General features: G+C 65.1%; 54 protein-coding genes, 1 pseudogene and 1 riboswitch (1 of these 56 cut by a window edge). Of the genes and pseudogenes, 36 read left to right on the top strand and 19 right to left on the bottom strand.

The window, feature by feature from the left end; all coding sequences use genetic code 11:
• The first annotated feature begins 650 nt into the window (after window positions 1-650).
• Complete coding sequence (locus VIL88_RS16545) at window positions 651-845, top strand: hypothetical protein (RefSeq protein WP_331990693.1); 195 nt, start codon at window positions 651-653, stop codon at window positions 843-845.
• Between the two features lie 24 nt (window positions 846-869).
• Window positions 870-1,835, top strand: a complete 966-nt coding sequence (locus VIL88_RS16540; RefSeq protein WP_331990692.1) for a DMT family transporter — start codon at window positions 870-872, stop codon at window positions 1,833-1,835.
• Window positions 1,836-1,957: 122 nt separating this feature from the next.
• Here the strand turns inward: VIL88_RS16540 and VIL88_RS16535 are convergent, their stop codons facing one another.
• Window positions 1,958-3,382 (bottom strand): sigma-54 dependent transcriptional regulator, encoded by a 1,425-nt coding sequence (locus VIL88_RS16535; protein ID WP_331990691.1) that lies wholly within the window; start codon window positions 3,380-3,382, stop codon window positions 1,958-1,960.
• A gap of 231 nt (window positions 3,383-3,613) precedes the next feature.
• Between VIL88_RS16535 and VIL88_RS16530 the strand changes: the two genes are divergently transcribed.
• The 8 genes from VIL88_RS16530 to rsmD all read left to right on the top strand — a co-directional run bounded on the left by VIL88_RS16530 (window position 3,614) and on the right by rsmD (window position 14,323).
• Window positions 3,614-4,840, top strand: a complete 1,227-nt coding sequence (locus VIL88_RS16530) for an EAL domain-containing protein (protein ID WP_331990690.1) — start codon at window positions 3,614-3,616, stop codon at window positions 4,838-4,840.
• 82 nt (window positions 4,841-4,922) lie between these two features.
• Complete coding sequence (locus VIL88_RS16525) at window positions 4,923-5,789, top strand: TIGR01459 family HAD-type hydrolase (protein ID WP_331990689.1); 867 nt, start codon at window positions 4,923-4,925, stop codon at window positions 5,787-5,789.
• 4 nt (window positions 5,790-5,793) lie between these two features.
• The gene (locus VIL88_RS16520) at window positions 5,794-6,789 is read left to right on the top strand and encodes a bifunctional riboflavin kinase/FAD synthetase (RefSeq protein ID WP_331990688.1); all 996 of its coding nucleotides are present in this window, start codon (window positions 5,794-5,796) and stop codon (window positions 6,787-6,789) included.
• A gap of 498 nt (window positions 6,790-7,287) precedes the next feature.
• Window positions 7,288-10,296, top strand: coding sequence for an isoleucine--tRNA ligase (gene ileS / locus VIL88_RS16515; RefSeq protein ID WP_331990687.1), 3,009 nt, complete (start codon window positions 7,288-7,290; stop codon window positions 10,294-10,296).
• Between the two features lie 124 nt (window positions 10,297-10,420).
• Window positions 10,421-10,981, top strand: coding sequence for a signal peptidase II (lspA, locus tag VIL88_RS16510; protein WP_331990686.1), 561 nt, complete (start codon window positions 10,421-10,423; stop codon window positions 10,979-10,981).
• Window positions 10,982-11,062: 81 nt separating this feature from the next.
• Window positions 11,063-11,776 (top strand): hypothetical protein, encoded by a 714-nt coding sequence (locus VIL88_RS16505; RefSeq protein WP_331990685.1) that lies wholly within the window; start codon window positions 11,063-11,065, stop codon window positions 11,774-11,776.
• A 102-nt stretch (window positions 11,777-11,878) separates the two neighbouring features.
• Entirely contained in the window at window positions 11,879-13,645 is a 1,767-nt protein-coding gene (locus tag VIL88_RS16500; RefSeq protein ID WP_331990684.1) for a pseudouridine synthase, read from the top strand.
• A 108-nt stretch (window positions 13,646-13,753) separates the two neighbouring features.
• Window positions 13,754-14,323: a 16S rRNA (guanine(966)-N(2))-methyltransferase RsmD gene (gene rsmD, locus VIL88_RS16495; protein ID WP_331990683.1), complete on the top strand. Its 570-nt coding sequence runs from the start codon at window positions 13,754-13,756 to the stop codon at window positions 14,321-14,323.
• Window positions 14,324-14,429: 106 nt separating this feature from the next.
• Here the strand turns inward: rsmD and VIL88_RS16490 are convergent, their stop codons facing one another.
• The 3 genes and pseudogenes from VIL88_RS16490 to VIL88_RS16480 form a co-directional block, all read right to left on the bottom strand.
• On the bottom strand, window positions 14,430-14,843 hold the full coding sequence (locus VIL88_RS16490; protein ID WP_331990682.1) for a Fur family transcriptional regulator: 414 nt from the start codon (window positions 14,841-14,843) through the stop codon (window positions 14,430-14,432).
• The gene (locus tag VIL88_RS16485) at window positions 14,833-15,651 is read right to left on the bottom strand and encodes a metal ABC transporter permease (RefSeq protein WP_331990681.1); all 819 of its coding nucleotides are present in this window, start codon (window positions 15,649-15,651) and stop codon (window positions 14,833-14,835) included. The genes VIL88_RS16490 and VIL88_RS16485 overlap by 11 nt, the downstream gene beginning before the upstream one ends.
• 179 nt (window positions 15,652-15,830) lie before the next feature.
• A pseudogene (locus tag VIL88_RS16480) lies at window positions 15,831-16,610 on the bottom strand (ATP-binding cassette domain-containing protein); the annotation flags it as partial.
• Between the two features lie 176 nt (window positions 16,611-16,786).
• On the opposite strand from VIL88_RS16480, the gene znuA reads away from it, so the two are divergent.
• Both znuA and aztD read left to right on the top strand, forming a co-directional pair.
• The gene (gene znuA, locus VIL88_RS16475; RefSeq protein ID WP_331990680.1) at window positions 16,787-17,782 is read left to right on the top strand and encodes a zinc ABC transporter substrate-binding protein ZnuA; all 996 of its coding nucleotides are present in this window, start codon (window positions 16,787-16,789) and stop codon (window positions 17,780-17,782) included.
• A 103-nt stretch (window positions 17,783-17,885) separates the two neighbouring features.
• Window positions 17,886-19,070, top strand: a complete 1,185-nt coding sequence (gene aztD, locus VIL88_RS16470; protein WP_331990679.1) for a zinc metallochaperone AztD — start codon at window positions 17,886-17,888, stop codon at window positions 19,068-19,070.
• A gap of 31 nt (window positions 19,071-19,101) precedes the next feature.
• Here aztD and VIL88_RS16465 read toward each other — a convergent pair whose 3' ends face one another.
• Together VIL88_RS16465 and VIL88_RS16460 are read right to left on the bottom strand one after the other, a co-directional pair.
• A complete protein-coding gene (locus tag VIL88_RS16465) occupies window positions 19,102-19,458 on the bottom strand; it encodes a DMT family protein (protein WP_331990678.1) in 357 nt (118 codons plus the stop codon).
• 23 nt (window positions 19,459-19,481) lie between these two features.
• Window positions 19,482-19,736: a DUF2164 domain-containing protein gene (locus tag VIL88_RS16460; protein WP_331990677.1), complete on the bottom strand. Its 255-nt coding sequence runs from the start codon at window positions 19,734-19,736 to the stop codon at window positions 19,482-19,484.
• 91 nt (window positions 19,737-19,827) lie between these two features.
• Between VIL88_RS16460 and VIL88_RS16455 the strand changes: the two genes are divergently transcribed.
• The 7 genes from VIL88_RS16455 to cobO all read left to right on the top strand — a co-directional run bounded on the left by VIL88_RS16455 (window position 19,828) and on the right by cobO (window position 28,534).
• The gene (locus tag VIL88_RS16455; protein WP_331990676.1) at window positions 19,828-20,463 is read left to right on the top strand and encodes a hypothetical protein; all 636 of its coding nucleotides are present in this window, start codon (window positions 19,828-19,830) and stop codon (window positions 20,461-20,463) included.
• 29 nt (window positions 20,464-20,492) lie between these two features.
• Window positions 20,493-20,705, top strand: a riboswitch (cobalamin riboswitch).
• 139 nt (window positions 20,706-20,844) lie between these two features.
• Window positions 20,845-21,516: an energy-coupling factor ABC transporter permease gene (locus VIL88_RS16450; protein ID WP_331990675.1), complete on the top strand. Its 672-nt coding sequence runs from the start codon at window positions 20,845-20,847 to the stop codon at window positions 21,514-21,516.
• A gap of 52 nt (window positions 21,517-21,568) precedes the next feature.
• Window positions 21,569-22,618, top strand: a complete 1,050-nt coding sequence (cobW, locus tag VIL88_RS16445) for a cobalamin biosynthesis protein CobW (RefSeq protein ID WP_331990674.1) — start codon at window positions 21,569-21,571, stop codon at window positions 22,616-22,618.
• Window positions 22,619-23,071 (top strand): hypothetical protein, encoded by a 453-nt coding sequence (locus tag VIL88_RS16440; RefSeq protein WP_331990673.1) that lies wholly within the window; start codon window positions 22,619-22,621, stop codon window positions 23,069-23,071.
• On the top strand, window positions 23,071-27,333 hold the full coding sequence (gene cobN / locus VIL88_RS16435) for a cobaltochelatase subunit CobN (RefSeq protein ID WP_331990672.1): 4,263 nt from the start codon (window positions 23,071-23,073) through the stop codon (window positions 27,331-27,333). The genes VIL88_RS16440 and cobN overlap by 1 nt, the downstream gene beginning before the upstream one ends.
• Window positions 27,330-27,896 carry a hypothetical protein gene (locus tag VIL88_RS16430; RefSeq protein WP_331990671.1) on the top strand — a complete coding sequence of 189 codons (567 nt, stop codon included), beginning with the start codon at window positions 27,330-27,332 and terminating at the stop codon, window positions 27,894-27,896. Before cobN ends, VIL88_RS16430 begins: the two co-directional genes overlap by 4 nt.
• Window positions 27,897-27,925: 29 nt before the next feature.
• Complete coding sequence (cobO, locus tag VIL88_RS16425; protein ID WP_414650154.1) at window positions 27,926-28,534, top strand: cob(I)yrinic acid a,c-diamide adenosyltransferase; 609 nt, start codon at window positions 27,926-27,928, stop codon at window positions 28,532-28,534.
• On the opposite strand, the gene VIL88_RS16420 is transcribed toward cobO, so the two are convergent.
• Both VIL88_RS16420 and VIL88_RS16415 read right to left on the bottom strand, forming a co-directional pair.
• On the bottom strand, window positions 28,531-29,004 hold the full coding sequence (locus tag VIL88_RS16420; RefSeq protein ID WP_331990669.1) for a hypothetical protein: 474 nt from the start codon (window positions 29,002-29,004) through the stop codon (window positions 28,531-28,533). The two genes, cobO and VIL88_RS16420, sit on opposite strands and share 4 nt — an antisense overlap.
• Before the next feature lie 37 nt (window positions 29,005-29,041).
• Window positions 29,042-29,974: a cation diffusion facilitator family transporter gene (locus VIL88_RS16415; RefSeq protein WP_331990668.1), complete on the bottom strand. Its 933-nt coding sequence runs from the start codon at window positions 29,972-29,974 to the stop codon at window positions 29,042-29,044.
• Between the two features lie 318 nt (window positions 29,975-30,292).
• Between VIL88_RS16415 and VIL88_RS16410 the strand changes: the two genes are divergently transcribed.
• The gene (locus VIL88_RS16410) at window positions 30,293-30,721 is read left to right on the top strand and encodes a cobalamin biosynthesis protein (RefSeq protein ID WP_331990667.1); all 429 of its coding nucleotides are present in this window, start codon (window positions 30,293-30,295) and stop codon (window positions 30,719-30,721) included.
• Here VIL88_RS16410 and VIL88_RS16405 read toward each other — a convergent pair.
• Window positions 30,655-31,383 (bottom strand): cobalt-precorrin-6A reductase, encoded by a 729-nt coding sequence (locus VIL88_RS16405; RefSeq protein WP_331990666.1) that lies wholly within the window; start codon window positions 31,381-31,383, stop codon window positions 30,655-30,657. The two genes, VIL88_RS16410 and VIL88_RS16405, sit on opposite strands and share 67 nt — an antisense overlap.
• Before the next feature lie 241 nt (window positions 31,384-31,624).
• Between VIL88_RS16405 and cobA the strand changes: the two genes are divergently transcribed.
• From cobA to cbiB, 4 genes are read left to right on the top strand one after another with little or no spacing between them, the layout of a single operon-like run.
• Complete coding sequence (gene cobA / locus VIL88_RS16400) at window positions 31,625-32,413, top strand: uroporphyrinogen-III C-methyltransferase (protein WP_331990719.1); 789 nt, start codon at window positions 31,625-31,627, stop codon at window positions 32,411-32,413.
• Window positions 32,400-33,701: a cobyrinate a,c-diamide synthase gene (locus tag VIL88_RS16395; RefSeq protein WP_331990665.1), complete on the top strand. Its 1,302-nt coding sequence runs from the start codon at window positions 32,400-32,402 to the stop codon at window positions 33,699-33,701. Before cobA ends, VIL88_RS16395 begins: the two co-directional genes overlap by 14 nt.
• Window positions 33,694-35,157 carry a cobyric acid synthase gene (locus VIL88_RS16390; protein ID WP_331990664.1) on the top strand — a complete coding sequence of 488 codons (1,464 nt, stop codon included), beginning with the start codon at window positions 33,694-33,696 and terminating at the stop codon, window positions 35,155-35,157. The genes VIL88_RS16395 and VIL88_RS16390 overlap by 8 nt, the downstream gene beginning before the upstream one ends.
• Entirely contained in the window at window positions 35,157-36,119 is a 963-nt protein-coding gene (gene cbiB, locus VIL88_RS16385; RefSeq protein ID WP_331990663.1) for an adenosylcobinamide-phosphate synthase CbiB, read from the top strand. The genes VIL88_RS16390 and cbiB overlap by 1 nt, the downstream gene beginning before the upstream one ends.
• 167 nt (window positions 36,120-36,286) lie before the next feature.
• On the opposite strand, the gene cobU is transcribed toward cbiB, so the two are convergent.
• A complete protein-coding gene (gene cobU / locus VIL88_RS16380) occupies window positions 36,287-36,841 on the bottom strand; it encodes a bifunctional adenosylcobinamide kinase/adenosylcobinamide-phosphate guanylyltransferase (RefSeq protein ID WP_331990662.1) in 555 nt (184 codons plus the stop codon).
• A 214-nt stretch (window positions 36,842-37,055) separates the two neighbouring features.
• Between cobU and VIL88_RS16375 the strand changes: the two genes are divergently transcribed.
• The 4 genes from VIL88_RS16375 to edd all read left to right on the top strand — a co-directional run bounded on the left by VIL88_RS16375 (window position 37,056) and on the right by edd (window position 42,268).
• Window positions 37,056-37,997, top strand: a complete 942-nt coding sequence (locus tag VIL88_RS16375; protein WP_331990661.1) for a BadF/BadG/BcrA/BcrD ATPase family protein — start codon at window positions 37,056-37,058, stop codon at window positions 37,995-37,997.
• 10 nt (window positions 37,998-38,007) lie between these two features.
• Entirely contained in the window at window positions 38,008-39,489 is a 1,482-nt protein-coding gene (gene zwf / locus VIL88_RS16370) for a glucose-6-phosphate dehydrogenase (protein ID WP_331990660.1), read from the top strand.
• A 203-nt stretch (window positions 39,490-39,692) separates the two neighbouring features.
• Window positions 39,693-40,388 carry a 6-phosphogluconolactonase gene (pgl, locus tag VIL88_RS16365; protein ID WP_331990659.1) on the top strand — a complete coding sequence of 232 codons (696 nt, stop codon included), beginning with the start codon at window positions 39,693-39,695 and terminating at the stop codon, window positions 40,386-40,388.
• Between the two features lie 65 nt (window positions 40,389-40,453).
• Complete coding sequence (gene edd / locus VIL88_RS16360) at window positions 40,454-42,268, top strand: phosphogluconate dehydratase (protein WP_331990658.1); 1,815 nt, start codon at window positions 40,454-40,456, stop codon at window positions 42,266-42,268.
• A 16-nt stretch (window positions 42,269-42,284) separates the two neighbouring features.
• Here the strand turns inward: edd and VIL88_RS16355 are convergent, their stop codons facing one another.
• Both VIL88_RS16355 and mutL read right to left on the bottom strand, forming a co-directional pair.
• Window positions 42,285-42,794: a metallophosphoesterase family protein gene (locus VIL88_RS16355; RefSeq protein WP_331990657.1), complete on the bottom strand. Its 510-nt coding sequence runs from the start codon at window positions 42,792-42,794 to the stop codon at window positions 42,285-42,287.
• 32 nt (window positions 42,795-42,826) lie between these two features.
• Window positions 42,827-44,638: a DNA mismatch repair endonuclease MutL gene (gene mutL / locus VIL88_RS16350; RefSeq protein WP_331990656.1), complete on the bottom strand. Its 1,812-nt coding sequence runs from the start codon at window positions 44,636-44,638 to the stop codon at window positions 42,827-42,829.
• A gap of 85 nt (window positions 44,639-44,723) precedes the next feature.
• Between mutL and VIL88_RS16345 the strand changes: the two genes are divergently transcribed.
• From VIL88_RS16345 to VIL88_RS16330, 4 genes are all read left to right on the top strand, one after another.
• A complete protein-coding gene (locus VIL88_RS16345) occupies window positions 44,724-44,930 on the top strand; it encodes a hypothetical protein (RefSeq protein ID WP_331990655.1) in 207 nt (68 codons plus the stop codon).
• Between the two features lie 49 nt (window positions 44,931-44,979).
• Entirely contained in the window at window positions 44,980-45,429 is a 450-nt protein-coding gene (locus VIL88_RS16340) for a nucleoside deaminase (protein ID WP_331990654.1), read from the top strand.
• 64 nt (window positions 45,430-45,493) lie between these two features.
• Window positions 45,494-45,739 (top strand): type II toxin-antitoxin system prevent-host-death family antitoxin, encoded by a 246-nt coding sequence (locus VIL88_RS16335; protein ID WP_331990653.1) that lies wholly within the window; start codon window positions 45,494-45,496, stop codon window positions 45,737-45,739.
• The gene (locus VIL88_RS16330) at window positions 45,736-46,125 is read left to right on the top strand and encodes a type II toxin-antitoxin system VapC family toxin (RefSeq protein WP_331990652.1); all 390 of its coding nucleotides are present in this window, start codon (window positions 45,736-45,738) and stop codon (window positions 46,123-46,125) included. The genes VIL88_RS16335 and VIL88_RS16330 overlap by 4 nt, the downstream gene beginning before the upstream one ends.
• A 2-nt stretch (window positions 46,126-46,127) precedes the next feature.
• Here the strand turns inward: VIL88_RS16330 and VIL88_RS16325 are convergent, their stop codons facing one another.
• The 3 genes from VIL88_RS16325 to purD form a co-directional block, all read right to left on the bottom strand.
• Complete coding sequence (locus tag VIL88_RS16325; RefSeq protein ID WP_331990651.1) at window positions 46,128-46,793, bottom strand: class I SAM-dependent methyltransferase; 666 nt, start codon at window positions 46,791-46,793, stop codon at window positions 46,128-46,130.
• A 68-nt stretch (window positions 46,794-46,861) separates the two neighbouring features.
• A complete protein-coding gene (locus tag VIL88_RS16320; protein WP_331990650.1) occupies window positions 46,862-47,806 on the bottom strand; it encodes a patatin-like phospholipase family protein in 945 nt (314 codons plus the stop codon).
• 67 nt (window positions 47,807-47,873) lie between these two features.
• Entirely contained in the window at window positions 47,874-49,148 is a 1,275-nt protein-coding gene (gene purD, locus VIL88_RS16315) for a phosphoribosylamine--glycine ligase (protein ID WP_331990649.1), read from the bottom strand.
• A gap of 142 nt (window positions 49,149-49,290) precedes the next feature.
• Between purD and VIL88_RS16310 the strand changes: the two genes are divergently transcribed.
• Window positions 49,291-49,764: a hypothetical protein gene (locus VIL88_RS16310; RefSeq protein WP_331990648.1), complete on the top strand. Its 474-nt coding sequence runs from the start codon at window positions 49,291-49,293 to the stop codon at window positions 49,762-49,764.
• On the opposite strand, the gene VIL88_RS16305 is transcribed toward VIL88_RS16310, so the two are convergent.
• On the bottom strand, window positions 49,765-51,135 hold the full coding sequence (locus VIL88_RS16305) for a glutamate--cysteine ligase (RefSeq protein WP_331990647.1): 1,371 nt from the start codon (window positions 51,133-51,135) through the stop codon (window positions 49,765-49,767).
• Window positions 51,136-51,208: 73 nt separating this feature from the next.
• On the bottom strand, window positions 51,209-51,949 hold the full coding sequence (locus VIL88_RS16300; RefSeq protein ID WP_331990646.1) for a 16S rRNA (uracil(1498)-N(3))-methyltransferase: 741 nt from the start codon (window positions 51,947-51,949) through the stop codon (window positions 51,209-51,211).
• Window positions 51,950-52,137: 188 nt separating this feature from the next.
• Here VIL88_RS16300 and ubiA point away from each other — a divergent pair, with 188 nt between their 5' ends.
• Complete coding sequence (ubiA, locus tag VIL88_RS16295; RefSeq protein ID WP_331990645.1) at window positions 52,138-53,067, top strand: 4-hydroxybenzoate octaprenyltransferase; 930 nt, start codon at window positions 52,138-52,140, stop codon at window positions 53,065-53,067.
• Window positions 53,068-53,273: 206 nt separating this feature from the next.
• Here the strand turns inward: ubiA and VIL88_RS16290 are convergent, their stop codons facing one another.
• Window positions 53,274-53,786: a DUF6101 family protein gene (locus VIL88_RS16290; protein WP_331990644.1), complete on the bottom strand. Its 513-nt coding sequence runs from the start codon at window positions 53,784-53,786 to the stop codon at window positions 53,274-53,276.
• 296 nt (window positions 53,787-54,082) lie between these two features.
• Between VIL88_RS16290 and VIL88_RS16285 the strand changes: the two genes are divergently transcribed.
• Complete coding sequence (locus VIL88_RS16285; protein ID WP_331990643.1) at window positions 54,083-54,940, top strand: 3'(2'),5'-bisphosphate nucleotidase CysQ; 858 nt, start codon at window positions 54,083-54,085, stop codon at window positions 54,938-54,940.
• Window positions 54,933-55,175 (top strand): DUF4170 domain-containing protein, encoded by a 243-nt coding sequence (locus VIL88_RS16280; RefSeq protein ID WP_331990642.1) that lies wholly within the window; start codon window positions 54,933-54,935, stop codon window positions 55,173-55,175. The genes VIL88_RS16285 and VIL88_RS16280 overlap by 8 nt, the downstream gene beginning before the upstream one ends.
• Window positions 55,176-55,198: 23 nt before the next feature.
• On the opposite strand, the gene VIL88_RS16275 is transcribed toward VIL88_RS16280, so the two are convergent.
• Window positions 55,199-55,688 carry the 3' portion of a hypothetical protein gene (locus VIL88_RS16275; protein ID WP_331990641.1) on the bottom strand. Its footprint extends 659 nt past the window's final position, so the window shows 490 of its 1,149 coding nt (coding positions 660-1,149); its start codon lies beyond the right edge, outside the window — the gene reads right to left on this strand; it ends in the stop codon at window positions 55,199-55,201.

Genomic DNA, 55,688 nt, shown 5'->3' with positions numbered 1-55,688 from the left:
ATACCGGCCCATGCCTCGACCCGCCCTGGCTGACGTTGCCATGCGCCCGGCCCACTCCCGCCACTGTCGCCTGCAGGCCGCCTGCGCGGGGTGGATGGGGGGAGGATAGGCCGGGAAGGAGGGGGTGGGGATAAGTTTGTTGGAGGCGGTGGTTCGTTCAACAGCTGAACGTCACCCTCGGGCTTGACCCAAGGGAGCTTTGCTTCAACCCGCACTCCGCAAGTGTAGAGCCCTCGGGTCAAGCCCGAGGGTGACGGCTGGTGGGTGGGCGACGGCTGGGGGATGGAGCCGGCTCATGGTGGCTAAACCACACCCCCTCCCATCCTCCCCCTCGAGGGGGAGGTGCCGCTCAGTGGTTGGGGCGCCGTCTTACCCATCCCCGGTCTCCCCCGCGTGCTGGGCAGATTAGGGGAGGCGATGATTGGGTAGGGGGTACGGCCACCTCCCGAAGCGTCACCCTCAGGCTTCACCCGAGGGGTCTTTACTTCAACCGACGTTCCGCAAGTGTAGAGCCCTCGGGTCAAGCCCGAGGGTGGCGGCTGGTGGGTGGGGGCGTGGGCGGCGGGCGGAGTCTGGGTGCTCGCCTGAACAAAGCAAGTTTTTGCCCGTCGGCTCTTTCCCCTCGCCCGAACCTGCGCCATAAGGCTCCCATGACCGAAAACAACTCTCTTCAGATCAAGCTGCGCCTCAAGGGTGGCAGTGGGCCGAATGCCAACTGGCATTGGGAAATTCATGACGCCAGCGGCAAGGTGGTCAAGACCGGTTCGGCCGTCGGCCCCGAGCACAAGGCCTTTGCCACGGCGCGCATCGCCAAGGAAAAGCTGGAGCAATCCTCCGGCAAGTAGAAGCCGGCGACCCACGAGACTGCCGTGACCACTCCTGCTCCCGCCGCCCAGACGAGCCCCGCACCGTTTCGGGGCGGGCCGCTTTACGGGATCACGCTCAAGGTGGTTTCGGTCGTGTTCTTCGTGATCATGGCCACGCTGCTCAAGGCGACCGAGTCGGTGCCGGCCGGGCAACTGGTCTTCTTCCGCTGCTTCTTCGCCATCCTGCCTGTGGCAGGCTGGTTGCTGTGGCGGCGCCAGCTGCGCCAGGCGCTTCATACCAGGCGACCGATGGGTCACGTGATCCGCGCCATGGTGGGTGCCACCTCGATGGGGTTGGGCTTTTTTGCGCTGACCCGGCTGCCGCTGCCCGAGGCGACGGCCATCGGCTATGCCTCGCCGCTCCTGATCGTGGTGTTCAGCGCCATCCTTCTCAAGGAACGTGTCCACGTGTTCCGCTGGACGGCGGTTGTGGTGGGCCTCATTGGCGTGGTGATCATCCTCTGGCCGCGCCTGACGCTGTTTACCAGCGGGCAGCCGCTGGGGGACCGGGAAGCGATCGGGGCCGTGGCGGCGTTCGGTGGCGCCATCGTCACCGCCTTTGCCCTGATGCAGGTGCGCAACCTGACCCGTACCGAGCGGACCGAAGCCATCGTCATCTACTTCTTCATCATTGCCAGCATCCTGTCGCTCTTCACCATTCCCTTCGGCTGGGTTATGCCGACCCCTGAACAGGCTATGCTGCTGGTAGGTGCGGGCTTTGCGGGCGGGGTAGGGCAGCTGTTGATGACCTCGTCCTACCGCTATGCCGACATGTCGGTCATCGCGCCGTTCGAATATGTGTCGCTGCTGTTGACGCTGGTGCTGGGGTTTGTTGTGTTCGGCGACGTGCCCAGTCTCGCCATGGTCTTTGGCGCGCTGATTATTGTGGGTTCGGGCATCGCCGTGATCCTGCGCGAGCACTATCTGGGGCTCGACCGGCGCAAGGCGCGCGAGGCGAATACGCCGTAGTTTTTCTATACAGGCCGTCACCCTCGGGCTTGACCCGAGGGCGTTGCACTTGCGGAGGGCTGGATAAGTGAAGAGCCCTCGGGTCGAGCCCGAGGGTGACGATCGGTGGGTGAGGCGTGCCTCTAGCTCGCGGCGGCCATTTCGGCCCAGCCCTGGCGTTTGCGGTAGATGGTGGAGGGGCTGATTTCGAGCGCGGCGGCGGCGAGCGACACGTTGCCGCCGAAGCGGGCGATGGCGTCCTCGATGATGCGCTGTTCCTGCTGCCACATGGGCAGGATCGCCTGGCGCCGGTCAGTTTGCGGCGCGGCTTCGGCCTCCAGCAGCGGGCGTGATTCGATGTCGGCGGCGCGCAGCATGTCCATCGAGATGGCGGTGCCGTCAAACATCACGACAAGGCGCCGCACCAGGTTCTGCAGCTGCCGCACGTTGCCCGGCCATTCGGCGGCGGTGAGAAGGGCTGCCACATCGGGCGTGAAATCGCGGAACACCTTGCGCTCCTCGGCGGCGTAGCGGGCGAGGAAATGCCGGGCCAGAGCCATGATGTCGGAGGGGCGCTGGCGCAGCGGCGGCAGGTGGATGGGAAGGACATGCAGCCGGTAGAACAGGTCCTCGCGGAACTTCTTTTCGCCTATGAGCTGCATGGGATTGCGGTTGGTGGCGCAGATCACGCGCACGTCGACCCGGCGGACGGCCGACTCGCCGACGCGGCTCAACGTCCCGGTCTGGAGGAACCGGAGCAGCTTGCTCTGGAGCGACAGGTCCATTTCCCCGATCTCGTCGAGAAACAGCGTGCCGCCATCCGCCAGTTCGGCGGCGCCCTTGCGATCGTCATACGCGCCGGTAAAGGCGCCGCGGGCCACGCCGAACAGCTCGCTCTCCATGAGGTCGCGCGGAATGGCGGCGCAGTTGATGGCGACAAGGCGCTTGCCGGCGCGGGGGCCGGTCGCGTGCAGCGCCTCGGCGCAGACATCCTTGCCGGTGCCGCTTTCGCCGGTGATGAAGACGGGAGCCGAGGAGGCGGCGATGCGCCCGATCTGCTCATAGACGAACTGCATGGCGCTCGAAGCGCCGATGAAGCCGGCAAAATCGGCGGGGCCTTCGCCCCGCGGCTCCAGCGTCAGGGCGCGCGCCTTGCCGTGGCGCTGCGCCAGTTCGCCGATGCGGGCCACCATAGCGGGGCCGTTGACGGGCTTGGTGACATAGTCATGCGCGCCGGCGCGCATGGCGCCCACGGCGGCAGTGACCGAGGCGCCATCCGACAGGGCGACCACCAGGGCGCCGTCGGCCAGCCGCACCAGGCGCGCCACGGCATCGTCGCTGCGCTCGGAAAGGTCGGCAAGGCTCGAAAGGTCGGCCAGGACGATGTCGAATCGCGTGTCGCGCAGCAGTTCGCTGGCGCGCTTGCCGCCCTCGGCGATGGTGATGCGCAGGCTCGTGCCGAGGCTTTCGCCCAGCGAATCGGCCACCAGCGCCGCTTCTGCCCGATCCGAGTCGACCAGCAGAAGCCGGCCATGCGCCGCGCCATCGCCCAGGGTGTGCATCGCCATGCAGGCCAGTCCTCGCGCTTGAAATCGTCCACGCCGGCGGCACGAGTGGCACCTCCGGCATGGGCTCATTACTCCCCAACAGGGTAAATAATCCGTTCCCCCCTTTGCATTTTGCAGCGCGGCAGGCCGCAATTGCCGGGGGAGACAGGCGCCGCCTGCTTTTGCGCGCGGCAGGCTGATGCTATGAGCAAGGGGCCGAATCCCGGCACATGATGGGTCCGAGGTCCAGCCGTGCAGGCACTGGTCTACACGTTCATTGCCCTGAGCGCGCTCGCCGTCGGCGGCATCAGCTATTTCGGCCTGACCTTCACGCCGGCCGAGGCGATCCTGGCCAGCATCGTCTTCGGCTGCGTCTGCGTCGTCTTGCTCGAGCGCAGCCTCCGCCAGCGGGCCGAGCAGCGGCTAGAGCGGGCCATCGAGGACCTGTCGCGGCTGCTGGCCACCGATGCCCAGGCCGGCGCCGTCCTGGGCCAGCGCATCAATGCCATGGCCGACGTCAATGCCGGAACGCGGCTCGAAGTGGTTGAGGCCGATATCTCGGTGCTGGGCACGGTGATCCGCCAGGTGGCGGAAGCCGTGGCCGAGATCGAGGAAAAGACCAAGGCGCCTGCACCGGGCAGCCGGGGCCGCGTGGCGGCGGCACCGCCGCCGGCGCCCTATCGCGAGCCCGAGCCGACCATCGGGCAGGATGTGCTGCGCCGGGCCATCGACGAGAACCGCCTCGTCTACCATATCCAGCCGGTGGTGACGCTGCCGCAGCGCCGGCCGCAGGGCTATGACCTCGTGCCGCGCCTGCGCCTCGAACAGGGGCAGATGGCCGACCGCGACGAGTTCATGCCGCGCCGCGGCGGTGACGATCTCCGGCGCCAGATCGAGGGCATCGGGCTGGTCGAGGCGATCACCATTTCCCGCCGTGCCCGCACCGGCGGCCAGCCGGTGACGCTTTATGTGCCGCTGTCGCGGGCGACGCTCTCCGACCAGGCGGCGGCCGAGCAACTGATCGTATCGCTGGAGGCCAACCGCGCCATCGCCCCCGGCCTGATCTTTGCCATCAGCCACAGCGAGTGGCAGGCGCTGACCACGGGCGAACGGGCGCTGGCCGATTCGATCGCCAAGAAGGGGGCCGGCTTTTCGGTCACCGATGTGCGGTCGCTGCGCATCGACGTGGCGGAACTGGCGGCGCAGGGCGTGCGCTCGCTGCGCATCGACGCGGCCCACTTCATCGACAATCCCGAAGCCTTCACCGATTTCCACGCCTCCGATATCGCCAACTATGTGGCGCGTTTCGAAGTCAAGCTGCTGGCGACCGGCATCACCAGCGAACGGCAGATCGTGGAACTGCTGGAGGACGGGATCGTCTTGGTGCAGGGCCCCCATATCGCCGCGCCCGGGCCGGTGCGGCCGGATCTCGTACTGGAAGCAGGGCGGCAGATCGGGCAGTTGCGGCGGGCCGAATAGCAGGCACATCGCCGTTCCCCCTTGATCCGACCCCTCAAGCTGCCACATAGAACGGGCACCCCTGTTTGCATCGGAAACGACGATGACCAGCCCGCTCCCCGATATTTCCGGCCTTTCCGACCTCGCCGGCCGCTATGACGCGGTCCTGAGCGACGTGTGGGGCGTCGTCCACAACGGCGTCGAGGCCTTTCCGACGGCGGTCGAGGCGCTGACCCGGTATCGCGAGGCGGGCGGCAAGGTGGTGTTCATCACCAATGCGCCGCGCCCGTCCGGACTTATCGTCGAGATGCTCGATCGCCTCGGCGTGCACCGCCAGGCCTATGACGCCATCGTTTCCTCGGGCGACGCCACCCGCTCGATGATCGCCAAATATCGCGGACGCCCGATCCACCATGTCGGGCCCGCCACGGAAGACGACGCGCTGTATGAAGGCCTGGGCGTCGAGCGCACCGATGCCGGTCGTGCGGAGGTCGTGGTGGTGACCGACCTCGATACCGATGACGATACGCCCGAAATGTATCGCGAGCGGGCGCGGCAGTGGCTCAGCCGCAAGCTGCCCATGATCTGCGCCAATCCCGATAGGGTCGTCGAGCATGGCGACAAGCTGATCTATTGCGGCGGCGCCCTGGGCGACCTCTATGCAGCCATGGGCGGCATGGTGCTGATGGCCGGCAAGCCCTACCAGCCCATCTATGAAGAGGCGTTTCGCCTCGCCGAAGCAGCGGCGGGCCGGCCGCTCGACAAAAGCCGGGTGCTGGCGATCGGCGACTCGGTGCGCACCGATGCGACCGGCGCCGCCAAGTTCGGCATCGACCTTCTGTTCGTTACCGGCTCCATCCACGCGGCGGAACTGGACGCCTTCGGCAAGCCCGACCCGCAGGCGATTGCCGACCTTGTTGCCCCCAGCCGTGCGCATATGGCCGGGTTCCTGCCCCGCCTGTCCTGGTGACCTGATGGACTTCATCCGCCTCGCTTCGCTGGATACGGTGCCGCAGGTTCTGCGCGGCGCCTATGTGGCGATCGGAAATTTCGATGGCGTGCATCGCGGGCATCAGACCGTGCTCAGGACGCTGAAGGCACGAGCGGAAGAGGCGGGGGTGCCGGCCATGGTGCTGACCTTCGAGCCGCATCCGCGCGACGTCTTTGCCCCCGCGCCCTTTATGTTCCGCCTGACCGATGGCGACGCCAAGGCGCGGCTGGTGGAGGCATTCGGGCTCGATGCCATCGCCGTGCTCAACTTCGACAGGGAATTCTCGCAGATCGAGGCGGAAGACTTCGTGTCGCGCTTCCTGGTCGACGCCGTGGGCGTGACCGGGGTCATCGTCGGCTCCGACTTCCACTTCGGCCGCCAGCGCCGCGGCACCCCGACCTTTCTCAAGGCGGCGGGCGAGGCACAGGGCTTTGCGGTGGAAACGCTGGACCTGATGGACGAGGGCGACGAGGTCATCTCGTCCTCGCGCATCCGCGCTGCCTTGTCGGAAGGCGCGGTGGCGGCGGCCAACCGGCTCTTGGGCTACCACTGGTTCTTCGAGGGCTGCGTGGTAAAGGGCGACCAGCGGGGGCGGGAGTTGGGCTATCCGACGGCCAATACCCATACCCGCGCCAGCTTCCAACTGGCCCAGGGCGTCTATGCCGTCCGGGCGCGGCTCGGCCACCGGCTGCTGGACGGCGTCGCCGCCTTCGGCAAACCCATGTTCAACAACCAGCGGCCGCCCTTCGAGACGCATCTGTTCGATTTCGACGAGGATATCTATGGCCAGACCATCAGCGTGGCGCTGGTGGCCCATATCCGCGGGCAGGAAGTGTTTTCCGGGCTCGATGAACTGATCGCGGCCATGGACCGGGATTCGCAAAAGGCGCGCGAGGCCCTGGCGGCAGCGCGACCAATCAGTGAACTGGATGCCAGGCTGGGGTTTGTCCCACCAACGGACCGTCACCCTCGGGCTTGACCCGAGGGCTCTATACTCAACGATAGATCAGCAAGTGCAGCGCCCTCGGGTCAGGCCCGAGGGTGACGCGCAGCGGGGTTGAGGCAAGGGTGCCTCCCTCACGGGTTCTGCCTCGTCGTTGAGGGGAGGGACCGAGGGTGGGGGTTCTGGGTTTTCCTATGCATCGGGTTTGGGAGTGGGCCGGAACCCCCACCCCCAACCCCTCCCCTCAAGGGGGAGGGGAGCCTGCGTCCGGTGGTTCGCCCATCCACCGGCCGTCACCCTCGGGTTTGACCCGAGGGCTCTATACTCAACGGTGGCTCAGCAAGTGCAGCGCCCTCGGGTCAGGCCCGAGGGTGACCCGCAGCGGGGTTGAGGCAAGGGTGCCTTCCTCACTGGTTCTATCTCCCCTCGAGGGGGAGGGGAGCTTGCGCGGGGTGGTTCGGCCAAATCACCCTTTGCCCCACCGGCGTCGCCTTGCTACAACCCGGCGCAAATCTTCCGAAAGCCTGTTGTTCCATGACCGATACCGCCACCAGCGCCGCCGAGACCGATTATTCGTCGACGCTGTTTTTGCCGGAAACCGAATTTCCCATGCGCGCGGGGCTGCCCGATCGCGAGCCGGGTTGGCTCAAGCGCTGGGAAGAGATGGACATTTACCGGATGCAGCGCGAGCAGGCCGATGGACGGCCGCTGTTTACGCTGCATGACGGCCCGCCCTATGCCAATGGCAATATCCATATCGGTCACGCGCTCAACAAGACGCTCAAGGACCTGGTGTCTCGCTCCATGCAGATGCTGGGCTATAACGCGGCCTATGTGCCCGGCTGGGACTGCCATGGCCTGCCCATCGAATGGAAGATCGAGGAGCAGTACCGCGCCAAGGGCAAGGACAAGAACGAGGTTCCGGTGGTGGAATTCCGCCAGGAATGCCGTTCCTTTGCCGAGCAGTGGGTGGATATCCAGCGCGAGGAATTCAAGCGCCTGGGCATCCTGGGCGAATGGGACAATCCCTATCTCACCATGAGCTTCGATGCCGAGGCGCAGATCGCGCGCGAGCTGATGAAAGTGGCGACCTCCGGGCAGCTGTATCGCGGCTCCAAGCCAGTGATGTGGTCGGTGGTGGAGCGCACGGCGCTGGCCGAGGCCGAGATCGAGTACCAGGACTACGAGAGCGACACGATCTGGGTGAAGTTCCCGGTGAAGCTAACGCCAGGTGCTATCGACGCGGGACCCAACAACGAGAACCTAGAAGCGCACAACGAAGAAGCCATCCGGCTTGGCGCGCCTACATCGCCTGAGCTTGCAGGCGCGTCCGTTGTTATCTGGACTACCACTCCTTGGACCATCCCGGCAAACCGCGCTGTCAGCTTCTCCGCAAAGGTTGCCTATGGCCTCTATGAGGTTGAGGCAGCGCAGAATGACTTTGGTCCCCAGCCGGGCGAGAAGTTGATCTTTGCCGACAAACTCGCAGCCGAATGCGGGACAAAGGCCAAGCTCACTTTGAAGCGTATCGACGATGTCGCTGCCTCTGACTTGGCTGGCATGACCCTGGCGCACCCGCTCAAGGGCTTCGGTGGTGGCTACGAGTATGACGTGCCGTTGCTCGACGGGGAACACGTGACCGATGATGCCGGTACTGGCTTCGTCCATACGGCACCAAGCCACGGCCTCGACGACTTCGAAGTTTGGATGAACTCGACCCGTGCGCTGCAGGCGCGCGGCATCGATACGGCGATTCCCTTCCCCGTCGACGATGCCGGTTTCTACACCAAGGACGCACCGGGCTTCGAAGGCGCGCGGGTGATCGACGACAACGGCAAGAAAGGCGATGCCAACCAGCGCGTGATCACCGCGTTGATCGAGGCCAACAAGCTCTTTGCCCGCGGCCGGGTCAAGCACCAGTATCCCCATTCCTGGCGCTCCAAGAAGCCGGTGATCTATCGCAATACGCCGCAATGGTTCGTTTATATGGACCGCCCCATCGGCGGCGCCGAGGGCGACACGCTGCGTTCGCGCGCGCTTTCGGCGATCGACGCTACCCGCTTCTACCCTGCCGCCGGGCAGAACCGCCTGCGCTCGATGATCGCCGACCGGCCCGACTGGGTGCTGTCGCGGCAGCGCGCCTGGGGCGTGCCAATCACGGTCTTCGTCCACAAGGAGACGCAGGAGATCCTCAAGGACGAGGGCGTCAATCACCGCATCGCTCAGAGCTTCGAGGAAGAAGGCGCCGATGCCTGGTACAAGCCCGGCGCGGCCGAGCGCTACCTGGGCGAGGGCTACAAGGCCGACGACTACGAGATGGTGCGCGACGTGCTCGACGTGTGGTTCGACTCCGGCTCGACCCATTCCTTCGTGCTGCGCAACAAGCAGAAGTGGCCGCACCTCAAGTTCCCGGCCTCGATGTATCTGGAAGGCTCGGACCAGCATCGCGGCTGGTTCCATTCCTCGCTGCTCGAATCCTGCGCCACCAACGGCCATGCGCCCTATGACAGCGTGCTGACCCATGGCTTCACCATGGACGGCGAAGGCAAGAAGATGAGCAAGTCGCTGGGCAACACCGTTGCCCCGCAAGACATCATCAAGCAGTACGGCGCCGATATCCTCCGCCTCTGGGTCGCCTCGTCCGACTATTCGGAGGACCTGCGGCTGGGCAAGGAGATCATCCAGACCACGGTCGATGCCTATCGCAAGCTGCGCAACACGCTGCGCTGGCTGCTGGGCAACCTTGCCCATTACCGGGCCGAGGACGAGGCGCGCTTCGAGGACATGCCCGAACTCGAACAGCTCATGCTCCACCGCCTGGCGCAGCTCGATGGGCAGGTGCGGGCAGCCTACAAGGAATACGACTACCGCCGTGTCGTGACCTTGCTCAGCAACTTCATGAATATCGAGCTGTCGGCGTTCTACTTCGATATCCGGAAGGACACGCTTTACTGCGACCCGATTTCGAGCGTGAAGCGCAAGGCGGCGCTGACGGTGCTCAACCACCTTTATATGTGCCTCACTGCCTGGCTGGCGCCGATCCTGGTCTTCACCATGGAAGAGGTGTGGCTCGAGCGCTTCCCGGGCGAAGGCTCCTCGGTGCATCTGCGCCTCTTCCCCGAAGTGCCCGGCAGCTGGCTCAACGAGGAGCTGGCCAGCAAGTGGACGCTGATCCGCGCGGTGCGCCGCGTGGTGACCGGCGCGCTCGAAATCGAGCGGCGGGAAAAGCGCATCGGTTCGTCGCTGGAAGCGGCACCCAAGGTGTTCATCACCGACGAGCGCTATCTCCAAGCGCTGGCCGGCGAGGATCTGGCGGAGATCGCCATCACCTCGGCCATCGAGGTGGGCAATGCCGACGCGCCGCCCGAGGCTTTTACGCTCGATGACGTGCCCGGGGTTGCCGTGGTCCCGGCTCTGGCGGAAGGCCGCCGCTGCGCCCGGTCGTGGAAGGTGCTGCCCGAGGTGGGTTCGGACCCGGACTATCCGGACGTGACGCTGCGCGACGCCCAGGCACTGCGCGAGCTGGCGGCGGCGGAGCACTGAGGGTTACCCCCTCCCACCCTCCCCCTAGGAGAGGGAGGAGCCGACTGGTAATGGGGCACTACGATGCCGCAAACTCGATTTGTCCCTCCCCCTCCCAGGGGGAGGCTAGGAGGGGGTTCCCCGATTGACCGTTAAATCGCTGCTTCACCCCTCGGTATACGTCTCCCTGACCGTTGCCGTCCTCGCCTTCGGAATCGACCGGGCGCATAAGGCGTTTCACGTTGCCGGCGACTGCATTGCGGTCGGCGCGGCCACCTGTGTCGAGGTGATGACCAGCTATGTGCCCTTTGCCATGACCGGCTGGCGGGGCGGTGAAGTGGTGCGGGTGACCGACTTCTTCGACTACGTGCTGGTGTGGAATACCGGCATTTCCTATGGCTTGTTCGACAGCCTGCCGGTCTGGGCGCTGGGCGCCATCATGCTGGTGGCGATTGCGGCGCTGGCCGTGTGGTGGGTGCGGGCGGAATCGAGCCTGGTGCGACTGGGGCTGGCCTTCTGCATCGGCGGAGCGCTGTCGAACGCCATCGACCGGCTGATTTATGGGGCAGTGGCCGACTTCTTCCACCTCCACTGGGGCAGCTGGTCCTTCTATATCTTCAACATTGCCGACGTGGCGATCACGGTCGGCGTCATCCTGTTGATCGTGGACCTGCTGGGGCTGGGCAAGCGCAAGGCCGCCATCTGAAGGCTCGAACACGATGCTGCCTGAATCTGGTCTTAGGCGGCGAAGTGGGGTATAAGCCGCCGACATCGTGAAGGACGTTTCATGCATATTGGATTGACCGGGCAGCTTTCTGCCCTTCGCGCACTTGGCCAGACGGTAGTGGCAGGCGTGGCCATTGCGCTGACGCTGTCCGCCTGCACGACGGCCGAAGGCACCAATGCCATGACCGATTTCCGCACCTTTGAGCGCGAGGTCATGACTTCGACCGCCCGCGGCGTCGGCCTGGTTCCCGGTGAAACGCCCAAGGAAGACCTGACCACCGCCCGCGCACCGCTGGTGCTGCCCGCTTCCGGCCAGGCGCTGCCGGCGCCCACCAAGGCCACCGCTGTCGCACAGCTGCCGGCCAACAGCGACACCGTGCGCATCGATACCGCCAACCTCAGCGAAGCCGACCTGACGCGCCTGCGCAATGCCAAGGTCGTGGACCTCCGTTCGCTCGGCGGCCGCCCGCTGACCGAGCAGGAAGCGCGTTCGCTGACCGCCCGCATGCAGGCCAACAATCGCGACGTGTCGGTCACCAATGGCAACCGGCCGCTCTATATGCCGCCCGACGAGTACTTCACCCGCGTCGGCGACGCCGACCTCGTCTGCTCGATCGGCAATGGCCAGGTCGTTTCCCTCAACGACCAGCGCTGCCCCGAAGAACTGCGCAAGGCCATCCGCGATGCCCGCATCCGCAATCAGCCTAGCCTCTCGTCGGGCACCAGCAGCGGCCCGGGCGTGGGCCTGACCAAGAGCGAAACCACGCTGCAGTAACAGCCTGCGCGAACCACCTGATCAAAGCGGCCGGACCTTCCGGCCGCTTCGCCTTTTCCGCGCCGCCCGTTCAGGGTCCCGCATGACAGAAAGACACGCCAGATGAGCGACACCACCTCCAAGCCCGATACGGGCGACCGCCTCGCCAAGGTTATCGCCCGCTCCGGCCTTTGCTCCCGCCGCGACGCCGAGGTGTGGATCACCGAGGGCCGGGTGGTGGTCAACGGCAAGAAGGTCCTGACGCCGGCCTTCAACGTCACCGGGCGCGACAAGATCCTGGTCGATGGCGCCCCGCTTGCCGCACGGCAGGGTACGCGCGTCTGGCTTTACCACAAGCCGGCGGGCCTCGTGGTCACCGAAAAGGATCCCGAAGGCCGCGAAACGATCTTCGAGCATCTGGAAAGCCATGGGCTCCCCCGTGTGGTCACCGTCGGCCGGCTCGACATCAATACCGAAGGCCTGCTTCTGCTCACCAATGACGGCGGGCTCAAGCGCGTGCTGGAACTGCCCGCCACCGGCTGGCTGCGCCGCTATCGCGTGCGCGCCCATGGCACGGTGACGCAGGCGGCGCTCGACAAGCTCAAGGACGGCATCGAGATCGACGGCATCAAGTATGGCTCGATCGATGCCCAGCTCGAGCGCGAGCAGGGCGCCAATGTCTGGCTGGTGCTGGCGCTGCGCGAAGGCAAGAACCGCGAGGTCAAGAACGTGCTGGGCGCGCTCGGGCTCGAGGTGAACCGGCTGATCCGGGTGAGCTATGGCCCGTTCCAGCTCGGCGACATCCCGGTGGGCGGGGTCGAGACCGTCAAGGCCAAGATGCTGCGCGACCAGCTGGGCAAGAAGCTCGCAGAAGCCGCTGACGTGGATTTCGATAGCGAAATGCCCGAACAGGCGGCATTGGTTGGCAAGCCGACGCGCGACCGGCTGACCGGCCGCGGCACCAATACGGTGGAAATCGCGCGCCAGCGCTTCCGCTTCACCGACCATGCCGAAAAAACCGAGGAAGAGTGGCGCGCGGAGCGCCCGCGCCAGGATCGGCCCGGCCGGTCCGATGGGCGCAAGCCCATGGCCAGACGCGAGGAGCGTCGCGACGACGAGGACATGGCGCCGCCGCGCCGCATCCATTTCGACGAGGATGGCCGCGCGCCCGAAGAGTTCGTGGCCAAGCGCAACACGCGCCTGGTGCAGCGCCCCGACCGCGACGATCAGCCGGCGCGCAGCTTCGGCAAGGCGGCGCCGCGTCCCGTTGGCGGCAAGCCTGCCGGCGGCAAGAAGCCGTTCGGAGACAAGAAGCCGTTCGAAAAGAAGGCTTTCGGAGACAAGCCGCGCGGCCCGCGCCGCGACGACGATCGCCGTCCCGCTGGCGCCCGGCCCGATTTCAGCGACCGTCCGCGCGGCGGGCGTCCGGAAGGCGGTTCCCGCCCGCCGCAGGGCCGGGAATTCACCGGCACGCCGCGCGGACCGCGCCGTGGCGATCCCCCAGCCGGCGAGCGCTCGGCCTTCACGCCACGGCTGCGGCCGGACAGCGAAAAGGGCGAGGGCGCAGCGTTCAGGGGCGAGGCCAAGCGCCCAGGCCGCAACTTCGGGGACAAGCCTGCCCGCGGCCGGCCCGCCGCAGGTGAGCGTCCTGCGCGCAGCGAACGACCTGCCCGCCCGGGCCGGGACGAGTTCGGCTCGGAAAGCAAGACCTACGGCAAGCCGCGGACCCGTGCCGATGGCAAGCCTGTGCCCAAGCGCGATGGCGCCGCGCCGGCACGCGGCCCGCGGCCAGGTGGCTTTGGCGGCAAGCCGGGTGGTCGTCCTGGGGCCGGTGGTCGTCCGGGTGGTGCAGGCCGGCCTTCAGGTGGTCCGCGCAAGCCGCGGGGCTAGGCGCCCTAGTGCGTCACCCAGCGTCCCGCTATGACGGGACGCGCTGCAAGTGAAGAGCCCTCGGGTCAGGCCCGAGGGTGACGATCTGTGGATGTGAGACCCAAGCCCATGCGCATTGTTGCCGGCAAGTTCCGTGGCAAGCAGCTGACATCGCCGTCCGACGATTCGATCCGCCCCACGGCCGACCGGGTGCGCGAGTCGATGTTCAATATCCTGGCTTCGCGGCTGGGGCCGGTGTTCGATGGGCTGCGGGTGCTCGATCTTTTTGCCGGCACGGGTGCGCTGGGGCTCGAGGCGCTGTCGCGCGGGGCCAACCACGTGACCTTCGTAGACACGGGCGCGGAGGCGCGGGGCCTGATCCGCGACCATATCGAGGCCTTTGGGGCAGGGGGCATTACCAAGCTGCTGCGCCGGGATGCGACTGACCTGGGGACGCCCGGGACGTTTGGGCAGTTCGACCTGGTGTTTCTCGATCCGCCTTATGGGCAGGGGCTCGGCGAGCGGGCACTGGCGGGGATTGCGGCCGGCGGCTGGTTGACGCCGGGGGCGACGGTGGTCTTCGAGGAAAGCGTCGAGGCGGCGGTGGAGATACCGACGGGGTTTACGCTCGATGACCGGCGGGAATATGGGGCTGCGGCGGTGCACTTTTTGCGGTTTGGGGAAGCGGCGCCCAACTGACGGTCGTCACCCTCGGGCTTGACCCGAGGGTCCTTCACGTAACGAACGTTCCGCAAGTGCAGAGCCCTCGGGTCATGCCCGAGGGTGACGGCTGGTGGGTGGGGATCTAAGCCGTCGCGAGGCAGGCCTCGCATTTGCCGCGGATTTCCATGGTGGTGCGTTCGACCTTGAAGCCCTTGGCGCTGGCCCAGTCGCCCAAGCGCTGTTCGATGACATTGTCGGCGAATTCGTCGACCTTGCCGCAGCCCTCGCAGATGGCGAAGGCGATGAGGCCCTTGCTGTGGCAATGGTCGTCGGCGCAGGCCACGAAGGCGTTGAGCGACTCAAGGCGATGGGCGAGGCCGCGCTCCACCAGCTTGTCGAGGGCACGATAGATCTGCAGCGGGGCGCGCAGGCCCTCGCCGCGCAGCTTGTCGAGAATGTCATAGGCGCTGAGCGGACCGGCGGAGTGGTTGAGCGCGCCCAGGACCAGGCCCTGATTGCGGGTCAGGTCGCTGGGAACGTCGTGATCATGTGCCATGCACTTCTCTCCTGCCGAACAAACGCGTCACCGGAACCGTCAGCGACACCAAGAATATAAGGAGCGCCGCGACCACAATCGATGGCCCGGACGCGGTGTCCCACGTTCTTGATCCAAAGAGACCCCCCACTACGGCCACGGCGCCCAGAATGGCGGCGACGGCGGCCATGACTTCAGGCGTCGTGCTGAGCCGCCGGGCAGTCGCGGCGGGGATGATGAGGAGCGAGGTGATCAGGAGCACACCGACCAGCTTCATGGCGATGGCGATGACGCTGGCCATCAGGATCATCAGCACCAGCCGACTAACCTCCGGGCGCAGGCCCTCGGCTTCGGCCAGTTCAGCACTGACGGTCGAGGCCAGCAGCGGCCGCCACGACAGCAGCAGGATGGCAAGGATGGCGATGCCGCCGCCATAGATGATGGCGATGTCTTCCACCGATACGGCGAGGATATCGCCGAAAAGAAAGCCCATGAGGTCGATACGGACCGTGGTGAGGAAACCGACCAGGACCAGGCCGACGGCAAGCGTCGAGTGGCTGAGGATGCCAAGCAGGGCATCGGTCGAGAGCGTGGCCTGGCGCTGCAGCACGATCAGCGCTCCGGCCACGAGGGCTGCAACGGCGAAGACGCCTAGCGTCATGTTGATCGACAGGAGCACCGAGAGGGCGACACCGAGCAGGGCGGAATGGGCCATGGTGTCGCCGAAATAGGCCATGCGCCGCCAGACCACGAAGCAGCCCAGCGGCCCGGCGACCAGCGCCAGGCCGGCGCCGGCGAGGAGGGCGCGGGAGAAGTAGTCAGCGAGCATGGTTGGTCTCCAGTCCGATCCCTACCCCGGCCCTTCGCTCAAGGGGGAAGGATTGGGGTGGGCGTTCCGTGATCTCAACGAACTGGAGCTTGGTGGATGCCGCAGAACCCCCACCCTCGATCCCTCCGCTCAAGGGGGAGGGACGGACGACTGTGAGTTCGGCAATCATCGTCTCACCCATGGCCATGCCCCGCATGCTCATGGTGGTGGTCGGTACCGGCCGGGAGGACGCAGCCGTCGTCGTGATGTTCATGGTCGTGATGGTGTTCGTAGATGGCGAGGGACCCGGCGGCGCGTTCGCCGAAGAGGCGGAGATATTCGGGGCTGCGCTTGACCGCCAGGGGCGTGCCGCGGCAGCAGACATGGCCGTTGAGACAGATCACGGTATCGGTCTCGGCCATGACGACATGGAGGTCATGGCTGATCATCAGGATGCCGCTCTGCGAGGTGTCGCGGATCTGGCGCACCAGTTCGTATAGCGCCACTTCCCCGGAAAAATCGACGCCCTGCACCGGTTCGTCCAGCACCAGGAGATCGGGCTTGCGGATCATGGCGCGGGCAAAGAGGACGCGCTGGAATTCGCCGCCCGAAAGCTCCTGCACCGCCGCCTTGCGCAGGCGCCGCGCGCCGACGGCATCGAGCGCCGCATCGATTTCGGCACTCTTGTAGCTCCCCGTCAGGGTCATCAGCCGGTCGACGGTGAGCGGCAGCGTCCAGTCGATGGTGAGCTTTTGCGGCACATAGCCGATCTTGAGCCCGGCCTTGCGCGTCACCGTGCCCGTGCTGGGCTTAAGCACGCCCGTAGCCATCTTGGCCGTTGTCGACTTGCCGGAGCCGTTGGGGCCGATCAGCGTGACGATCTCACCCCGCGCAATCGACAGGTCGACGCCGCTGACCAGGGTGCGGCCGCCGCGCGTCACGCCGGCATTGGTCAGGGTGATCAGGGTATCCCTGGGCATCAAGGCATTCATCGCAGCTAAGAGCTCCATTGCGCCTCCATGGGGAGGCTGGACGTCCTGGCGAGAAACAGCAGAACGTCGCTTGACGGATATAAATACGTTATAGCATAACACCGCTCAAGCGTAATAACATAACATATCACGTTCTTGCGCACTGCGTCCAAGAGGTTCCGCCGATGAAATTGCTTGCTCCCCTTTCCCTTGTCGCTGCCGGCTTCATGAGCTCCACCGCCATGGCTGCACCCGAGGTGGTCGCCTCGATCAAGCCCGTGCATTCGCTGGTTGCGGCCGTGATGGCGGGCGTCGGCGAACCGAGTCTGATCGTCAAGGGCTCGGCATCGCCCCATACCTATGCGTTGCGCCCTTCGGATGCCGGAGCGCTCGAATCGGCCGACATCGTGTTCTGGACCGGTCACGGCATGGAGATGTTCCTTGCCGGATCTCTGGAAACCCTCGCCGGCGACGCCGTGCTGGTGGAATTGGCGGAAACCCCCGGCATCGAACTGCTGCCGATGCGCGAGGGTGGGGCTTTCGAGGCCCATAGCCACGGCGATGAAGGCCATGACCATGCCCACGACGAGCACGATCATGCAGAGCATGACCATGACGCCCATGACGCAGCGGAACACGACCATGCCCACGAGGGGCACGCGCATGGCGAGGGCGACATGCATTTCTGGCTGGATCCGGAGAATGCCAAGCTGATGGTGACCCATATCGCAGCGACCCTGGCGGAAGCCGATCCGGACAATGCCGCCACCTACCAGAGCAATGCCGAAGCCGAGCTGGTGAAGCTCGATGAACTGGAGGCCGAGCTGCAGGCCACGCTTGCGCCGGTGGCCGACAAGCCGTTCCTCGTCTTCCACGACGCCTACCAGTATTTCGAGACGCGTTTCGGCCTGTCGCTGGCCGGCTCGGTGACCGTCTCGCCGGACGTGGCGCCGGGGGCGGCGCGCATCGACGAGCTCAGGGCCAAGGTGACGGAACTGGGCGCCACCTGCGTCTTCGCCGAGCCCAACTTCGAGCCGCGGGTGATCGAAACCATCATCGAGGGTACCGATGCCCAAGCCGGTGTGCTGGACCCCGAGGGTGGAGCGCTGGAAGAGGGCATCGAGCTCTATCCGACCCTGCTGCGCGGCTTGGCGTCGAGCCTGGTGGACTGCTTGTCGTAGCGCAGAACCCCCCACCCCAACCCTCCCCCTCAAGCGGGGAGGGAGCCTGGCTTCGTGCCTTGTTTTCCGCTCAAACGTAATGTGCTAATATAACGGAGTTTTCATGCACGCTCGTTTTCTTTTGCCGCTGCTTGCGGCGACTGCGCTGACCCTGCCTGCCCTGGCGCAGGACGAGGTCTCGGCCTGGCGGCTGTTTATTGCCGACCATGCGACCGGCGACGTCACGGCGCTCGATCTCGAGACCGGCGATAGCGTCGGTCAGTTCACCCTGGCCGGACCGGCCAGCCTTTATTCCAGCGACGACGTGGTGGTGGCGGTGCAGGGCGCGTCAAACCAGGTCGCGGCCATCACCAGTGGCATCACCGTCGACGACCATGGCGACCACGGCGACATCGAGGTCACCGAGCCTGCCCTGGTGGACGCTATCATCGAGGGGGAAAAGCCTGCCCACTTCGTCCAGCATGGCGGCAAGGCGGCGCTGTTCTTTGATGGTTCGGGCAGGATCAACCTGTTCAGCACCCATGACTGGGCGCATGACGGGAAGCTCGACCTCAAGGAACTCGACAGCGGCACGGCCCATCATGGCGTGGCCATTCCGTGGGGCGACTATACGCTGACTTCGGTTGCCAATGCCGAGGACGAAAAGAAGCCGCGCATCGGGCTCAACGTGCTCGATGCCGACGGCAAGGTGGTCGGCGACACCCATGCCTGCCCGGACCTCCATGGCGAAGCCACTTCGGGAAACCTGGTGATCGTGGGCTGCTCGGACGGCGTGCTGGTGGTGTCGGGCAGCGGCGAGCCCAACGTGGAGAAGCTCGACTATGCCGGCCTGCCGGAGGGCAAGTCGACCACCTTCCTCGGCGGCGTCGGCATGCAGTATTTCCTCGGCAATTATGGTGCCGACAAGGTCGTGGTGATCGATCCGGAAGCGGACGCGCCCTATACGCTGGTGGAACTTCCCACCCGCCGCGTGCACTTCGCAGTCGACCCGGTGCGGCCCAAGCTCGCCTATGTCTTCACCGAGGATGGCAAGCTCAACCGGCTCGATGTCGTCTCGGGCGAGATCGTTCAGTCGCTGGCGGTGACCGAGCCCTATTCGATGGACGGCGAATGGAGCCTGCCGCGCCCACGCATTGCCGTGGCTGGTGATGTCGTGGCGGTGACCGACCCCAATGCGGGAGAGGTGCACTTGATCGATATCGCCAGCTTCACCGAAACCGAGAGCTTGGCCGTGGATGGCACGCCCTTCAACATCGTCGCCATCGGCGGCTCGGGCAGCGTGCACTAATGCCTGAAGCCAGCCCGGTTTGCCGGGCTGGCTATTTCAACGGTCCCTTGAAGATGAAAAAGGCGCCCAGCGCGATCAGCGCAAAGCCGATGCCGTGGTTCCAGGTGAAGCGCTCGCCGAGGTAAAGCGCGCTGAACAGAACGAAGACCGAGAGGGAGATCACCTCCTGGATGGTCTTGAGCTCGGCGCCCGAATAGGTGCCGTAGCCGATGCGGTTGGCCGGCACCGCCAGCCAGTATTCGAAAAAGGCAATGCCCCAGCTGGCCAGAACCACGACCCAGAGCGAGGCACCGGGGAATTTGAGGTGCCCGTACCAGGCAAAAGTCATGAAGAGGTTGGACGCGACCAGAAGGCCGATCGGTGCCAGCGTGGCGAAGTTGAGGCCCAATTCTTGCTCCTGATGGGGCGCGCCTAGCGCAGATGACGCGTCTTCTGCTCGAGCGCATAAAGATCGTCATGCAGGCTGTCCATCCGCTCCTTGAGCGCCGCCTGCGCGTCATAGACACCGCGATTATAGAAATAGGCGCCCATCGTGTCGGCAAAGAACATCATCAGCATCTCGGCGGGAATGGCGCCGATGTCCTGGTCGAGTTCATCGCGGAAGTAATCCTGGATCTCGCCCACGATGGCCTTGGTTTCTTCCTTGCTGAACTTGATCGGCTTCATCTGTCACTCCTGTGGAGGCGTTCATAAGGCGAGTCGGCGATTGCTGGGCCAGGCGATTTGCGACAAAGTGCGGGTCCCGAGGAGAACCACCATGCTCAAGCATCTTTTTCTGGGCTCGCTTGCCGTTGCGCTGCTGGCTGCGCCCGCCTCGGCCAAGGAAAAGAACAAGACGGCTGAGCCGGTCGCCTGCAGCGGTGTCTTTGGCTATGACAGCTCGGAGAAGTTGCTGATCGAGACCTATGGCAAGGACAATGTCGTCGCCGGCAATGTGGATGGGCCCGAAGGTACGCAATTGCTGGCGACGACGGTCTTTCCCGACGATCTCGAAAAGAAAATGGTGTTCTTCTGGGCCGATGACGCCACCCGGGACGGGCTGAGCTCCGTCGATCTGGCGCCCACGCAGGTCGCGCCCTTCGGCATCCGTGTCGGGATGACGGCGGCTGAAGTCGAAGCGATCAACGGTGCGCCCTTCACCATCGGCGGCTTCTGGTGGGACTATGGCGGATATGCCGGCTTCGTCGAGGGCAAGCTGGCAGGCCCGCTGGACGGGGAATGCTACCTGTCGCTCCAGTTCTCGCCACCTGACGAAATCTCTCCCGCCATCGACGTGACCCCGATTTCCGGCGATGTCCGCGTGCCATCCGACGAGGGCCTGCTGGAGGTCCTGGGGGTCCGGATCACCCAGATCACCCTGGGCTATGCTTTCGAGCCGGGTGCGGACGAGTAGCCACGGTTGACCGCAGGGGCGGCAAGGCGTAACGCTGTTGCCGTGTTGGTTCCCCGCGTCCGCTGCGGCAACGGGATCAAAAGGGAACACGGTGAGGCGTACCCAAAAGGGACCGAATCCGTGGCTGCCCCCGCAACTGTAAGCGGCGAGTGCGCTCCGTTTCACCACTGGCAAGAGCCGGGAAGGTGGAGCTGCACGTCTGACCCGTGAGCCAGGAGACCTGCCAACATCTGTAGATAACTCACGCTGTCGGTGGGACAGATGGAGGCAAGATGACCAAGCCGTCAGGCTAAATCCGTTCGGGGCAGGCCCCCTTCAACGTCCCGCGCATCGGCGCCGGGCGCTTTTCCGCATCCGCCATTCTCGAACAGGATTTTTCCCATGCATATCGAACCCGGCCTCGTTTCTCCCGAAAAGATGCTCCTGGCCTATGCCACTGCCGCAGCAGCCGGCGGCATGACCATCAAGTTTGCCCTCGACGCGCTGCGCGAACGCGGCCCGCTGTCGCTGCTTGCGCGCACGGCCCTTTCCGCCGGCGCGGTCTTCACCTTTTTCCAGGTGTTTCCCCACTATCCCGTGGGCATCAGCGAAGTGCACCTGATCCTGGGCTCGACCCTGCTGCTGGTCTTCGGTGCGGCGCCCGCCGCCATCGGTCTGGCACTGGGCCTCTTGATCCAGGGCCTGTTCTTTGCCCCCTTCGACCTGCCGCAATATTTTGCGAATGTGACGACGCTGGTGGCGCCGCTGGTGGCCATCAAGTTCCTCGCCGATCGCATCATCCGTCCCGACACCGCCTATGTCGACCTCCGCTACGGACAGGCGCTGGCGCTCTCGGCCACCTATCAGGGCGGTGTGGTGCTCTGGGTCGCCTTCTGGGCCTTCTACGGCCAGGGCTTCGGCGCCGAGAACCTGAGCCAGGTCGTGAGCTTCGGCGGCGCCTATATGCTGGTGGTGCTGATTGAACCGCTGGTCGACCTCGCAGTGTTAGCCGTCGCCAAGCTGGCGCGTGGCTTGGGCAAGTCCGGCCTCGTTGCGCCGCGTCTTTACGCCTGATCCCGATCGATCCGTGTGGCGCCCGGTGCGCCACGCGCCCAAAGGAATTTCCATGACCACCAAGATCCCGACCACCGTCATCACCGGCTTTCTCGGGGCCGGCAAGACCACGCTGGTGCGCCACCTCCTGGCGCATGCCCCCAAGGGCAAGCGCATCGCACTGATCATCAATGAATTCGGCGACCTCGGCGTCGACAAGGACATCCTCGCCGGCTGCGGCGACGAGACCTGCCGCGAAGAGGACATGGTCGAGCTATCCAATGGCTGCATCTGCTGCACCGTCGCCGATGAGTTCATTCCCACGATGCAGGCGCTGCTCGCCCGCCCGGAAAAGTTCGACCACATCGTCATCGAGACATCCGGCCTCGCCTTGCCGCAGCCGCTGATCCGCGCCTTCAACTGGCCCGAGATCAAGGCGCAGGTGACCATTGACGGCGTCGTCACCGTCGCCGACGCGGCGGCTCTTGCAGAAGGGCGTTTCGCCTCGGACGAAGCCGCCGTCGACGCGCAGCGCCGCCAGGACGAGATGCTCGACCATGAAACGCCGCTGGGCGAACTCTTCGAGGACCAGCTGTCGGTGGCCGACATGGTCATCATCAACAAGACCGATCTTGTGGATGCTGCCCTGCTCGACAAGGTCGAGGCCAATATCCGCGCCGAACTGCGGCCGGGCGTCGGCATCGTCCGCGCCAGCAATGGCCATGTCGACATCGCCGCACTGCTCGGCATGGGCATGGGTTCGGAGGACGACATCGCCAACCGCCCCAGCCACCATGAGTTGGAACATGGCGGCGAAACGCACGAGCATGACGATTTCGACAGCTTCTCGCTGCGCCTTCCCGCCATTGCCGGCAAGGACCAGCTGCTGACGGTGATCGAGCAGACCATCCGCGATCACGACGTGCTGCGACTCAAGGGCTTTGCTGCCGTGCCCGGCGCCGCGGCCCGCCTCGCCGTCCAGGCCGTCGGCCCGCGGGTTACCGCCTATTTCGACCGGCCCTGGAAGGACGGCGAGGTGCGCGATACCGCCTTGGTGGTGATCGGCGAACAGCCGCTGGATCGCGTGGCCATCACGCAGAGCCTGGAAAAGGCGGTCGCCTGAATGGTGGCGGAAGGCGGCGAAACGCCGACGTCGGAGTTGCGCCGCTTTCCCCGCGCCCTTGCTATTGTGTTGTTTGGCCCCCTGGTGGGCGCCTTGGCGGCCTTTGCCTTTTTCATGCTGCTCAACGTCGGCGATCCGCCACCGCCGGACGACTTGCTTTACGCCGTCTTCTCGATGCTGCTGATCACGCTCGCCATCGGGTGGGTCACCGGTCTGCCCGCGGCAGCCCTGTCTGCGCTGGTGTGGCATTTCTTGGAGCCGCGACTGCGCGGAGCCGCGCGCGTCCTGGCGGCTCTGGTGATCGGCGCGGTAACCAGCCTGGCCACATCTCTGCCCATTATCTACATCGTCTTCGGCGGCACGTTTTTTAATTTCAACGGCTTTGCTCTCGTCGGCACGATCGGCGCGTTGTCCATGGTGGCGACGGCACTGCCCGGAAGGACCGCGCGCTGATGCACCTCCTTTCTGCGCAAGCCGGTGCCATCCAGCAGGAAGGCGAAGCGATCGACCTGGCACAGCGCCCCGGCGACTGGATATTCGCCAGTTCCGCCGATAGCGAATTGGCCATGCTGGCGGGCGCTGCGGACCGGCGGGGGGCAGACGAGCTTCGCCTCGCCAACACGCTGCGGCTGAGCAACAATCTTTCGGTCGACATGTGGCTAGAACAGACCGTGGCCCATGCCCGCCTGGTCGTGCTCCGGCTGATCGGCGGCGCCGCCTATTGGCAATATGGCGTCGATGAACTGACCGCCCTTTGCGCCAACCGACGCATCCCGCTGGTCCTCCTGCCGGGCGACAGCAACCCCGATCCGATCCTCCAGTCGCGCTCGACAATTGCACCCGAGGACTGGACGAGGTTGCACCAGCTGTTCATTGCCGGCGGGCCGGACAATAACGACGCCATCCTCCGGGCATTCGCGCTGCTTGCGGCTGGCGAGAAGCTGACAACGCTGGTGCCGGCCCCCTTTGCCCGCTTCGGCCTGTGGCACCCCACCATGGGCATGACCGATGCGGCGGCGCTGCGGACCCGCGCCTCGGGCGCCAACGTGCCAATTCTCTTTTATCGTTCGGCGCTGGAAGGGGCGGGCACCGAAACGGTGGCGGCGCTGATTGGCGCGCTGGAAAGGGCGGGCCTTTCCCCCGTGCCGCTGGTCGTCTCTTCGCTCAAGGAAGCGGCGTGTATCCGCTTCGTGCAAGAAGCGCTGGCCGACTTCCCTCCGGCCGTCATCTTCAACCTCACCGGCTTCGCCCTGGGCATCGACAGCCTCGACGGCGCGGCCAATCCGTTCGCCCGAATAGACGCCCCGGTGATCCAGCTGATCCAGTCGGGACGCTCGGAGGGGCAATGGCTGGCCGATCCACAAGGGCTATCGGCCAAGGACATGGCCATGTTCCTGGTCATGCCGGAAGTGGATGGGCGCATCGGCGGTCTCATCGTCGGCCACAAGGCCGATGCAGTCTGGCACGACCGCTGCCAGGTGCCGCTGACCAGCTACACGCCTGACGCACCGGGCATCGCGCGCGCCGTCGCGCTTGCCCGCAACTGGGTCCGCTTGCGGGAGACATCGCGTGCCCAGCGCAAGGTCGCCATTGTGCTGGCGAACTATCCGATCCGCGACGGCCGGTTGGCCAATGGCGTGGGTTACGATGCGCCGGAATCGACGGTGCGGATGCTGCGGGCGCTCGAAGGGGCAGGCTACACGCTGAGCCCGTCCCCCTCCCCCTTGAGGGGAGGGGTCAGGGGTGGGGGTTCTGCGGGAATGGGTTTCACCAATGCCCGCCTCGCACGCGCACCGAAGAATATCGCCCGCAGTCGAAGCTTTCGAGGCAACCCGACGCCTTTCGAGCGCAAGCTTTGGGCCCTGTTGCGCGAGTTCAATCGGCAGGGACACCACTTCCGCCGCCAAGTGCCGATCGGCCCGTACTTTGCTGATTTTGCTTCGCACGAACTTAGGCTGGTGGTCGAGGTGGATGGTGACAGCCACGGTGACGAGAGGGCGCAGCAGTACGACGCAGCACGGACGGAGTTTCTCCGATCTGCCGGGTATCGGATGGTTCGGGTCACCAACCGGGATGTGGGTTCCAACCTGGAGGGTGTCTGGAAGGTCATTTCGGGTGCCATAACGACGGCCGGAACCCCCACCCCTAACCCCTCCCCTCAAGGGGGAGGGGAATCAGATCGCGCGCAAACTGATTTCGCGGCTCTGTCGCCCCCCTCCGCCTTGGGGGTAGGGGGTCTGGCGGCTGAGACGCTGACGGCGGGACAGCTCATCGCTGCCCTTCAGGCTGGCCCTACCAATGCTGATCCAAGGCGCGGCCATTCGGCCGCGCTGTTGCCGCTTGCGCGGTACCGGGCGCTGTTTGTTGCGCTGCCGCGCAAGATCCAGGAGGAAGTAACCGCCCGCTGGGGCGATGCGGAGGACGATCCGTTTGTTCGGGAGGGCGCTTTCCAGCTGCCGGCGCTGGTTCTTGGCAATGTTGTTGTGCTGCTGCAGCCGACGCGTGGTTATCAGCTCGACGAGACAAGCAGCTATCATGACGCCGCGCTTGTGCCACCTCATGCGTACCTGGCCGCCTATCTCTGGCTGCGCCATGAGTGGGGCGCGCATGCCCTGATCCACAATGGCAAGCATGGTACGCTTGAATGGCTCCCGGGCAAGGCGACGGCGCTGGACGAGGCAAGCTATTCCGATGCCCTTTGGGGCCAGCTGCCGCACCTTTATCCGTTCATCGTCAACGATCCGGGCGAGGGCACGCAGGCCAAGCGCCGGGCGGGCGCGGTGATCATCGATCATCTGGTGCCGCCGCTGACGCGGGCGGAGACTTATGGGCCGCTCAAGGACCTCGAGGCGCTGCTCGACGAATATTATGCCGCCTCCGGCATGGATCGGCGCCGTTTGGCGGACCTCCGGCGCCGCATCCTCGACTTCACGCGTGATGCCCGGCTCGACCGCGATATCGGCCTGCCCGCGGATGAGACCGAGGCGCTGATCAAGATCGACAATTTCCTGTGCGACCTCAAGGAAGCGCAAATCCGCGACGGGTTGCACATCTTCGGCCAGTCGCCCGAGGGCGAGCTCGAGCGCGACCTGGTGGTGGCGCTGGCGCGCGTGCCACGCGGCGAGGGGGCGAGCGAAGCGTCACTGATCCGCGCCCTGGCCGATGACCTCAAGCTCGGCTTCGATCCGCTGACGGCGAGGCTTGGCGAAGCGTGGAGTGGTCCGCAGGTGGCGCTGGATTGGCAGTCGTCTCCCTTCCCGCAAGGGGGAGGGAGCACGACTGAAACATCGGCGCCGCATTTTCGAACCACGGGCGATGTGGTCGAGCAGCTTGAGGCGATCGCGGCGCGGCTGGTGGAAGGCGCTCCTGTTCCGGGCGGCTGGACTGCAACTTCTGCCGTGCTGGAGACGATCAGCACCACGATCCGGCCGCGCCTTGCCGCTTGCGGTCCTGCGGAAATGGCGGCGCTGCTCGATGGCCTTGACGGCAAGTTCATCCGGCCCGGGCCGTCGGGGGCACCGTCGCGCGGGCGGCTCGATGTGCTGCCCACAGGGCGCAACTTCTTTTCCGTCGACAGCCGCGCGGTGCCGACGCCGACGGCCTGGGAGCTGGGGCGGAAATCGGCGGAGAACCTGGTCCTCCGCCACCTGCAGGATCATGGCCATCACCTCCGGGCGGTGGCGCTGTCGGTCTGGGGCACCGCCAATATGCGCACCGGCGGCGATGACCTTGCCCAGGCCATGGCGCTGGTCGGAGTCCGGCCGACTTGGGATCCCGGTTCGCTGCGCGTCTCGGGCTACGAGATCATTCCGTTGGCCAAGCTCGGGCGGCCGCGCGTCGATGTCACGCTGCGCATATCCGGCTTTTTCCGCGACGCCTTTCCGGCGCAGATTGCCCTCTTCGACCGCGCCATTCGTGCCGTCGGCGCGCTGGATGAGCCCAGCGAGGACAACCCCATTGCGGCCACCATGCGCGCCGATGCGCTTGGCCTTGCAGCCGCGGGCAAGGACCAGTTCGCGGCAGGCCACCGCATCTTCGGCTCCGCCCCTGGCGGCTACGGCGCGGGTCTGGGTCAGCTGATCGACACCGGCCGCTGGGCTGGCAAGGCCGACCTCGCCGGTCAGGTGCTGGACTGGGGCCAGTATGCCTATGGCGCGCGCGTCCAGGGCGTCCCGGAGCGCGAGCGCTTCGCGGCGCGGCTGGGTGGCATCGACGCGGTGGTGCACAACCAGGACAATCGCGAGCACGACCTGCTCGACAGCGACAACTACTACCAGTTCGAGGGCGGCCTGGCCGCGGCGGCCGAAACCCTGTCCGGCCACAAGCCGACCGTCTACCACAATGACCACAGCCGCCCCGAACGGCCGCTGATCCGCACGCTGGAAGAGGAAATCTCCCATGTGATGCGCTCGCGGGTGGTCAATCCCAAGTGGATCGCCGGCATGCAGCGCCACGGCTATCGCGGCGCCTTCGAGATCATTGCGACCGTCGACTTCATGTTCGCATTCGCCGCGACGACCGGAGCCGTCAAGACGCACCACTTCGACCTCGCCTTCGAGGCCTTCATCGAGGACGATGCCCTGCGTGACTGGCTCCGATCGGCCAATCGTCACGGATATGACGAACTGATCGCCCGGTTCAACGAAGCCCGCCAGCGTGGCCTGTGGACCCCACGCTCCAACTCCGCCTATGCTTTTCTGGCGGGGGAAGCATGAAGAACACCATCATCTATCTCATCGGCCACTATGGCGTGGGGAAGCTGACCATCGCCCGGGCGATCTGTGCGGCGACCGACGCCCGCCTGTTCGACAACCACCTGGCCAACAACGTCATCTTCTCGCTGATCCGCGCTGACGGGCGGACGCCACTGCCCGAGAGGGTCTGGCGCATGATCGACGTCATCCGCGAACAGGCCTTGCTGGCGATGGAAGAGCTGACGCCGCCCGAGGCCAGCTTCGTTCTGACCAATTGCCTGATTGAAGGCGATCCGGAGGACCGGGCGGCCTATGACCGCGTGCTGCAGACGGCAACACGCCGGGGCAGCGTCTTTGTGCCGGTTTTGCTGATGGCGTCCGATGCCGCCCATGCCGTTCGCATGGCATCGCCCGAGCGTGCGGAGCGGCTCAAGCATACCGATGCAGCAAGTGCCGAGCGGAAGCGACAGCACACCGAGTTGCTGCGCGTCAGCCATCCCAACCGGCTCGATCTCGACACGACCGAGCTGCCGCCGGACCAAGCGGCGCGGCTCATCATTGAACACGCGGAGCGTCTTGCATGACCGACAAGCCAGTCAAGAAAACCGACCTCATGACCGAGGCAGAGCGGGATGCCTATCATGCCGAGAAGATGAAAAAGAAGCGCGAGGCGCGCAACAAGATCCTCGCGACCAAGACGCAGGAGAAGGGCCTGCTCATCGTCCATACCGGCAAGGGCAAGGGCAAGTCGACCGCCGCTTTCGGCATGGTTTTCCGCGCCATCGGCAACGGCTTCCGGGTGGGCGTGGTGCAGTTCGTCAAGGGCGTGTGGGAGACCGGCGAGCGCGACGTGCTGGACAAGTTCCCCGAGCAGGTGACCATCAATGCCATGGGGGAAGGCTTCACCTGGGATGTGGCCGATCGGCAGCGCGATCTTGCCGCCGCTCGCAAGGCCTGGGACCAGGCCAGGGCGCTGATCGCAGACCCGGACTACCAGATGGTGCTGCTCGACGAGCTCAACATCGTGCTTCGCTACGATTACCTGCCGCTCGAGGAGGTGCTGGAGGTTCTCCGCAACAAGCCGGCGGACAAGCATGTCATCGTCACCGGCCGCAATGCCAAGGACGAGTTGATCGAGATCGCCGATCTCGTGACGGAGATGACCGAGATCAAGCACCACTTCCGCTCGGGCGTGAAGGCGCAGAAGGGGATCGAGTTCTAGCAGCCGATGGCGACGAGGCCCGCTTCCAGCTCCTGCAGCACCGGCTTGATATCGGCTGCCTGGGCCGACGTATATTGCAGCGTCATGCTGGCGGTGCTGGTGCGGTCGCAGAGGAGGATCATGCGGGTCTGGAACTGCTGCTGGCCCATGATGCCGGTAAAGGTGGCCCAATCGGGCGTAACCGCCTGGAAGGCGATGTTCCAGCCCTGCTCTTCGGCATTGGCCATGGCGGTGGCGACTTCGCCGGTGAAATCGTCTTCCAGCACCATGCTGCCCCAGTAGCTCAGCACCTGGCGCGTCGACTGGTTGTCGAAGATCTGCCCGTCGCCATTGTCGCTCTCGCCATAGCCGGAAAAGCCGGGCGGAACGGCGCCGCGATAGCCATAGCGCGCATTGTCATAGCTGCTCCAGTCGGGAGCGGCCAAGGCGGGAGCGGCAAGGAGCAGGGGAAGGAAAAGCAGGCGGCGCATGACGGGGAAGGTGCCTTGCTTGCCTCCTGCAATCAAGTCACAGCACCACGATGCCGGAATGCTTGGCTTTCTGTTCCGGCTCGACATGGATGGTGATCTGGGCATGGCTCACCGCCTCGCGCAGCTTGGCCTCGATGGCGTCGCAAATGGCATGGGCGGCATCGACGGTCATGGTGCCGGGCACGACGAGATGAAAGTCGATAAAGGTGATCTTGCCGGCCTGGCGGGTGCGCACGTCATGCGCCTCGATGGCGCCTTCGGCATTGGCGGCGATCACCTCGCGGATGCGCTTGCCGGTTTCAGGCGGCACGGCGACATCCATGAGCCCGCCGACGCTGTCGCGGATGACGCTCCAGCCGGACCAGAGGATGTTGATGGCGACAAGAGCCGCAAGGATGGCATCGAGCGCAGCCCAGCCGGTGAGAATCACGAGGCCCAGGCCGATTATGACGCCGATGGTGGAGATGACGTCTGTCATCAGGTGCTTGCCGTCGGCTTCAAGGGCTGGAGACAGCACCTTGCGCCCCTGCCGGATCAGCACCTGTGCCCAGACGAGGTTGATGGCGGTTGCGCCCAGGCTGATCAACAGTCCCTGGGCTGGCGCCGCGGGCACTTCGGGGGAGAGGAGGCCGAAATACGCCTCTCGCAGGATTGCGATGGCCGCAACAAGGATCATCACGCCGACGATAACGGCCGAGAAATACTCCGCCTTGTGGTAGCCGTATTGAAGCGAAGCGTCAGCGGGGCGCTGAGCCAGGTGCACGGCAACGAGCGCCACCAGGGCTGTGACCACGTTGACGATCGATTCCAGCGCGTCCGAATAAAGCGCGATCGAGCCGGTGAGATACCAGGCCAGGAACTTGAGGCCGAGCACGACGAGGCCCGCCACGAGGCTGGCGGCGGCGATGGCCAGGGTCCGGTTTGTGGTGAGCGCCAAGTCTGCGTCCCGTGTTAAGCGATAGCTGGCCATAAACCGGCGGAACTGCTGCGGCAAGCCTTTGAAGTTGCGAGTGATTTTCAAGAGCAAAGAAGTCGGTCGCCGATCCCGGCAAGCCATTGATTGACCACGTGCTTCAGGTTGCCTAGAACCGGTGGAGTGCAGAGTTCCCGAGACGGAACTGAAACAGATTTTGGTGCGGTCGACCCAAATCGGGGACCAAGTCCGAAGCTGCAAAGGTCTGGAGCAAGACGCCCGCGATGCCGCCGGTTGCTTGCGACGCAAGCCGACGGGCAACCTCCGCAAAGGCGCCTGGGCTTGGGAACCTGCCTCCGATGCGAGAGGCGCTTGATGACGACCACGACTCCCGGACCTGTGGTGATCGGCCTGGGCTGCTCCAGCCGGGCAGAAGCCGCCGAGATCATCGCACTTGTGCAAAGTTGCCTTGTGCGGGCGGGTGTCGCCCCTTCGCAGGTGGTTGCCGTTGCGACGCATGCGCGCAGGCGGCTGAGCCCGGCTTTGCTGCAGACGGCATCCCGTTTCGGCCTCACACTGCGCTACCTAGACGATGACCAGCTTGCCCCCGGCGTACCGGGCACAAGCGAGGCCGTGGCCGCTGCTGCCGGTCCGCTGCTGCTGCCCATGCGGAAGTCAGCCTTTGCCACCTGCGCGATTGCCCTGGCCGGAGAGGGTTTCGAGGCCGAGCGCTTCGGTCAGCCGGTCAGCCCCAGGGCGACAAGGGCCTCATCCACACTTGCCACCTCGTTGGCGGGTTCATAGACGGGGCGCGCAATCATGATGACCTTGACCCCCAACCGCCGCGCTGCTTCGAGCTTGGATGCCGTCTGCGTCCCGCCCGAATTCTTGGTGACCAGATGAGTGATCGCCTCGCGCTCCATCAGCGCCAGCTCGTCGAGCAGGTGAAAGGGCGGCCGTATCTGCAGCAGTCGCGCATGCGCGGGCAGCGCGGCCGCAGGCGCTTCGATGATGCGCACGAGGAAACGGCAATCGCCACGCTCCAGAAAGTGCTCCAGCCCGGCATGTCCGGTGGTCAGGAGAACACACGCGTCCGCGGGCAGGGCCGCGGCGGCTTCTGCCGTGCCTTGCGTGTAGATCCAAGCATCGCCGAGCGCCGGCTCCCAAGCCGGGCGCACCAGGCGCAGCAGCGATATGTTGGCAGCCTCGGCAGCGGCAACGGCATTGCGCGACATTTGCCCGGCAAAGGGATGGGTGGCATCGACCAGCTGCTCGATTTGCGCCCCAAGCAGATAGGCAGCAAGGCCCTGGACGCCGCCGAAACCCCCCATGCGGAGATTTCCTTGCGGCAGCAGCGGATCCTGCGTGCGGCCGGCAAGCGAGGTGGTGACGTCGTGGCCCAGCGCGACAAGGCGATTGGCCAGCGCACGGGCTTCGGTTGTCCCGCCCAGGATCAGGATCTTCATCTGCTTCGCCCTCTTCGCGCGCACTTTGCCTATTCGGTCCCTACCTCACAAGGGGCCCAGGCTTGCGGCTTCTGCGCTCCCTCCCCCTTGAGGGGAGGGCCGGGGTGGGGGTGGTTGGGTGGTTGCCTCGTCGACCCCCACCCTCGATCCCTCCCCTCAAGGGGGAGGGAGGCGATGGACCGGAGGCATCACGGTGTTTGACTGGATCCGAAAGAAAAGTCAGCGCCGTCATTTCGCGGCGCTGGATGGGGGCGACTTCCCGCCGCTGGAACAGGGAACGGTGTGGCTGGTGGGGGCCGGACCTGGCGGGCCGGGTCTTGTGTCGCTGCTGGCCTACCACGCGCTCGGACAGGCCGACGTGATCGTGCACGATGCGCTGGTATCGGCGGACCTTCTGGCACTGGCGCCCAAGGGGACGCAGAGGCTGTTTGCGGGCAAGCGTGGTGGCAAGCCGTCGCCCAAGCAGGCCGATATTTCGCTGCAGCTGATCGAGCTGGCGCGGGCGGGCAAGCGCGTCCTCCGGCTCAAGGGCGGCGATCCCTTCATGTTCGGCCGCGGCGGGGAGGAGGCCGGTGCCCTGGCGCGGGCCAACATCCCGTTCCGCATCGTGCCGGGTATTTCTTCGGGCATCGGCGGCCTGGCCTATGCCGGCATTCCGGTGACGCACCGGGACACCAACCACGCAGTGATCTTTCTGACCGGCCATGACGAAAGCGGGCTGGTGCCGGGCGGCATCGACTGGCCGTCGGTGGCGCACGCGGCCCCGGTCATCGTCATGTTCATGGCCGTCAAGCACTTGGCCCCCATCGCTCAGAAGCTGCTTGCTGCCGGCCGCGATGGCAACGACCGGCTCGCCCTGGTGTCGCATGCAGCGACGCCCGAGCAATCCATCATCGAAACCACGCTGGGCGAAGCGCATGCGCTGACCGGCGTGGCCACGCCTGCCATTGCGGTGCTCGGCCCGGTCAGCGCCTACCGCCAGTCGCTGGACTGGTATGTCGGCGAGGCGCGGAGGCATGTCTTTGGCTAGGGGGCTGGTGATCGGCGCACCGCGATCGGGCTCGGGCAAGACTGTGGTGACGCTCGGGCTCCTCGCGGCATTGCGCCAACGGGGCGTCGTGGTGTCTCCCGCCAAGACGGGACCGGACTATATCGACCCGGCGTTCCTGGGGCGGGCAGCGATGCGGGAGGCGGTCAATCTCGATCCCTGGTCGATGTCGCCCGCGCGGCTCAAGGCGCTGGCGGAGGTGCAGGCGACCGGGGCGGACATGCTGCTGGTGGAAGGGGTGATGGGCCTGTTCGACGGGGCGGCTGATAATGCGGGCTCGACGGCCGACCTGGCCGAGTTGCTGGACCTGCCCGTGGTGCTGGTGGTCGACAGCGAACGGCAGAGCCAGTCGATTGCGCCTCTGGTGGCCGGCTTCGCCAACTGGCGTCCGGGCGTGCGGGTGGGGGGCGTGATCCTCAACCGCGTCGCCTCGGCCAAACACGAGCGCATGTTGCTCGATGCCGTTGCCGCAACGGGAATTCCGTGCCTGGGCGCCATACCGCGGAGCGTGGAACTGACGGTTCCCGAGCGTCACCTGGGGCTGGTGCTGCCCGGCGAGGTCGCGGCCTTCGAGACTTTTGTCGCGCACGCGGCGCGCATGGTCGGTGACTATATCGACCTAGAGCAGTTCCTTGAGCTTGCCGCGCCTCTTGATTTCGACACTAGACCGGCCGTGCCACTGCCGCCGCTGGGGCAGCGCATTGCCATTGCGCGCGACGACGCCTTCGCCTTCCTTTATCCGCATCTGCTGGATGGCTGGCGCCTGGCGGGAGCGGAACTGAGCTTCTTTTCGCCACTTGCCAACGAGATGCCGTCCGGCGATTGCGACGCCGTGTTCCTTCCCGGTGGCTACCCCGAGCTTCACGCCGAAAGGCTGGCTGCTGCCGATGGGTTCAAGGCGGGCTTGCTTGCGGCGCGGGAGCGGGACGCGCTGATCTATGGCGAATGCGGAGGCTTCATGGTGCTGGGGGAGGCGCTGGTCGACAAGAGCGGCGCGACGCATGCCATGGCGGGGCTGCTTCCCGTCACCACACGCATCGACCGGCCCAAACGCGTCCTTGGCTATCGCAATCTTGTGCATGGCGGCGCCTTGCCATGGCCGGGGCGGCTCAAGGGGCATGAATTCCACTATTCCTCCGCCAAGCAGTCGCGCCTGCCGCCGTTGTTTGCCGCCACGGATGCGCGGGGCGACGCCATGCCACCCATGGGCGCGGTGATCGGCCGCGTCATGGGCTCCTATGCCCATGTGGTGGATGCCGCCCATGGCTAAAGCCCTCATGTTCATGGGGACGGGATCGGATGTCGGCAAGTCGCTGCTGGTGGCCGGGCTGTGCCGCGCGCTCAGCAATCGCGGGCTGCGCGTGGCGCCGTTCAAGCCACAGAACATGAGCAACAATGCCGCCGTGACGGTGGACGGTGGCGAGATCGGGCGGGCGCAGGCATTGCAGGCGCGCGCCGCGCGGCGTCCCGCCACGACCGCAATGAATCCGGTGCTGCTCAAGCCGGAGGGGGAAAGCGGCTCGCAGGTGGTGGTGCGCGGCCAGCGGCTCGCATCCATGTCGGCGCGCGACTACTGGCGCGATCGCGGCAAGCTGATGCCGGAGGTTCTGAACGCCTTTGCTGAGCTTGGCCGGGATGTGGATGTGGTTCTGGTGGAAGGGGCTGGGAGCGCGTCCGAGATCAACCTGCGCCAGAATGACCTTGCCAATTTTGGCTTCGCGCAGGCGGCACAGGTGCCGGTCGTGCTGGTCGGCGATATCGAGCGGGGGGGGGTGATTGCCAGCTTGGTTGGCACCTTTTCCGTGGTGCAGCCGGAGGATAGCAGGCTGATTCGCGCCACGCTGGTTAATAAGTTCCGCGGTGATCCGGCGCTGTTTGCGGCTGGATGCGACGCCATCACGGAGCGGACGGGGGTGCCATGCCTGGGGCCGGTGCCGTGGTTTGCCGAGGCGGGCAAGTTGCCGGCGGAAGACTCACTTGGCCTGCGCGATTGGCAACCAAATGCCAACGGCATGCTAACAGTTTCGGTGCCGCAACTGCCCCGCATCGCCAACTTCGACGATCTCGATCCGCTGCGTGCCGAACCGGGCGTGAAACTGGTGATGGTGCAGCCGGGCGAGCCGATCCCGCGCGACAGCGACTGGGTGGTGCTGCCCGGCTCCAAGGCAACGCGCAGTGACCTCGCGGCGCTGAGGGATAATGGCTGGCACATCGACATCTTGGCGCACCATCGTGCCGGGGGCAGGGTGCTGGGGATTTGCGGCGGTTACCAGATGCTGGGGCGCACCATTGCCGATCCCGATGGCATCGAGGGCATGCCGGGCACCAGCGAGGGTCTGGGCCTGCTCGACGTCGAAACAGTGCTGACTCCCGTCAAGCAGTTGCGTGTCGAGGCGGCCAGCCACGCGGCGTCGGGCGAGGCGATCAGCGGCTACCACATGCATATGGGCGGAACGGTTGGGCCCGATCGCCACCGGGCTTTCGCGGTGGTAGAGAGGCAGGGAGAAGGCGCGACAAGCGCAAACGGGAGGGTGATGGGGACGTACCTCCATGGCCTCTTCGCGGCCGACGGGTTCCGCCGGGCATTCCTCGGCAACGTGGCCAGCCCCGACTTCGAATATGAAGCCAGCATCGAGGGCGTGCTTGACGATCTGGCGCGGCACCTGGAACAGCATCTCGATCTCGATGCCCTTCTGGCATTGGCGCAAGAGGTGAGGCTGGATTGATGGAGGCGTTCGCGAGCCCGCTGGCCCTGCTGCTGGAGCGCTGTCTGGGCTACTCGCCACGCTTGGTCGCCCCGATTGGCCATCCGGTCATATGGTTCGGCTGGATCATCGACTACCTCGAAACGCGCCTTAACCGAACGTCGAGGACGGCCGAGCAACGGCGGCTGGCTGGCTTTGTGGCACTGGCGCTGTTGTTGCTCCTGGTTGTGGTGGCGAGCGTGGCGATACAGCAGGCGGTCCGCGCCATTCCCGGCGGCTGGATCTTGGAAGTGCTGCTCGCGACGCCTTTTTTGGCGCAAAAGGAACTGGGCCGGGCGGTGGAAGTGGTGGCGACGGCGCTGAGGACCTCGCTCGCAGCTGGCCGCGAGGCGGTAAGCCACATCGTGGGCCGCGATCCACAGGCACTGGACGAGGCGGGCGTGGCGCGGGCGGCCATCGAGACCCTGGCCGAATCCACTTCCGATGGGGTTGTCGCGCCGTGGTTCTGGCTGGTCCTGCTCGGTCTCCCGGGCATCGCGCTCTACAAGGCGATCAACACCGCCGATTCCATGATCGGGCACCGCAACGAACGCTATCGCGACTATGGCTGGAGCGCGGCGAAGCTCGACGACCTGGCAAACTGGATTCCGGCGCGGCTGACAACGCTGCTGATTACGCTGGCCTGCTTCTGGACGCCACATGCCAGTCCAACGGGCGGCTGGGCCATGGCGCGGCGCGACGCGCGCAAGCACGCCTCGCCCAATTCCGGCTGGCCGGAGGCAAGCTTTGCAGGTGCGCTCGGTTTCCGGCTGGGCGGGCCTCGCAGCTATGACGGCGAAGTGGTGGACCTGCCCAGCTTCGGCGATGGGAAGTCGGCGCTTGCGGGGAGCGATATCCTGCGGGCGCTGGTGCTGTATCGGGTGGTGCTGAATGTGTTGCTGGGGGTGAGCGTGGTGGTGGCGCTGCTGGTCTGGGCGGCTTGAACGAGGCCCGGCACCCCACCCAGCCTCCCCTGAAGGGGAGGGGCCGTCCGGCGGGCTGGCGAGATGGTGCCACGAACCCGATCTGTCCCTCCCCCTGTCAGGGGGAGGTTAGGTGGGGGCTGTCCGGGCTGGAATTCGCATCCGGCGCCTCTCTTACCCAAGATCAATCACGCCTCGTGGATGCGGGGTTGACCGATCAGCGGCGGTTCACCCTTGAGGGTCATGGGCAGGCCAGAGACGATGAAATAGGCGTCGTCGCAGATTTCGGCGAGCCGCTGGTGGGCGCTGCCGGCCAGGTCGCGGAAGGTGCGGGCCAGGGCATTGTCGGGCACGATGCCGAGACCCACTTCATTGCTGACCAGGATCACCTTGGTCCTTTCGAGCTGCAGCAGGGTGGCGCCGAGCTCACTGACGGCGAGGGATACGTCTTCGTTGGCCATCAGGAGGTTGGTGATCCAGAGGGTCAGGCAATCGACGAGGATCACATCGTGCCGGGCGGATGTGTCGAGCAGGGCCTTCGACAGACCAAGTGGCTCCTCGATCGTGGCAAAGCGCCCGGCGCGACCGGCCTGGTGACTGGCCACCCGGTCGCGCATCTCGCTATCGAGCGGCTTGGCAGTGGCAAGGTAGGCGGGACTGGTGCCACTGCGCAGCGCCAGTTGTTCGGCAAAGGCGGTTTTGCCCGAACGGGCGCCCCCCAGCACCAGGACGTGTCGCGTCATTGTTCTGCCTCCGCACCGGCTCAAGACTCCTCCATCCTATACCCAAAAGCGCCCGGAACGAACCGTTAGCCATGGAGGGCGAAGGCCGGCACGAGAATGTAATCGCCGGCCCCGATTTTTGTGCCTTATTCTACTTTCGTCTTAGCTGCTTTCGCATTATGGTCCGCGCCGAAACCAGACCCTAGAATCCGTCTAAACTTCGGAGATTCCTAGCGTGAGCAGATACTATCTTGGCGTTGATGGCGGCGGCACCAATTGCCGCGTGCGTCTGGCCGATGAACATCTGAACACACTGGCCGAAGTCAAGAACGGCCGCTCCAACCTCCAGATCGACGACGGCGAGCCTGCCTACAAGGCCATCCTCGATGGGACGCGCGACGTCTTTGCTGCGGCAGGGCTCGATTATGCGCAGACCGCCAATACCTTTGCCTGCTTCGGCATGGCCGGAGGACGCATGGATTCGGCGCGCGCCGAGTTCGCGGCGCGCGCCTGGCCCTTTGCCGGGGTCAAGGTCTATGACGACATCGACATCGCCCATGCTGGCGCCCTGGGCGGCGGCGAGGGCGGCGTCATCATCGTGGGTACCGGTTCGGCCGCCATGTCGATCGTCGATGGCGTGCGCTACCAGGCCGGTGGTTGGGGCTTTCCCACGGGCGACCAGATGTCGGGCGCCATCCTGGGCCGTGAGCTGATGCGCTATTCGGTGGAAGCCGAGGATGGCCTCGTCGAGGCATCGCCCCTGACCAAGGCGGTGATCCAGCAACTGGGCGGCGACAACCAGGCGGTGATGGCCTGGGCCTTTGCCACCGCGCTCAACCTCAGGATCATCAGCGAAGATGGCAGCGAAGGTTGCGACGATGCCCTGATCGGCCGGGCGCCGGCAGAATTCGGCAAGCTGATGCCGCTCTTTATCGAATATCTCGAACAGGGTGACCCGGTGGCCCGGAAGATGCTCGACATCGAACTGGGCTATATCGACACTTATGCCAATTGGTTCAAACGGCATGGTGCGCAGGTGATGGCGGTGGTCGGCGGCTTTGGTCAGCGGCTCTTCCCGATTCTCCAGGAGCGCTACGGCGATTTCGTCGCGTTGCCCAAATACGAACCTCTTCACGGTGCGATCATTCTCGCGCGCCAGAACTTTGCGTCAAACTAGGGACGAGCCAGTGTCCAGCCGTATCATTCCCGTCCAGCCATTTGATTACGTGGTGTTCGGCGCCACCGGCGACCTGACCAAGCGCAAGCTCATTCCGGCGCTCTACCATCGTTTCAACGACGGCCAGTTCGACGAAAAGAGCCGCATCATCGGCGCCTCGCGCTCCAAGCTCAGCGATGCAGAGTTCCAGGCCGCCGTGCGCGATGCCATCACCCAGTTCGTGGAAAAGCCCTATCAGGACGAGGCGGTGATCGAGCGCTTCGTCAAGATCTGCTCCTACGTGCCGGTGGATGCCAGCAACCCCGACCAGTCGGGCGACCTGGGCAAGGCGCTGCGCGACGACCCCAAGGTCGTGCGTGCCTTCTACCTGGCCGTGGCACCCGACCTGTTCGAGCCGATTGCCGAATATCTGAGCAAGAAGAAGCTCTATCGCCGCGACGCGCGCGTCGTGATCGAAAAGCCGCTGGGCCATGACTTGGCCAGCTCCATGGAAATCAACGACGGCGTCGCCAAGATCTTCAAGGAAGATCAGGTCTACCGCATCGACCATTACCTGGGCAAAGAGACGGTGCAGAACCTCCTGGCGCTGCGCTTCGCCAACGCGCTGTTCGAGCCCATCTGGAACTCGGCCCATATCGACCACGTCCAGCTCACGGTGGCCGAAAGCGTCGGCGCCGGCACCCGCGGCTACTATGACGAATCCGGCGCCCTGCGCGACATGGTCCAGAACCACATGCTGCAGCTGCTCTGCCTTGTGGCCATGGAGCCACCGGCCTCTGACGATGCCAATGCGCTGCGCGACGAAAAGCTCAAGGTGCTGCGCGCGCTCAAGCCCATCACCAATGGCGACGTGGCCAAGAACACCGTGCGCGGCCAGTACAAGGGCGTGAAGTCGGAAGCGACATCGGTTGCCGGCTACCAGGACGAGCTGCCGGACGATAAGAAGGGCAGCCGCACCGAGACCTTCGTGGCGCTCAAGGCCGAAGTGCAGAATTGGCGCTGGACCGGCGTGCCGTTCTACTTCCGCACCGGCAAGCGCATGGCCAACCGCGTTTCGGAAATCTGCATCCAGTTCAAGCCCATTCCGCACTCGATCTTCGGCCATGCCGAAGGGGCGCCGCGGGCCAACAAGCTCATCATCCGCCTCCAGCCCGACGAGGGCGTGAAGCTGATGATGATGATCAAGGACCCAGGCCCCGGCGGCATGCGCCTGCGCGAGGTGCCGCTCAACCTTTCGTTCGCCGAGACCTTTTCGGAGCGTACGCCCGAGGCCTATGAGCGGCTGCTGCTTGACGTGATCCGCGGCAATCAGACTTTGTTCATGCGCCGCGACGAACTCGAGGCGGCCTGGAACTGGGTGGACCCGATCCGCGAAGCCTGGGACCGCGCCACGGAGCCGCCGCAGAGCTATACCGCCGGCACTTGGGGCCCGAGCGGGGCCATTGCCCTGATCGAGCGGGATGGGCGGACCTGGTACGAGGATGAGGTTTAGTGGGTGAGGCGCGATGCCAGCTCACCTCTCCCTGAGGGGAGAGGTCGCCCCGCAGGGGCGGGTGAGGGGTTCAGCGTCGTGTCGTTACTGAAAGGCATTCACCCCTCACCCCAGCTCTGCCAAGTCGCTTGCGCTCCGGGCGCCGCTACCCTCTCCCCTGAGGGGCGAGGGGGCGCAAGAGCCGAAAATTTGGATAAAAGACAATGACCATCGATCGCCGCACCTTTGCCGACAAGCCGACCCTTGCCAAGGAATTGGCCGAGGCGGTGGCCGATCGCATTCGCGAAGCCATTGCGACGCGCGGCACGGCGGCCATTGCAGTAAGTGGCGGCTCGACGCCGGCGCGGTTCTTCCAGGCCCTGGGCAAGACCAAGGATATCGACTGGAGCAAGGTCATCGTCACGCTGGTGGACGAGCGCTGGGTCGACGAGACCAATGACCGCTCCAATGCCTTGCTGGTCAACGAGAAGATGCTGCAGGGCCCGGCAGCCGTTGCCCGGTTCTTCCCGCTCTATTCGGGCGGCACCGAGCCCGACGATGCGGCAGTGGCCCGCACCAATGCGCTCCTGGGTGAACTGCCGGAGCAGTTCGCGGCCGTAATCCTCGGCATGGGCAGCGATGGCCATACGGCCAGCTTTTTCCCCGGCGGCGACACGCTGGACCAGGCGCTGAGCGCCGAAGGTCCGACCCTGGCGATCCGGGCACCCGGTGCGGGCGAGCCTCGCATAACCTTTACCCTTCCGCGTCTCCTCCGCGCGGATGGGCTATACCTTCACATCGAAGGGGAGGAAAAGGCCGACGTGCTCGACACGGCTCTGGGCGATGGTCCTGTTGAGGACATGCCCATTCGTGCCGTCCTGCGGTCCGGCCACGCTGTATCTGTCTACTGGTGCCCATAGTCCCCTCAGCGATCCCAAATCGACCGCTCTGGCCACTACGCGGCTCCTGCAAATAGGAGACGTATATGTCTGTCCGTCAGGCCATCCAGGATGTCACCGACCGCATCGCGGCCAGGAGCCGCGACACGCGCCGCGACTATCTCAACCGCCTCGATGCCGCGCGCGAAGCGGGCGTCCATCGCGCCGTGCTCAGCTGCGGCAACCTCGCTCACGCCTTTGCCGCCTGTTCTCCCTCCGAGAAGGCGGCGCTCGCGGGCAACAAGACGCTGAACCTTGGCATCGTCACCAGCTACAACGACATGCTGTCGGCCCATCAGCCCTATCAATTCTATCCCGACATCATCAAGGAAGCGGCCCGCACGATCGGCGCCACGGCGCAGGTAGCAGGCGGCGTGCCGGCCATGTGCGATGGCGTGACCCAGGGCCAGCCGGGCATGGACCTGTCGCTGTTTTCCCGCGATGTCATCGCCATGTCGACCGCGATCGCCCTGTCGCACAACATGTTCGATGCCGCCGTTTATCTCGGCATCTGCGACAAGATCGTGCCGGGCCTGCTGATCGGGGCGCTGACCTTCGGACACTTGCCGGCGGTCTTCGTGCCGGCCGGGCCGATGCCCTCGGGCATCCCCAATGACGAGAAAAGCAAGGTCCGCCAGCTCTATATGGAGGGCAAGGTCGGTCGCGCCGAACTGCTGGAAGCCGAGAGCAAGAGCTACCATTCGGCGGGCACCTGCACCTTCTATGGCACTGCCAATTCCAACCAGATGCTGATGGAGATCATGGGCCTGCACCTGCCGGGCGCCAGCTTCGTCAATCCCGGCACGCCGCTGCGCGATGCCCTGACCCGCGAGGCCACGGTGCGGGCGCTGTCGCTGACGGCGCTGGGCAACAACTATACGCCGGTCGGGCACGTGATCGACGAGAAGGCCATCGTCAACGGCCTTGTCGGTCTCCATGCCACGGGCGGCTCGACCAACCACACCATGCACCTGATCGCCATCGCCGCGGCGGCGGGCCTGCAGGTGACCTGGGACGACATGAGCGACCTCTCGGACGCCACGCCGTTACTGGCGCGCGTCTATCCCAATGGCGTCGCCGACGTGAACCACTTCCATGCCGCGGGCGGCATGGGCTTCCTGATCCAGGAACTGCTGGAGTCGGGGCACCTGCATGAAGACGTCAAGACCGTCTGGGGCGAAGGGCTCTCCGGCTACAAGGTCGAGGCCAAGCTGATCGAGGACAAGCTCACCTTCGAGCCAGCACCCAGCGAATCCGCCCTGCCCAAGGTGTTGACCAAGGTCGAGACGGCGTTCCAGTCCTCCGGTGGGCTCAAGCTCCTCTCCGGTAATCTCGGTCGGTCCGTGATCAAGGTCTCGGCGGTCAAGCCCGAGCACCGCGTCGTCGAGGCGCCGGCGCGCGTGTTCCACGGCCAGGAAGAGCTGCAGGCGGCGTTCAAGGCAGGCGAACTGACCGGCGACATGATCGCCGTGGTGCGGTTCTCCGGACCCAAGGCGCTTGGTATGCCCGAACTGCACAAGCTGACGCCCTCGCTTGGGATCATGCAAGACCGCGGCTTCAAGGTGGCGCTCCTGACCGACGGGCGCATGTCGGGCGCCTCGGGCAAGGTCCCAGCGGCCATCCACATGACGCCCGAGGCGGTGGACGGCGGCCCGATCGCCCGCATCAAGGATGGTGACATGATCCGGCTCGATGCCAATGAAGGGACGCTGCAGTTCCTGGGCGACGAAGCCGAGTTCTTCAGCCGCCCCATCGCCACCGAAGATCTGTCGAGCCAGCACTACGGCATGGGCCGCGAACTCTTCGCCGGCTTCCGGAGCCTGGTCGGCGTGGCGGATCGCGGCGCCAGCGTCTTCCAGTGACCAAATCGCCCGTGCCTCACGAGGCGCGGGCGCTGGTTTTGCGACTCTGCAGGACCTCTTCGAGGGATCGCGGCCGCAACCCCTGCGGGTCGACGCCGACATCGAACTGCCGCGGCACCGGGGTCAGCCTGCCGTGTGAGTGGCCGTGGAGGTTGATGGACTTCTTGCCCATCTGGTTCCAGGTGCGGAACGGGTAGTGGCAGAGCACAAAAAGCTGCCCCTCGATCCGCATCTCGGCATAATGCTGGATGCTGGCCCAGCCACGCGCCTGGATGGTCGGCTCCGGATCATTGTTGCCGATGATCAGGTGCTTGGTGCCGTTGAGCTGCGCCAGCAGCGCCTCGACCTGCTCCTGCGAACCACGGGCGAAGTCGCCCAGGTGCCATATCTCGTCATCAGGGGCGACAACGGCGTTCCAACTGGCAATCAGCGTCGCATCATGCTCGGCCATGTTCGGGAACGGCCGCCGATCAATGCGCAACACGCGCGGATCGGCGAAATGGGTGTCGCTGGTGAAATAAAGCATGGGCGGAGAACGGGGAAGGCGCCGTGCTGTTCCTACCGGCTTCGCCCGAACAGCCTTTCGATGTCCTTCTTCTTGAGCTCGACATAGGTGGGGCGGCCGTGGATGCATTGGCCGGAATGAGGGGTTTGTTCCATGTCGCGGAGCAGGGCGTTCATCTCGTCGGTGCGCAGGCGGCGGCCGGAGCGGACCGAGCCGTGGCAGGCCATGCGGGCGATGATGGCTTCCATACGGTCGCTGACGGCGGCAATGGTGTCCCATTCGGCGAGGCCATCGGCGACGTCGCGCACCAGGCCCTCGATGTCGGAATTGCCCAGGAGGGCCGGGGTCTCGCGGACGGCGACGGCGCGAGGTCCGAAGCGCTCCAGATAGAGCCCGAAGCGCTCCAGTTCGCCGCTGGCATCCTCCAGGCGGGCGCAGTCTTCCTCGGGCAGTTCGATGACGAGCGGGATCAGCTGGGCCTGGCTGGGGACGGGCCCTGACGCGAGTTGCGCCTTGAACCGTTCATAGACCAGCCGCTCATGGGCGGCGTGCTGGTCGACCAGCAACAGGCCCTCGCCGTTCTGCGCGATGATGAAGTTGTCAAACATCTGCGCACGCGCAGTGCCGAGCGGATACTCCATCAAGGCCGGGAGGGGCTCGACCTCCATGCGGGCGCTGGGCTCGTTGAGCCCCTGGAGGGTGGCGGCAAAGCCTGCGGCACTGGGGTAGGCGGTCCGCTCATAGAAGGTGGACGAGGCTTGCGACGGGCTGCTCGAGGGGAAACGGTCGTTTGCCGGTGTTGCCGGAGGTTCATAGGCCGGTGTGCTGAACGCACCCAACACGTCTTCGGCAACAGTGTCCGACGCCTTGAAGCCGGCGGCGGCCAGCGCCTCGCCGATGGCGCGGATCACGGCACTGCGGACGGCGCCTGCATCGCGGAAGCGCAACTCGGCCTTGGCCGGATGAACGTTGACGTCCACCTCTGCCGGATCGATGGCGACATAGAGGGCGACCACCGGAAAGCGGTCGCGGAACGTATAGTCGGCGTAGGCAGCGCGGATGGAGCTGATCAAGACCTTGTCGCGCACCGAGCGGCCATTGACGAAGTAGAACTGCGACAGGGAATTGGCGCGCGTATAGGTCGGCAGGCCGGCAAGGCCCGCAACGACCACGCCGTGGCGGCTGGAGGCGAGCCGGACAGCGTTCTGGGCGAAGTCGTCGCCCATGATCTGCCCGAGCCGGGCTTCAAGCGCCCCGCGGCCAATGACGGCCGGCCAGTTCGACGGTGTCCGGTCACTACCATTGAGGAGGAAGTGCACACCGGGATTGGCCATGGCCAGGCGCTTGACCACGTCGGTGATGGCGGCAGCTTCGGCTCGATCGGATTTGAGGAATTTGAGGCGCGCCGGCACATTGGCGAAGAGGTTCTTGACCTCGACGATCGTGCCCCGGTTCATTGGGGTCGGCACGGGACCGTTGCGCAGGCCGCTGCGGACTTCCAGCTTAAGCCCCGTATCGGCTGAGGCCGTCCGTGAGCAGATGGTGAGTTCGGCAACCGAGCCGATCGAGGCCAAGGCCTCGCCGCGGAAGCCCAGGGTCCGGATGTCGTCGAGATCGTCGACATGGAGCTTGGACGTGGCGTGACGCTCCACCGAGAGGATGAGATCGTCCCGATCCATGCCGTGCCCATCATCCTCGATGCGGATCAGGCCCTTGCCGCCGGCCGCAGTGGTCACCACGATGCGGCTGGAGCCAGCGTCGATGGCGTTCTCGACCAGTTCCTTAACCACGCTGGCAGGCCGCTCCACCACTTCGCCGGCGGCGATGCGGTTGATCAGGTCTTCGGGCAGCTGGCGAATGGGCAAGGCGATTCTCCTGGACGGCGATTATAGGGTGACACAACCGTGACGCCATCCTGCGCGTTGAGTGATCAAACCACAGGAGATGACGATGAGCAGCAAGAGTGATGACGTTACCCAGGCCAACGAAGAGGCCAACAAGCGCTTCAACGGCAAACAGCCATCCTCGGGCAAGCGTCCGGAAGACGCGTCGGATGTGACCGAAGCCAATGAAGCGGCCAATGCCGAGTTCAACGATGACGGGCAGGGTCGCGAACCTGGCACCGGTGTTGGCGGCCTGCGCGGCAACTCGGATTGACTGGCAGGCGGCGCTTGAGCGGCTGGCAGGCAGGGGCTAAAGCTCCGTCATGCCCAGCCAGTCGCCCATGGACCTCGCCCTTGCCCTAGCCGAAGAGGCCGCTCGCCACGGCGAGGCGCCCGTCGGCGCAGTAGTCGTCGAGAGCGGGGAAGTGCTGGCCGCCGAGCGCAACAGGATGAAGGCTCTGGGCGATCCGACCGCTCACGCCGAGATGCTCGCTATCCGCGCGGCCCTGGCAAGGCGCGGCACTGGCCGCCTTGATGGCTGCGATCTTTATGTGACGCTTGAGCCCTGCGCCATGTGCGCCGGGGCTATCGCGCATGCGCGGCTCCGCCGGATCTATTTCGCCGCCGAGGACATCAAGGCGGGGGCGGTGGAAAATGGTATTCGCCTCTTCGAGCAGCCCACCTGTCATCATCATCCTGAAGTTGTCTCGGGCATCGGGGCATCGCGTTCGGAAGCGATGCTGCAGGCCTTCTTCAAGGCGTTGCGGGAATAGGGGGCGCTTGCGGCGGACCTCCGGGTGAACTAAGTTTAATGAACTAAGTTCACGAGGCTGCGCCATGCAGAAGGTCAATATCCATGAGGCCAAGACCCACCTGTCACGCCTGGTAGAACAGGCCGCCAGGGGGGAGAGCTTCATTATCGCCAAGGCCGGCAAGCCGATGGTGAAAGTAGTGCCGCTCGACGAGCCTGAGCCCAAGAAGATCAACCGGATCGGCTTCATGGAAGGCGAGTTTAACGTGCCCGAGGATTTCGACCGCATGTTCGAAGATGAGATTGCCGACATGTTCTATGGCAAGGAATGAGAGTTCTACTCGACACTCATATCCTCTTGTGGGCCACCGCGCTGCCAGGAAGATTACCCTCTGCCGTCGCCAGCATCCTCCAATCCCCAGACACACGACCCTATTTCAGTGTGGTGAATATCTGGGAAGTCGCCATCAAGGCCGCACTCGGTCGGTCGGACTTCACGGTTGAGCCGGACAAGCTCCGCCATCGCTGGCTCGACAATGGCTATGTCGAACTTGATGTGGCCGGCGATCATGCAGTCGCCATTGGGCAACTTCCACCAATTCATCGTGACCCGTTCGACCGCATGTTGGTGACACAGGCGACGGTTGAAGGACTGGAATTGCTGACCAGCGATCCCATGGTAGCCAAGTATCCAGGCCCGATCAGGTACTTCAGCTAGGCTTACCCATAAGCGACCCAGCCGCGGAAGGTGAGGGCGGCGTAGAAGAGTTCGATGCCGGTGAAGCCCGCCTCCGCCAGCATGGCTTCTTCTTCTTCGGGGGCGAGGATGGTCAGGCGCGTAGCCATTGTTTCGGCCGCTTCGGATAGCTTTGCCGCATCGCCCCCGCCGAAAAGGACGTGGCGCTTGAGCCAACGGCTGCGTTCCGGCTCAGCCTGCGTGACGCTGATATGGGCCAGGATGAGCGGTGCGCCGGGTTTGAGGCGCTGCCTGATGGCGCGCAAGGTGTCGAGCCGCTGCTCCCGTTCGATGAAGTGAAAGGTCAGGAGGCAGGTGGCGCCATCAAACGGCCCGGGGGGCGCTATGTCGATCAAGCCCTGATGAAGGGTGATGCGCTCGAGGTGATCGGCGGCAATCTCCCGCGCGAGGTCCAGCATAGGGGACGACGGATCGACACCATCGAAGCGCCACTGCGGATGATCCTGGGCCAGCGCCCGGAGCTCCAGCCCACCGCCAGCGCCGAGGACGAGGATGCGTCCCTGCTCGGAAACGTGTTCGGCCAGAAGCTGCGACATCATCCAGTGCAGGCCCTGAAGCCCCGGCACCTGCGCAAACGGGCGCTCGGCATAGCCGGCAGCATGCGAGGCGTTGAATTGTGTGATGGTCATGATGCAGGTCTCCAAACCGGCAGGTTAGACCATCCGTCCTTTTCTGTAACTTAAAAAGTTACATGAAATCAGCCGCTCGGAATGACCGGGACCTTGCCTGCCAGATAGGCTTCGATCCTGTCGGCCAGCATGCGCTTGAAGCGCTCCTTTTCCGCATCGCCGTGGGCGACGATCTCGCGGACCCGCCAGAATTCGAGGGCGCCAAAGGCGGTGACGTGGGGACGGATGTAGATGTCGGGCGGATAAGCGGCCATCATATGCGCAGTCAGCGAATGCATCATGATCTGAGCCGAGCCGAACCAGATATCCAGCGCCTTGTGGTCGGTCTTGGCAATGTGCTCGGAAGGGTCGCCATTGACGTCGATGCCGATCAGGAAATCGGTATCAATATCGGCCTGGTCGAGCGGCAGCGGATTGACCACGCCGCCATCCACCAGGATGTGGTTGGCATAGGCGACCGGCTTAAAGAGGCTCGGGATGGCGATTGAGCCGGCGATGGCCGGTCGCAATGGGCCGGAATTGAACACCACCTGGTGCCAGGACTGGAAATCGGTCGCCACCACGTAGAGGGGCACCTTGAGGTCCTTGAACTCGAGCGGGAAGTGCGGCGGCGTGAAGGCATCGACGATGCTGGCCGCGTCGAGCTGCATCGAAATGCCGTTCTTGAGAATGCCGCCGATGCCCCGGATCTGGGTGGCCCAGAGTTTGGCGGCGATGGCCTTCATCGTCCCGAGCACCTCGAACGAATGCTCGCGCAACTCCTTGCCCGTCATGCCGGCAGCCCAGCCGGCGCCGATCAGCGCACCGATGGATGTGCCCGAGATGACGGATGGGCGGAGACCAAGTTCGTCCATTGCCTCGATATAGGGAATGTGGGTAAGGCCGCGGGCAGACCCGCCGCCAAGCGCCACGCCAATTCTGGGTCCGGAAACGGTGCTCATCTCACCCCGCGCCTTGCCTCCCGAGCGAAGCCGTTCGACCACTTCCTGCCCGCGTCGCTGCAGCGGCGTCAATCGAGGCTCCGGTGCCTCGGCAAGGGTGGTCGGGGATGAGGTTAGGCCTGCGAGATTGAGAAAGGGTTCAAGTTGCGCTGCGGCGGATCTCCCGCCAGCCGATGTCTCGGCGGCAAAAGCCCTCTGGCCAAACAATCTGGTCCACGCCTGCATAAGCACGCCGGTGCGCCTCTTCCGCTGTGTCGCCGAGCGCAGTCACGTTCAGCACACGCCCCCCGGCAGCAACTAAACGTCCGGCGTCGCGGCGTGTTCCCGCATGGAAGACGTGGAGCGTTTCGGAATCGAGCTCCTCGGCGCCCTTGATTTCGCTGCCCTTGCCATAGGCGCCCGGATAGCCGTTGGTCGCCATGATCACCGTGAGGGCGAACTGGTCTTTCCAGTGCACCCGATGACCGGCCAAAGTGCCGGTTGCCGTCGCCAGCAAGAGCGGCAGGAGATCGCTCTCCATGCGCATCATCAGGACCTGCGTTTCGGGATCGCCGAAGCGGGCATTGTATTCCACAAGCTTTGGCCCGTCGGGCGTAAGCATCAGCCCGGCATAGAGCACGCCCTGGTATGGCGTCCGGCGCGAAGCAAGGCCGCGCACGGTCGGCCAGATGATGCGCTCAAGCACCTCGTCATAGATGTCCTGTGTCATTACCGGAGCCGGCGAGTAGGCGCCCATGCCGCCGGTATTGGGGCCCGTGTCGCCATCGAAAGCGCGCTTATGATCCTGCGCGGTGGTGAGGGGAAGGATGTCCTTGCCGTCACAAAGGACGAAGAGGCTGACTTCCTCGCCTTCCATGAACTCCTCGATGACCACCGAGGCGCCGGCGGCGCCAAAGGAGCCGGCGAAGCAGTCGATGACGGCCTCCTCGGCCTCTTCGATCGACATGGCCACCGTCACGCCCTTGCCGGCGGCGAGACCATCGGCCTTCACCACGATAGGAGCCTTCTGCGTGTAGAGATATGCGAGCGCCGCGGCCTCGGTGTCGAAGCGGCCATAGGCGGCAGTGGGAATATCCATTTCGTCGCAAAGCTGCTTGGTGAAGCCCTTCGAGCCTTCAAGCTGCCCGGCCGCCTTGCTCGGGCAGAAGCAGTTGATCCCCGCGGCGCGGACATCGTCACCCAATCCCGCGACAACCTGCGCATCGGGCCCGACAACGACGAAGTCGATGGCCATGAGCTTGCAAAAATCGGTGACGGCCTTGTGGTCGGTGATGTCCAGGACGACGTTTTCGGCCACAGCCTGTGTTCCGGCATTGCCGGGCGCGATGAACAGCTTGGTGAGGAGTGGCGACTGCGCGATTTTCCACGCCAGCGCATGCTCGCGTCCGCCCGAACCGATCACCAATACGCGCATACTGTGCCTCCGCCATGTCCGCGGGCGTGATGCACGAGATGCCGTTGCGAGGCAAGTCGCTATTGCGACCCCTCGTTGCCTCACTTTTGGCTTCTTGGCTGCGCATCGCTCTTCCGGTGCAGCGCAAGGAGTGGCCGCCAACATGGACCTGACTTTTTTCGGCCTCGTGCCAATGATTTTTGGCGGCGCGCCGGCCGATTCACCGCGCGCGCTGCTCGACTCGATCTACCAGCCTCTGCAGAGCGGTGAGCAGATCAACCTCGAAGAGCACTATTCGAGCCATCTGCAGGCGCTGGTTGCCAGCAACATCGAAGCCAATGTTGTCGATCGGTCGGGGGAGGCGATCGATCCAACTGCACCCGACATCGTTACCTTCAATCCCTTCCTCAACGGCACCGAAGCCAAGCTCGACAACCTTGCCGTGACCGAACCGGTGATTCAGGGCGAGACGGCCGTGGCGCTGGTGAGCTTTGAACGAGCAGGGGAGCCGACGACCCTAACCGTCTCCATGGTCGATGAAGGCGAGTGGAAGGTCGACGATGTGGCTTCCGTCGGAAGTGGCGAGAAGTGGCTCTATTCCTGGCTGCTGCAGTACGACCCGTACAACCAGCAGTAGCTACATCTCGGCTTCGGTAAAAATGCGGGTGAGGTCGCCGTTCCACTCGCCACGGAACTTGTCGAGCCAGCGCTCGGCCGGCGACTTGGCAAGGCGAATGGTTTCCTCGAGCGGGGCGAGGTGGATGGTCTCGTCCTTGCCCTGGGCATTGCGGCGGTCGCGCCGGACAAGGCCTGCTTCGGCAATGCCCACGGCCTGCGCGGCGATATCGTAGAGGTTGGAGCGGTCATGCGGGGTCATCAGACCCAGTCGCGGTACTTCGCGGCGCATATGCTCGCGTTCTTCCGCGCTCCAGGGCTCGATCAGCTCATAGGCCGCTTCAAGCGACACGGCGTCGTAGAGGAGGCCGGTCCAGAAGGCGGAAAGCGCGGTCACCGACTTTTCGTCACCCATGTCAGCGCCACGCATTTCGAGGAACTGCTTGAGGCGCACCTCGGGGAAGATGGTGGAGAGGTGGTCCTCCCAATCCTTGATCGTCGGCTTCTCGCCGGGCAACTGCGGCAACTCGCCCTTAAGGAAGGCGCGGAAGCTCTCGCCGGCCACGTTCACATACTTGCCGCCACGGATCACGAAATACATCGGCACGTCGAGCGCGTAGTCGGCATACTGCTCGAACCCGAAGCCTTCTTCGAAGGCAAAGGGCAGCATGCCAGTGCGGGCATTGTCGGTGTTGAGCCAGATGTGGCTGCGATAGCTGAGATACCCGCTGTCGCGCCCTTCCGAGAAGGGTGAGCTGGCAAAGAGCGCGGTGGCGACGGGCTGCAGCGCCAGAGCAACGCGCAGCTTCTTGACCATGTCCGCTTCGCTCGAGAAATCGAGATTGGCCTGCACTGTGCAGGAGCGGAACATCATTGACGTGCCGAGTGTGCCTACCTCTTCCATATAGGGCTTCATGATGCCGTAGCGGGACTTGGGCATGGCCGGGATCTGCTCGACCGACCAGAGGGGCGTGACGCCGAGGCCCAGGAAATGGATGTCGAGCGGGGCCGCGACTTTCCTTACCACGCGCATGTGCTCGGCCATTTCCGCGGCGGTGCCATGGAGATCCTCCATCGGGGCGCCGCTGAGCTCGAACTGGCCGCCGGGCTCAAGCGAGATACCGCCGGCAACTTCGTCGTTGCGCAGCCCGATCGGATTGTCACCGTCAAAGAAGGGATGCCAGCCGGTTTCCGCCTGGACGCCGTCGAGCAGGGCGCGAATGCCTTGCGGACCTTCATAGGTGACAGGCCGCAGGGGATTGGTGTGGAACACGTGCTTTTCGTGTTCGGTACCGATGCGCCATTCGCTTTCCGGCTTGGCGCCGCGCGCCATCACCTCGATCAGGTCAGCCCGCGATTCGATCAGCGGGGAAAAGGTGTCGGCGCCGGCCATAAGCAGTCCTCTGGCGATGAGGGGTCAATGTCAGGCGGAACATAGCGTTGCACAAGCCGAAAGCAATCGGCTTTTATCGCCAATCACCGATGATCGCTTGAATAACGGCCAGCGCGGCCACTGCCGCGGTGTCCGCGCGCAGGATGCGCGGACCGAGGCTGATCGGCACCACAAAGGGAAGACCCCGGAGCATTGCGCGCTCGTCGTCCGAAAAGCCGCCTTCCGGTCCGATCAGCAGTCCCAGCCGCTGTCCCCTGAGCGTCGCCAGTGTTTCCACAGGTGAGGAGGAAGCTTCGGCCTCATCGGCCAGGATCAGCTTGCGGTCTTCTGGCCAGGAGCGGAGCAGCACCTCCAGCGTGATTTCGGGCGCCACCTGGGGAACGCTCAGCACTTCGCACTGTTCGGCCGCCTCGACGGCATTGGCGACCAGCCGCTCATGCTTGAGGCGGTTGACCTGGGTGAAGCGGGTAAGGACCGGCTGGATCGTGCCGGCGCCCATTTCCACCGCTTTCTGGATGACATAGTCGAGCCGTTCGCTCTTGAGCGGGGCAAAGCCATACCAGAGGTCGGAGGGCGGCGTCTGCTCGGCGACCTGCTCGAGGAGGTCGAGCGTCACCGACTTCTTGGAGTCGCTGGCCAGTTGCGCCAGCCAGGCGCCGTCGCGGCCATTGAACACCACGACCTGATCGCCAACCACCTTGCGGAGCACGGCGGCCAGGTAGAGCGACTGGTCTTTTCCGAGGGTAATCTGGGTGCCTCGGGCGAGATTGGGCTCGATGAAGAGGCGGGGCAGGGCGGCATGGGTGCGGAGCATGGGGGTACGCGCGGTTCCCTTCTCCCCTTGTGAGAGAAGGTGCCCGAAGGGGCGGATGAGGGGTTTCAGGCTTCACCTTAAACGCTGTATGCGTGGAAAGAACCCCTCACCCGGATTTTCTGTGAACGCAGGAAATCCACCCTCTCCCGCAAGGGGAGAGGGGTGGACATCGAGCCCGTGGAACGCCCATGACCGACACTCCTCCAGGCACAGTCGCCGATGCCCAGGCCGGCAATTGGGTCGACCGCCACGCGCCACAATGGCTGAAGCCCTATGCGCGGCTGGCGCGGTGGGATCGGCCGATCGGCATCTGGCTCTTGTGGTGGCCCTGCATCTGGGGACTGGCCCTGGCAGCCGTTGCGCAACCGCAGGCCGGCTTCGACTGGATCGCCGCCATCCTGATGCTGGTGGGCGCGGCGCTGATGCGGGGGGCCGGCTGTACCTTCAACGACATCGTCGATCGCGACATCGACGACAAGGTTGCGCGAACGCGGTCCCGCCCGATCCCGTCGGGACAGGTCACGGCACGTGATGCCCTCTACTTCATGGTGGGGCAGGCACTGGTCGCCTCAGCCATCCTGTTTCAGTTCAACCGATTCACCGTCTGGGCCGGCGTCGCCTCGCTCGTGCTGGTGGCCATCTACCCCTTCATGAAGCGCATCACCTGGTGGCCCCAGGCCTTTCTGGGCCTCGCCTTTTCCTATGGCGCGCTGGTGGGGTGGAGTTCGCAGACCGGCAGCCTCGGCTGGGCGCTAGTGCTGCTCTATGCCGGCACGGTGCTCTGGGTCATCGGCTACGACACGCTCTATGCACTCCAGGACATCGAGGATGACGCGCTGATCGGGGTGAAGTCCACCGCGCGCCTGTTCGGCGAGCATGTAAAGCTGGCCGTGGCCGTGCTCTATACGGGCGCCTACCTCCTCTGGATGGCGGCCGTGCTGCTGGTGAATGGCGGCATCGTCTTTGCAGTATTGGCGCTGGTGGCGGCGGGGCTCATGGCCTGGCAGGTCTGGACGGTGGATGCCGCGCAGCCGGACAATCCGCGGCTGCGCTTCTACAGCAATCACTATGTCGGGCTGGCGCTGGCGCTGGCGCTCTTGGCGGAATGGGTGTGGTGAGCTGAGAAACGCTCTGCGAGATTGCTGAGCACCGCTCTTGGGCGCGACCTGAGGGGGTGAACTTGCGTCCGCTTGGTAAGTGAAGTGTCCTCGGGTCGAGCCCGAGGATGACGATCGGCGCAAGGTGCAGCATCATCGCCTAAACGCCAAAAGGGCTGACCGCACCACTGGTCAACCCTTTGGACGTGCTTTGGAGGAGCAGTAGATCAGGCGTCGGTATGACCCGGCTGGCGCCGGTTGAGGAAGCGCGGGCGCCGGTTGGCTTCTGCCACCAGCTTGCGCCGCGCCACCGTGCTGCCCACCGCCAGGCCATCGACCTGCTGCGAATAGGGCATGTAGGCACCGTCGCCGGCCTTGATGAACAGCGGCAGGCGGAGCTTCTTGCCCCAGTTCTGCCACTCGGCGACGACGTTGTGATTGCCTTCTTCTTCGAAGACCCGGTAGTTGAGTTCGCTGTCGGAATGGACCAGTTCGATGGAACTGGTCAGCACGCCTTCTTCGGAGATCCGCGTGGCGACGGCCACGCCGATGAATTCAGTGACGGGCACCTTGACCTTGATCGCGACGCCGCTCTGCTCGAGCATGCGGCGAACAGTGACGGTTTTCACCGGGTCTTTGGGGCCATTGTCGTTGGCCGCCACGAAGCGCTTATCCGAGAGCGCCGGCCGGCCAAAAGCGAGCACGACAGACGTCCCTTCCATCGCAACACCATGAACCATTTGAATTCGCCTTCCTGTCAACTTCGAGAGCTTTTTGCGGCGCTCTCTTTGTGCAGCCAACATAGCGCGTCCCCTTACCCGGCCCCTTAATCGGTTCGGTTAAGTTTATGTTGTTTTCCCGGAGGGTTAGCAGGGTATTGCAAGGTGTAGGGGAGGGTTAACCCAAGGCGGTGGCGGGGGATTGACCGTGTCGGCCTTGCTGCGGGTGTAGAGCCCCTTGGGCCGGCGGGAGGCGCATGGCCGGTGGTTACGGCAGACCCTTGCCGCCCGCGGGTGCGGGGCATAAAAGGCCCGCAATGCCTTTGCCCGCGACCACCTACAGCGATGATCTGGAACTGCTCCGCTCCGCGGCGGTGGCGGCGGGTATCATTGCGTCGAGCTTTTTCCGGCGGCCGGTCAAGAGCTGGGACAAGGAGAATGCCTCGCCGGTGAGCGAGGCCGACATCCTGGTGGACCGCTATCTCGCCAATGCCTTGCTGCAGGCGCGGCCGGACTATGGCTGGCTCAGCGAGGAAACGGCCGACAACCCGAGCCGGCTCGACTGCGAACGTGTCTTTGTGGTCGATCCGATCGACGGCACCGGCGGCTTCCTGCGCGGCGAGGACAGCTGGACCGTGTCGCTCGCGGTGGTGGAGCGCGGCGTCGCGGTGGCCGGTGTCGTCTACGCGCCGATGCGCGACGAACTGTACGACGCCGTCAAGGGCGAGGGCGCACGCCTCAACGGGCGCCCCATCGAGCGCACGCGGCGCGCCGGGGCGGCGCCGATCATCCCGGCTGCGGGCGCGGTGCACCAGGAGATGCAGGCGGCAGGTCTCAACTATACTCGCGGGCCCTATTATCCCTCGCTTGCCTATCGGTTGGTGCAAGTGGCCATCGGCAAGCTCGATGCCGTGGCCAACCGGCGCGGGTCGCAGGACTGGGATATCGCCGCGGCAACGCTGATCCTGGACGAGTGCGGCATCGACATTGCCGATGTCTGCGCCGGGTTCCCCCGTTTCAACAGACGAGATGTGCGCCATGGGGCGCTTGCGGCGCTCAGCGACATGAGCCTAAAACCCGCCGTTCATGCAGCGCTGATCAAAGTCTATGGCTGCCCCGCGGCGAGCGACGCCGAACCACCGATCCAATATCTGACGGACCAAACCGATGGCTAATGCAACTCCCGAAAAGCAACTGCTCCACCTCGTGATCGGCGGCGAACTGTCCAGCCTCGAAGGCGTGACCTTTGCCGATCTCAACCAGGTCGACATCGTGGGCCTCTATCCCAACTACGCGGCCGCCTATGCCGTGTGGAAGCAGAAGGCACAGATGACGGTGGACAGCGCGCAGACGCGCTATTTCATCGTGCATCTCCACCGCCTGCTTGAGCCCGAGACGCACAAGCCGTAAGGGCTTCCAACTGGGCGCGGCGCTTAGCTCAGCAGTGCGTCGGTGATGGCCTGGAGGGCGCCGGGCCCGCCGATGCGCTCGCGGCCCACCGCGCCCAGGCGCTGCCGTTCCTCGTCGTTCTGCAACAGCTGCGCCAGGGCCGCGCCGATGGCGGAAGCTTCGGGGGAAACGACAATGCGCGCTTCGCCGAAGAGCTTTTGTTCATCGGTGAAGCGTGAGCGCCGGTCGCGCGGATTGATGAAGGTGATGGCCGGAAGGCCCGAACCGAGCGACTGGATGGTGGCGGTGCCCGCCTGCGACAGGACGAGATCTGACGCGCCTAGAAGATTGCCCATCGCTGCGCCCCGCGCCAGGTGAAGGGTCAGGTCACCGTCGGACAGTTCTCCGAGATCGGCAGACTCGACGCTCAGCATGGGCGTGCGGCGGAGCTTTGCGGCACGTGCCAGATCCTCGATGTTGATGCTGCCGGCGACGGCCACGAAGACGTCTGGCCGGATTTCGGGCGGGAGGGTC

It is taken from the genome of Devosia sp. (genome assembly GCF_036563435.1).
GTDB lineage: Bacteria > Pseudomonadota > Alphaproteobacteria > Rhizobiales > Devosiaceae > Devosia.
The sequence above is the reverse complement of the archived record's forward strand: the minus strand, read 5'-3'. Positions and strand labels throughout refer to the sequence as shown.

Bases quoted from the DNA above. Each gene is read 5' to 3' on its own strand.
- VIL88_RS16500 (WP_331990684.1), top strand. From the start codon at position 11,879: ATGAGCGACACCACCTCCAAGCCCGATACGGGCGACCGCCTCGCCAAG.
- VIL88_RS16280 (WP_331990642.1), top strand. From the start codon at position 54,933: ATGGCTAATGCAACTCCCGAAAAGCAACTGCTCCACCTCGTGATCGGC.
- VIL88_RS16330 (WP_331990652.1), top strand. From the start codon at position 45,736: ATGAGAGTTCTACTCGACACTCATATCCTCTTGTGGGCCACCGCGCTG.
- VIL88_RS16420 (WP_331990669.1), bottom strand. From the start codon at position 29,004: ATGCGCCGCCTGCTTTTCCTTCCCCTGCTCCTTGCCGCTCCCGCCTTG.
- rsmD (WP_331990683.1), top strand. From the start codon at position 13,754: ATGCGCATTGTTGCCGGCAAGTTCCGTGGCAAGCAGCTGACATCGCCG.
- cobW (WP_331990674.1), top strand. From the start codon at position 21,569: ATGACCACCAAGATCCCGACCACCGTCATCACCGGCTTTCTCGGGGCC.
- VIL88_RS16405 (WP_331990666.1), bottom strand. From the start codon at position 31,383: ATGAAGATCCTGATCCTGGGCGGGACAACCGAAGCCCGTGCGCTGGCC.
- VIL88_RS16340 (WP_331990654.1), top strand. From the start codon at position 44,980: ATGCCCAGCCAGTCGCCCATGGACCTCGCCCTTGCCCTAGCCGAAGAG.
- VIL88_RS16440 (WP_331990673.1), top strand. From the start codon at position 22,619: ATGGTGGCGGAAGGCGGCGAAACGCCGACGTCGGAGTTGCGCCGCTTT.
- znuA (WP_331990680.1), top strand. From the start codon at position 16,787: ATGAAATTGCTTGCTCCCCTTTCCCTTGTCGCTGCCGGCTTCATGAGC.
- VIL88_RS16485 (WP_331990681.1), bottom strand. From the start codon at position 15,651: ATGCTCGCTGACTACTTCTCCCGCGCCCTCCTCGCCGGCGCCGGCCTG.
- VIL88_RS16345 (WP_331990655.1), top strand. From the start codon at position 44,724: ATGAGCAGCAAGAGTGATGACGTTACCCAGGCCAACGAAGAGGCCAAC.
- VIL88_RS16410 (WP_331990667.1), top strand. From the start codon at position 30,293: ATGACGACCACGACTCCCGGACCTGTGGTGATCGGCCTGGGCTGCTCC.
- VIL88_RS16390 (WP_331990664.1), top strand. From the start codon at position 33,694: ATGGCTAAAGCCCTCATGTTCATGGGGACGGGATCGGATGTCGGCAAG.
- VIL88_RS16335 (WP_331990653.1), top strand. From the start codon at position 45,494: ATGCAGAAGGTCAATATCCATGAGGCCAAGACCCACCTGTCACGCCTG.
- VIL88_RS16490 (WP_331990682.1), bottom strand. From the start codon at position 14,843: ATGGCACATGATCACGACGTTCCCAGCGACCTGACCCGCAATCAGGGC.
- cbiB (WP_331990663.1), top strand. From the start codon at position 35,157: ATGGAGGCGTTCGCGAGCCCGCTGGCCCTGCTGCTGGAGCGCTGTCTG.
- VIL88_RS16460 (WP_331990677.1), bottom strand. From the start codon at position 19,736: ATGAAGCCGATCAAGTTCAGCAAGGAAGAAACCAAGGCCATCGTGGGC.
- VIL88_RS16305 (WP_331990647.1), bottom strand. From the start codon at position 51,135: ATGGCCGGCGCCGACACCTTTTCCCCGCTGATCGAATCGCGGGCTGAC.
- VIL88_RS16520 (WP_331990688.1), top strand. From the start codon at position 5,794: ATGGACTTCATCCGCCTCGCTTCGCTGGATACGGTGCCGCAGGTTCTG.
- ileS (WP_331990687.1), top strand. From the start codon at position 7,288: ATGACCGATACCGCCACCAGCGCCGCCGAGACCGATTATTCGTCGACG.
- VIL88_RS16395 (WP_331990665.1), top strand. From the start codon at position 32,400: ATGTCTTTGGCTAGGGGGCTGGTGATCGGCGCACCGCGATCGGGCTCG.
- aztD (WP_331990679.1), top strand. From the start codon at position 17,886: ATGCACGCTCGTTTTCTTTTGCCGCTGCTTGCGGCGACTGCGCTGACC.
- VIL88_RS16355 (WP_331990657.1), bottom strand. From the start codon at position 42,794: ATGCTTTATTTCACCAGCGACACCCATTTCGCCGATCCGCGCGTGTTG.
- VIL88_RS16450 (WP_331990675.1), top strand. From the start codon at position 20,845: ATGCATATCGAACCCGGCCTCGTTTCTCCCGAAAAGATGCTCCTGGCC.
- VIL88_RS16545 (WP_331990693.1), top strand. From the start codon at position 651: ATGACCGAAAACAACTCTCTTCAGATCAAGCTGCGCCTCAAGGGTGGC.
- VIL88_RS16430 (WP_331990671.1), top strand. From the start codon at position 27,330: ATGAAGAACACCATCATCTATCTCATCGGCCACTATGGCGTGGGGAAG.
- VIL88_RS16525 (WP_331990689.1), top strand. From the start codon at position 4,923: ATGACCAGCCCGCTCCCCGATATTTCCGGCCTTTCCGACCTCGCCGGC.
- VIL88_RS16290 (WP_331990644.1), bottom strand. From the start codon at position 53,786: ATGGTTCATGGTGTTGCGATGGAAGGGACGTCTGTCGTGCTCGCTTTT.
- VIL88_RS16285 (WP_331990643.1), top strand. From the start codon at position 54,083: ATGCCTTTGCCCGCGACCACCTACAGCGATGATCTGGAACTGCTCCGC.
- VIL88_RS16505 (WP_331990685.1), top strand. From the start codon at position 11,063: ATGCATATTGGATTGACCGGGCAGCTTTCTGCCCTTCGCGCACTTGGC.
- cobN (WP_331990672.1), top strand. From the start codon at position 23,071: ATGCACCTCCTTTCTGCGCAAGCCGGTGCCATCCAGCAGGAAGGCGAA.
- VIL88_RS16300 (WP_331990646.1), bottom strand. From the start codon at position 51,949: ATGCTCCGCACCCATGCCGCCCTGCCCCGCCTCTTCATCGAGCCCAAT.
- VIL88_RS16455 (WP_331990676.1), top strand. From the start codon at position 19,828: ATGCTCAAGCATCTTTTTCTGGGCTCGCTTGCCGTTGCGCTGCTGGCT.
- VIL88_RS16325 (WP_331990651.1), bottom strand. From the start codon at position 46,793: ATGACCATCACACAATTCAACGCCTCGCATGCTGCCGGCTATGCCGAG.
- purD (WP_331990649.1), bottom strand. From the start codon at position 49,148: ATGCGCGTATTGGTGATCGGTTCGGGCGGACGCGAGCATGCGCTGGCG.
- cobO (WP_414650154.1), top strand. From the start codon at position 27,926: ATGACCGAGGCAGAGCGGGATGCCTATCATGCCGAGAAGATGAAAAAG.
- VIL88_RS16415 (WP_331990668.1), bottom strand. From the start codon at position 29,974: ATGGCCAGCTATCGCTTAACACGGGACGCAGACTTGGCGCTCACCACA.
- pgl (WP_331990659.1), top strand. From the start codon at position 39,693: ATGACCATCGATCGCCGCACCTTTGCCGACAAGCCGACCCTTGCCAAG.
- cobU (WP_331990662.1), bottom strand. From the start codon at position 36,841: ATGACGCGACACGTCCTGGTGCTGGGGGGCGCCCGTTCGGGCAAAACC.
- ubiA (WP_331990645.1), top strand. From the start codon at position 52,138: ATGACCGACACTCCTCCAGGCACAGTCGCCGATGCCCAGGCCGGCAAT.
- VIL88_RS16535 (WP_331990691.1), bottom strand. From the start codon at position 3,382: ATGGCGATGCACACCCTGGGCGATGGCGCGGCGCATGGCCGGCTTCTG.
- edd (WP_331990658.1), top strand. From the start codon at position 40,454: ATGTCTGTCCGTCAGGCCATCCAGGATGTCACCGACCGCATCGCGGCC.
- VIL88_RS16310 (WP_331990648.1), top strand. From the start codon at position 49,291: ATGGACCTGACTTTTTTCGGCCTCGTGCCAATGATTTTTGGCGGCGCG.